63 protein-coding genes, 1 pseudogene, 1 riboswitch and 1 other annotated feature (2 of these 66 running past the window's edge) are annotated in these 55790 nt (G+C 47.8%); of the genes and pseudogenes, 13 read left to right on the top strand and 51 right to left on the bottom strand.

The window, feature by feature from the left end; all coding sequences use genetic code 11:
- A protein-coding gene (yeiL, locus tag G9F50_RS16130) for a transcriptional regulator YeiL (RefSeq protein WP_038463769.1) crosses the window boundary here: on the bottom strand, positions 1–329 show its beginning. Its footprint begins 343 nt before the window's first position; the window shows 329 of its 672 coding nt (coding positions 1–329); the start codon lies at positions 327–329; its stop codon lies off the left edge, out of view.
- 81 nt (positions 330–410) lie between these two features.
- Here yeiL and G9F50_RS16125 point away from each other — a divergent pair, with 81 nt between their 5' ends.
- A complete protein-coding gene (locus G9F50_RS16125) occupies positions 411–1595 on the top strand; it encodes an MFS transporter (protein WP_060561788.1) in 1185 nt (394 codons plus the stop codon).
- Between the two features lie 271 nt (positions 1596–1866).
- Complete coding sequence (locus tag G9F50_RS16120; RefSeq protein ID WP_165417778.1) at positions 1867–3009, top strand: BclA C-terminal domain-containing protein; 1143 nt, start codon at positions 1867–1869, stop codon at positions 3007–3009.
- A 20-nt stretch (positions 3010–3029) separates the two neighbouring features.
- Here the strand turns inward: G9F50_RS16120 and G9F50_RS16115 are convergent, their stop codons facing one another.
- From G9F50_RS16115 to ohrB, 4 genes are all read right to left on the bottom strand, one after another.
- Positions 3030–4157 (bottom strand): glycosyltransferase, encoded by a 1128-nt coding sequence (locus G9F50_RS16115; protein ID WP_060561790.1) that lies wholly within the window; start codon positions 4155–4157, stop codon positions 3030–3032.
- A gap of 4 nt (positions 4158–4161) precedes the next feature.
- Positions 4162–4623 carry a hypothetical protein gene (locus tag G9F50_RS16110; RefSeq protein WP_012117388.1) on the bottom strand — a complete coding sequence of 154 codons (462 nt, stop codon included), beginning with the start codon at positions 4621–4623 and terminating at the stop codon, positions 4162–4164.
- A gap of 21 nt (positions 4624–4644) precedes the next feature.
- Positions 4645–5229 carry an alpha-helical endospore appendage domain-containing protein gene (locus G9F50_RS20480; RefSeq protein ID WP_032871298.1) on the bottom strand — a complete coding sequence of 195 codons (585 nt, stop codon included), beginning with the start codon at positions 5227–5229 and terminating at the stop codon, positions 4645–4647.
- 140 nt (positions 5230–5369) lie between these two features.
- The gene (ohrB, locus tag G9F50_RS16100) at positions 5370–5780 is read right to left on the bottom strand and encodes an organic hydroperoxide resistance protein OhrB (protein ID WP_003154758.1); all 411 of its coding nucleotides are present in this window, start codon (positions 5778–5780) and stop codon (positions 5370–5372) included.
- Between the two features lie 75 nt (positions 5781–5855).
- Here ohrB and G9F50_RS16095 point away from each other — a divergent pair, with 75 nt between their 5' ends.
- Positions 5856–6365 carry a MarR family winged helix-turn-helix transcriptional regulator gene (locus G9F50_RS16095; RefSeq protein WP_020953982.1) on the top strand — a complete coding sequence of 170 codons (510 nt, stop codon included), beginning with the start codon at positions 5856–5858 and terminating at the stop codon, positions 6363–6365.
- A gap of 27 nt (positions 6366–6392) precedes the next feature.
- On the opposite strand, the gene G9F50_RS16090 is transcribed toward G9F50_RS16095, so the two are convergent.
- The 8 genes from G9F50_RS16090 to G9F50_RS16055 all read right to left on the bottom strand — a co-directional run bounded on the left by G9F50_RS16090 (position 6393) and on the right by G9F50_RS16055 (position 12636).
- Positions 6393–6818, bottom strand: a complete 426-nt coding sequence (locus G9F50_RS16090) for an organic hydroperoxide resistance protein (protein WP_060561791.1) — start codon at positions 6816–6818, stop codon at positions 6393–6395.
- 113 nt (positions 6819–6931) lie between these two features.
- Positions 6932–8179: a glutamate-5-semialdehyde dehydrogenase gene (gene proA, locus G9F50_RS16085; RefSeq protein WP_014417546.1), complete on the bottom strand. Its 1248-nt coding sequence runs from the start codon at positions 8177–8179 to the stop codon at positions 6932–6934.
- Complete coding sequence (gene proB, locus G9F50_RS16080; RefSeq protein WP_038461390.1) at positions 8176–9288, bottom strand: glutamate 5-kinase; 1113 nt, start codon at positions 9286–9288, stop codon at positions 8176–8178. The genes proA and proB overlap by 4 nt, the downstream gene beginning before the upstream one ends.
- 68 nt (positions 9289–9356) lie before the next feature.
- Positions 9357–9570: a binding site (T-box leader), on the bottom strand.
- An 86-nt stretch (positions 9571–9656) separates the two neighbouring features.
- Positions 9657–10559 carry a formyltetrahydrofolate deformylase gene (gene purU, locus G9F50_RS16075; RefSeq protein ID WP_007407234.1) on the bottom strand — a complete coding sequence of 301 codons (903 nt, stop codon included), beginning with the start codon at positions 10557–10559 and terminating at the stop codon, positions 9657–9659.
- A 74-nt stretch (positions 10560–10633) separates the two neighbouring features.
- Positions 10634–10948 (bottom strand): DMT family transporter, encoded by a 315-nt coding sequence (locus tag G9F50_RS16070; protein WP_007407235.1) that lies wholly within the window; start codon positions 10946–10948, stop codon positions 10634–10636.
- Positions 10948–11286: a DMT family transporter gene (locus G9F50_RS16065; RefSeq protein WP_015239709.1), complete on the bottom strand. Its 339-nt coding sequence runs from the start codon at positions 11284–11286 to the stop codon at positions 10948–10950. The genes G9F50_RS16070 and G9F50_RS16065 overlap by 1 nt, the downstream gene beginning before the upstream one ends.
- Positions 11287–11351: 65 nt before the next feature.
- A riboswitch (guanidine-I (ykkC/yxkD leader) is annotated at positions 11352–11460 on the bottom strand.
- 12 nt (positions 11461–11472) lie between these two features.
- Positions 11473–12018 (bottom strand): GNAT family N-acetyltransferase, encoded by a 546-nt coding sequence (locus G9F50_RS16060; protein WP_060561792.1) that lies wholly within the window; start codon positions 12016–12018, stop codon positions 11473–11475.
- A gap of 99 nt (positions 12019–12117) precedes the next feature.
- Positions 12118–12636, bottom strand: coding sequence for an acyl-CoA thioesterase (locus G9F50_RS16055; RefSeq protein WP_003154772.1), 519 nt, complete (start codon positions 12634–12636; stop codon positions 12118–12120).
- Between the two features lie 189 nt (positions 12637–12825).
- On the opposite strand from G9F50_RS16055, the gene G9F50_RS16050 reads away from it, so the two are divergent.
- Entirely contained in the window at positions 12826–13686 is an 861-nt protein-coding gene (locus G9F50_RS16050; RefSeq protein ID WP_060561793.1) for a dimethylarginine dimethylaminohydrolase family protein, read from the top strand.
- Positions 13687–13756: 70 nt separating this feature from the next.
- Positions 13757–14806 carry a lactonase family protein gene (locus G9F50_RS16045; RefSeq protein WP_060561794.1) on the top strand — a complete coding sequence of 350 codons (1050 nt, stop codon included), beginning with the start codon at positions 13757–13759 and terminating at the stop codon, positions 14804–14806.
- A gap of 27 nt (positions 14807–14833) precedes the next feature.
- On the opposite strand, the gene G9F50_RS16040 is transcribed toward G9F50_RS16045, so the two are convergent.
- The 10 genes from G9F50_RS16040 to G9F50_RS15995 form a co-directional block, all read right to left on the bottom strand.
- Complete coding sequence (locus G9F50_RS16040) at positions 14834–15805, bottom strand: ABC transporter ATP-binding protein (RefSeq protein WP_007610864.1); 972 nt, start codon at positions 15803–15805, stop codon at positions 14834–14836.
- A gap of 3 nt (positions 15806–15808) precedes the next feature.
- Entirely contained in the window at positions 15809–16708 is a 900-nt protein-coding gene (locus tag G9F50_RS16035; RefSeq protein WP_015417309.1) for a C40 family peptidase, read from the bottom strand.
- Complete coding sequence (locus G9F50_RS16030; RefSeq protein WP_369878817.1) at positions 16705–17772, bottom strand: dipeptide epimerase; 1068 nt, start codon at positions 17770–17772, stop codon at positions 16705–16707. Before G9F50_RS16030 ends, G9F50_RS16035 begins: the two co-directional genes overlap by 4 nt.
- A 36-nt stretch (positions 17773–17808) precedes the next feature.
- The gene (locus G9F50_RS16025) at positions 17809–18744 is read right to left on the bottom strand and encodes a S66 peptidase family protein (RefSeq protein WP_060561796.1); all 936 of its coding nucleotides are present in this window, start codon (positions 18742–18744) and stop codon (positions 17809–17811) included.
- An 87-nt stretch (positions 18745–18831) separates the two neighbouring features.
- Positions 18832–20451: a peptide ABC transporter substrate-binding protein gene (locus G9F50_RS16020; RefSeq protein WP_012117375.1), complete on the bottom strand. Its 1620-nt coding sequence runs from the start codon at positions 20449–20451 to the stop codon at positions 18832–18834.
- The gene (locus G9F50_RS16015) at positions 20448–21476 is read right to left on the bottom strand and encodes an ABC transporter ATP-binding protein (protein ID WP_060561797.1); all 1029 of its coding nucleotides are present in this window, start codon (positions 21474–21476) and stop codon (positions 20448–20450) included. Before G9F50_RS16015 ends, G9F50_RS16020 begins: the two co-directional genes overlap by 4 nt.
- A gap of 5 nt (positions 21477–21481) precedes the next feature.
- Positions 21482–22429 (bottom strand): ABC transporter permease, encoded by a 948-nt coding sequence (locus G9F50_RS16010; RefSeq protein ID WP_017417615.1) that lies wholly within the window; start codon positions 22427–22429, stop codon positions 21482–21484.
- Positions 22430–22434: 5 nt separating this feature from the next.
- A complete protein-coding gene (locus tag G9F50_RS16005) occupies positions 22435–23361 on the bottom strand; it encodes an ABC transporter permease (RefSeq protein WP_007407247.1) in 927 nt (308 codons plus the stop codon).
- 14 nt (positions 23362–23375) lie between these two features.
- On the bottom strand, positions 23376–24200 hold the full coding sequence (locus G9F50_RS16000; RefSeq protein WP_007407248.1) for a M55 family metallopeptidase: 825 nt from the start codon (positions 24198–24200) through the stop codon (positions 23376–23378).
- Between the two features lie 155 nt (positions 24201–24355).
- Positions 24356–25915 carry an MFS transporter gene (locus G9F50_RS15995; RefSeq protein ID WP_060561798.1) on the bottom strand — a complete coding sequence of 520 codons (1560 nt, stop codon included), beginning with the start codon at positions 25913–25915 and terminating at the stop codon, positions 24356–24358.
- Positions 25916–26202: 287 nt separating this feature from the next.
- Here G9F50_RS15995 and htrA point away from each other — a divergent pair, with 287 nt between their 5' ends.
- Both htrA and G9F50_RS15985 read left to right on the top strand, forming a co-directional pair.
- Entirely contained in the window at positions 26203–27552 is a 1350-nt protein-coding gene (htrA, locus tag G9F50_RS15990) for a serine protease HtrA (RefSeq protein ID WP_157843560.1), read from the top strand.
- Between the two features lie 99 nt (positions 27553–27651).
- Positions 27652–27828: a hypothetical protein gene (locus G9F50_RS15985; protein ID WP_165406457.1), complete on the top strand. Its 177-nt coding sequence runs from the start codon at positions 27652–27654 to the stop codon at positions 27826–27828.
- Between the two features lie 85 nt (positions 27829–27913).
- Here the strand turns inward: G9F50_RS15985 and G9F50_RS15980 are convergent, their stop codons facing one another.
- The 3 genes from G9F50_RS15980 to G9F50_RS15970 form a co-directional block, all read right to left on the bottom strand.
- Positions 27914–28885, bottom strand: a complete 972-nt coding sequence (locus G9F50_RS15980) for a glycosyltransferase family 2 protein (RefSeq protein ID WP_007610846.1) — start codon at positions 28883–28885, stop codon at positions 27914–27916.
- Positions 28886–28896: 11 nt separating this feature from the next.
- Positions 28897–31044: an ArnT family glycosyltransferase gene (locus G9F50_RS15975; protein ID WP_060561800.1), complete on the bottom strand. Its 2148-nt coding sequence runs from the start codon at positions 31042–31044 to the stop codon at positions 28897–28899.
- 183 nt (positions 31045–31227) lie between these two features.
- The gene (locus G9F50_RS15970; protein ID WP_012117369.1) at positions 31228–32178 is read right to left on the bottom strand and encodes a ring-cleaving dioxygenase; all 951 of its coding nucleotides are present in this window, start codon (positions 32176–32178) and stop codon (positions 31228–31230) included.
- A gap of 322 nt (positions 32179–32500) precedes the next feature.
- Between G9F50_RS15970 and G9F50_RS15965 the strand changes: the two genes are divergently transcribed.
- The 6 genes from G9F50_RS15965 (at position 32501) to G9F50_RS20640 (ending at position 36975) form a co-directional block, all read left to right on the top strand.
- Complete coding sequence (locus G9F50_RS15965; RefSeq protein ID WP_007610842.1) at positions 32501–33817, top strand: APC family permease; 1317 nt, start codon at positions 32501–32503, stop codon at positions 33815–33817.
- A gap of 285 nt (positions 33818–34102) precedes the next feature.
- Positions 34103–34720 (top strand): DUF47 domain-containing protein, encoded by a 618-nt coding sequence (locus tag G9F50_RS15960; protein WP_003154804.1) that lies wholly within the window; start codon positions 34103–34105, stop codon positions 34718–34720.
- Between the two features lie 12 nt (positions 34721–34732).
- Positions 34733–35731: an inorganic phosphate transporter gene (locus G9F50_RS15955; protein WP_007407255.1), complete on the top strand. Its 999-nt coding sequence runs from the start codon at positions 34733–34735 to the stop codon at positions 35729–35731.
- Positions 35732–35835: 104 nt separating this feature from the next.
- Positions 35836–36582 carry a type II toxin-antitoxin system SpoIISA family toxin gene (locus G9F50_RS15950; RefSeq protein WP_032866111.1) on the top strand — a complete coding sequence of 249 codons (747 nt, stop codon included), beginning with the start codon at positions 35836–35838 and terminating at the stop codon, positions 36580–36582.
- Positions 36583–36753, top strand: coding sequence for a type II toxin-antitoxin system SpoIISB family antitoxin (locus G9F50_RS15945; RefSeq protein WP_060561801.1), 171 nt, complete (start codon positions 36583–36585; stop codon positions 36751–36753).
- Between the two features lie 96 nt (positions 36754–36849).
- Complete coding sequence (locus G9F50_RS20640) at positions 36850–36975, top strand: hypothetical protein (RefSeq protein WP_023356844.1); 126 nt, start codon at positions 36850–36852, stop codon at positions 36973–36975.
- A 34-nt stretch (positions 36976–37009) separates the two neighbouring features.
- On the opposite strand, the gene G9F50_RS15940 is transcribed toward G9F50_RS20640, so the two are convergent.
- The 25 genes and pseudogenes from G9F50_RS15940 to G9F50_RS15820 all read right to left on the bottom strand — a co-directional run.
- Positions 37010–37888 (bottom strand): N-acetylmuramoyl-L-alanine amidase, encoded by an 879-nt coding sequence (locus G9F50_RS15940; RefSeq protein ID WP_043021264.1) that lies wholly within the window; start codon positions 37886–37888, stop codon positions 37010–37012.
- Positions 37889–37901: 13 nt separating this feature from the next.
- The gene (locus G9F50_RS15935; protein ID WP_003154813.1) at positions 37902–38165 is read right to left on the bottom strand and encodes a phage holin; all 264 of its coding nucleotides are present in this window, start codon (positions 38163–38165) and stop codon (positions 37902–37904) included.
- Positions 38166–38178: 13 nt separating this feature from the next.
- Positions 38179–38442, bottom strand: a complete 264-nt coding sequence (locus G9F50_RS15930; RefSeq protein ID WP_003154815.1) for a hemolysin XhlA family protein — start codon at positions 38440–38442, stop codon at positions 38179–38181.
- A 51-nt stretch (positions 38443–38493) separates the two neighbouring features.
- A pseudogene (locus tag G9F50_RS15925) lies at positions 38494–39254 on the bottom strand (phage portal protein).
- A gap of 56 nt (positions 39255–39310) precedes the next feature.
- Positions 39311–39508, bottom strand: a complete 198-nt coding sequence (locus tag G9F50_RS15920) for an XkdX family protein (RefSeq protein WP_059367156.1) — start codon at positions 39506–39508, stop codon at positions 39311–39313.
- Positions 39509–39512: 4 nt separating this feature from the next.
- A complete protein-coding gene (locus G9F50_RS15915; RefSeq protein WP_060561802.1) occupies positions 39513–39884 on the bottom strand; it encodes an XkdW family protein in 372 nt (123 codons plus the stop codon).
- A 12-nt stretch (positions 39885–39896) separates the two neighbouring features.
- A complete protein-coding gene (locus G9F50_RS15910; protein WP_060561803.1) occupies positions 39897–41528 on the bottom strand; it encodes a pyocin knob domain-containing protein in 1632 nt (543 codons plus the stop codon).
- Positions 41529–41530: 2 nt separating this feature from the next.
- Positions 41531–41803: a hypothetical protein gene (locus G9F50_RS15905; protein ID WP_060561804.1), complete on the bottom strand. Its 273-nt coding sequence runs from the start codon at positions 41801–41803 to the stop codon at positions 41531–41533.
- A complete protein-coding gene (locus G9F50_RS15900; RefSeq protein WP_007407262.1) occupies positions 41800–42378 on the bottom strand; it encodes a YmfQ family protein in 579 nt (192 codons plus the stop codon). The genes G9F50_RS15905 and G9F50_RS15900 overlap by 4 nt, the downstream gene beginning before the upstream one ends.
- Positions 42362–43408 carry a baseplate J/gp47 family protein gene (locus tag G9F50_RS15895; protein WP_060561805.1) on the bottom strand — a complete coding sequence of 349 codons (1047 nt, stop codon included), beginning with the start codon at positions 43406–43408 and terminating at the stop codon, positions 42362–42364. Before G9F50_RS15895 ends, G9F50_RS15900 begins: the two co-directional genes overlap by 17 nt.
- Positions 43401–43826 (bottom strand): DUF2634 domain-containing protein, encoded by a 426-nt coding sequence (locus tag G9F50_RS15890; protein WP_060561806.1) that lies wholly within the window; start codon positions 43824–43826, stop codon positions 43401–43403. The genes G9F50_RS15895 and G9F50_RS15890 overlap by 8 nt, the downstream gene beginning before the upstream one ends.
- A gap of 103 nt (positions 43827–43929) precedes the next feature.
- A complete protein-coding gene (locus tag G9F50_RS15885) occupies positions 43930–44196 on the bottom strand; it encodes a DUF2577 family protein (RefSeq protein WP_007610818.1) in 267 nt (88 codons plus the stop codon).
- Positions 44196–45173 carry an XkdQ/YqbQ family protein gene (locus tag G9F50_RS15880; RefSeq protein WP_060561807.1) on the bottom strand — a complete coding sequence of 326 codons (978 nt, stop codon included), beginning with the start codon at positions 45171–45173 and terminating at the stop codon, positions 44196–44198. The genes G9F50_RS15885 and G9F50_RS15880 overlap by 1 nt, the downstream gene beginning before the upstream one ends.
- Before the next feature lie 13 nt (positions 45174–45186).
- Positions 45187–45846, bottom strand: coding sequence for a LysM peptidoglycan-binding domain-containing protein (locus tag G9F50_RS15875; RefSeq protein ID WP_025284610.1), 660 nt, complete (start codon positions 45844–45846; stop codon positions 45187–45189).
- Positions 45839–50791 carry a transglycosylase SLT domain-containing protein gene (locus tag G9F50_RS15870; protein ID WP_060561808.1) on the bottom strand — a complete coding sequence of 1651 codons (4953 nt, stop codon included), beginning with the start codon at positions 50789–50791 and terminating at the stop codon, positions 45839–45841. Before G9F50_RS15870 ends, G9F50_RS15875 begins: the two co-directional genes overlap by 8 nt.
- Positions 50779–50931 carry a hypothetical protein gene (locus tag G9F50_RS15865; RefSeq protein ID WP_015239684.1) on the bottom strand — a complete coding sequence of 51 codons (153 nt, stop codon included), beginning with the start codon at positions 50929–50931 and terminating at the stop codon, positions 50779–50781. Before G9F50_RS15865 ends, G9F50_RS15870 begins: the two co-directional genes overlap by 13 nt.
- Before the next feature lie 41 nt (positions 50932–50972).
- The gene (locus G9F50_RS15860) at positions 50973–51419 is read right to left on the bottom strand and encodes a phage tail assembly chaperone (RefSeq protein WP_003154836.1); all 447 of its coding nucleotides are present in this window, start codon (positions 51417–51419) and stop codon (positions 50973–50975) included.
- Positions 51420–51495: 76 nt separating this feature from the next.
- On the bottom strand, positions 51496–51939 hold the full coding sequence (locus tag G9F50_RS15855) for a phage tail tube protein (protein WP_003154837.1): 444 nt from the start codon (positions 51937–51939) through the stop codon (positions 51496–51498).
- Between the two features lies 1 nt (position 51940).
- A complete protein-coding gene (locus G9F50_RS15850) occupies positions 51941–53338 on the bottom strand; it encodes a phage tail sheath family protein (RefSeq protein WP_007610810.1) in 1398 nt (465 codons plus the stop codon).
- On the bottom strand, positions 53338–53547 hold the full coding sequence (locus tag G9F50_RS15845) for a YqzN/YkzM domain-containing protein (RefSeq protein ID WP_060561809.1): 210 nt from the start codon (positions 53545–53547) through the stop codon (positions 53338–53340). Before G9F50_RS15845 ends, G9F50_RS15850 begins: the two co-directional genes overlap by 1 nt.
- The gene (locus G9F50_RS15840) at positions 53544–53990 is read right to left on the bottom strand and encodes a hypothetical protein (RefSeq protein WP_015417289.1); all 447 of its coding nucleotides are present in this window, start codon (positions 53988–53990) and stop codon (positions 53544–53546) included. The genes G9F50_RS15845 and G9F50_RS15840 overlap by 4 nt, the downstream gene beginning before the upstream one ends.
- Positions 53987–54490, bottom strand: a complete 504-nt coding sequence (locus tag G9F50_RS15835; RefSeq protein ID WP_025284607.1) for an HK97 gp10 family phage protein — start codon at positions 54488–54490, stop codon at positions 53987–53989. Before G9F50_RS15835 ends, G9F50_RS15840 begins: the two co-directional genes overlap by 4 nt.
- Positions 54487–54843, bottom strand: a complete 357-nt coding sequence (locus tag G9F50_RS15830; protein ID WP_007407272.1) for a DUF3599 family protein — start codon at positions 54841–54843, stop codon at positions 54487–54489. The genes G9F50_RS15835 and G9F50_RS15830 overlap by 4 nt, the downstream gene beginning before the upstream one ends.
- Positions 54840–55223 (bottom strand): protein YqbG, encoded by a 384-nt coding sequence (gene yqbG / locus G9F50_RS15825; RefSeq protein WP_032871274.1) that lies wholly within the window; start codon positions 55221–55223, stop codon positions 54840–54842. Before yqbG ends, G9F50_RS15830 begins: the two co-directional genes overlap by 4 nt.
- Before the next feature lie 16 nt (positions 55224–55239).
- Positions 55240–55790, bottom strand: the 3' portion of a protein-coding gene (locus G9F50_RS15820; RefSeq protein ID WP_007407274.1) for a phage major capsid protein. The gene runs 385 nt beyond the window's last position; the window shows 551 of its 936 coding nt (coding positions 386–936); its start codon lies off the right edge, out of view — the gene reads right to left on this strand; the stop codon is at positions 55240–55242.

Here is a 55790-nt window from a genome sequence, read left to right as displayed (position 1 = left end):
ATAGGCAGAGCAAAACAAACAGTCTTCGCTGAGGCTTGAATTCCTTTTGTGTAATACACTTCATGTAATAGTTCCATCTCTCCGATGTAATCATTTTTGTTGATAAAATTAATTAAAGAAACTTTCCCGTTTTGGTGGGTTACATATATTTTCGCTTTTCCTTCAATCACGTAAAACAGGAAGTCAGGCCTCCTGCCCTCTTGAATAATCCATTCGTCCCGCTCATATTCGCGCACTTCCATAAACTCTTCAGCGGGGAAAGAGAATAAATGCGCGATTGAGTGTTTTTCTAACTGATGCCGCTTTTTCTCGCCTTTATAAATTTCCATCGTCCACCCCAAAAATATGAGATATCTCATATTGTCTTTATGTCTTTACATGATAACATGCCAATTAAAGGAGGAACGGGAATGAAAGCATATCGCTGGATGAGTCTGCATTTTTTTAGTTTTTTTATGACATGGGGTGTTTTTCTGCCCTATTGGACGGGATGGATGGTGCATATAAAAGGGGTTTCCGTATCCGAAGCCAGTTTCATTATGAGCCTAGGTCTGGCGGCAAGAGGGATTTCCACATTATTTTTCTTCCCTTATTTATCAGGAAAATTCAGCAGCAAAGCCTTATTAAACGGCGCCAGAATCGGGACGCTTCTCGCACTTTTATGTTATATTCCCGCTGATTCTTTTCAAAGCCTGCTTCTTGTCACATTAGTGCTGCATGTGTTTTATCCTGCTTTAATGCCTGCTTTAGACAGCGCTTGCGGCGTCCTTGTACAGCATAACGAATTAAAGGCCTATGGGACAAGCCGCCAGTGGGGGTCCGCGGGTTTTGTTTCAGCCGGCGTCTTCCTGTCCGTCTTTACAGGTATATTCGGAGATCAAGCGATTTTATGGGCACTGCTTTTGGGCACCCTGATATTCGCATGCCTCAGCTTTATGCATGCGCCAGCTGTTCTTTCAAAACGGCCGGAAACAGACCGCGCAAGAAAAGAGGGCATGTTTGCCTTATTCCGCATCAAATATTTCGGTCTGGTGCTCGCAATCGTTATCTTACTGCAGGCGGCACACGCGTCTTATTACAATTACGGTTATCTCTTTTTGCAGGAAATCGATGCGCCCGCATATGCCATCGGAATCATCATCAACATCGCCGTTATCGCGGAGATTATCTTCTTTGCAATCGCTGACCGATACTTTCATCAATTTACGGCAGGCTCTTTGCTCGCCTTGGCGGCGCTTGGTGCTACTGTACGCTGGATACTCGTATTTGCCTTTCCGCATGTCATCATTTTCTGTATTGCGCAGACGCTGCATGCCTGTTCATTCGCGATGGGACACTATGCATTTATGAAATACTTAATTAAAAATATTTCACCCGCGCAAATCCCGAAAGCCCAAGGCATATATTCAGCGCTTGCTCTCAGCTGGAGCACTGCGGTATTTACTATTTTCGGAGGTTTTTTATATGAAATTGAACCCCGGTATGCCTTTATCGGAATGATTGTTTGTACGATCCCATCCATGCTTCTCGCCCTTTTATACAGAAAACTTGAAATGAAAAAGAGAGTTTTTGCAGGAAACGCACAAGATATATAGCCATCGCTTTATAGACGATCACATGTCCCGCTGTCATTTTGACCGATTTGCGAATGCTGTGCGATGTATTTTCTCTATATTTAAAGTATTTCCTTCATATATGATGAAATCAAAAACAGCGGTATAACCCGCTCAATTGGTTAATGAAGGGAATCCATTCAGAAACTTGGACAGAATCCGTGAATATACTGATACAGTACTGCTTACGCTCATTTCGGGGAACTTTGTTCGCAATAAAATGATTTTCAGCCAACTCATAAGGAGGGACATTGTGTCACAGCCTAATTTGCCCAATATCACCCCTGTCGTTACACTTTCCAGAGACGATACCATTAACCTTCTTCTTTCGTCAATTGCTATGGAAGAGCTGGGAATGGCACATATTCTGAATGCGGAAGGGGAAAAAATCCAATACGCGCTCGGAACGATTCCCGGATTAACAGGGCCCCCGTCAAGTCTTGCGGATATTTTTAACCTGAATGAGAGCGTCCGTGATACGCTTGACAGCTTAATGAAACAGGAGCTTCTTCTCGGTTCAAAATTGGACAGTATCTCAAATATCCCTACACTGGCGGGGCCGACGGGACCGACGGGAGCAGTCGGACCGACGGGGCCAACCGGAGCGATCGGACCGACGGGGGTCACCGGTGCGGGCCTTCAAGGGATTGTCGCTTTTAATCCGCTGATTGCCCCTACTTATACACCCGGACAGGTTGTATTGTATAACGGAAGCTCCTATGTCGCAAACGTAAACAGCCCGGCGGGAACCCCTGGAGCCTCAGCTGACTATACACTTTTAGCTGCGGCGGGAAGCACCGGCGCTACTGGCGGTACCGGGCCGACCGGAAGCACCGGCGTTACTGGCGACACCGGACCGACTGGAATTACCGGTGCTGCTGGCGCCACCGGGCCGACCGGAAGCACCGGCGTTACTGGCGACACCGGACCGACTGGAATTACCGGCGCTACTGGCGGCACCGGACCGACCGGAAGCACCGGAACAAGTCTGACAGCAACTTCCGGCTATGCGAGCAATACGGGCGGCGGTGTTGTCGCAGTTATTGTCGGCGGCACGACCATTTCCTTACCGAATGAACAAAACCTTTCGGCAGATATTACGGCTAATGCCGCAAATACCATATTTACCGTTGCTCCGGAGGGACGGTACTATATTTCCTACCATATTAATTTAACGGCCGGCTTGCTTGTAAGTTCGCGTATTTTAATCAACGGCACTCCTCCTGCAAGTTCGATTATCGCCCCGGTCGCGTCTTTGGCAAACTTTAATAACTCCTTTATTGTGACTTTGCCAGCAGGCAGCACCATCCAGCTTCAGCTGTTCGGATTATTGGGTGCGGCCACATTGCTTGGAGGAAGCGTCGGTGCAGCTTTAAACATTATTCGATTATCTTAATGGAACATGCAAAAAAAGGATCAGGCGTTTGTCCGCTGATCCTTTTTTAATTGAGACAGAAGTTCTTTCGCGGGTTTAAATTGAGGATTGAACTTCACGGATTTTTTGGCGTAAGCGATGGCCGTCATATCATGGTTTAATGCAGCATGGCATTTCGCCATATAATAAAAGGCTCTGAAATCGGCGGCACCTTTTAAAATGAAGTGACCAGCGTTTTCTCCTTCAACCTGCGTTCCGTTTTCAAATGCTTTGATTGCCGCTCTGTACTTTTCCAAATGATATAATACAAGGCCTTTATAATAATGAAGATTGCTGTAATCAGGATATAGCTTGAGCACTTTTTCAATCCCTTGTTCGGCTTCTTCATACCGTTTGAGCTCAAGCAATATTGTATATTTCAAATAATACAGGAGAGACGGAGGCATTCGTTTTTCGCTTAAAAATTGAAAAATTGAGCCGTTGACAAGATGTAATGCTTTTTCATAGTCTTTGATTCTGTAGCATTCACTTGCCAAATGATAGACAAGCCACGGATCAGGATTTTCCTCTGAAAGCTCTTCATTTAAAATGCTGATATTCCGTTTATGTTTTTGCTTGATCTTTTCTTCCTGCTCCAAGTAGCCGTAGTGATGAATCACACATGGGAGCGTGAAAAAAGCATTGTTTTCTTCCTCATTGGAAGCCGAGATATTCTCGTGAATTCTGCCTTGATACAGAAGGCCTTTATGATTGCGGAACAGTCTCGGCTGCATGCTTTCAAACGCTTCGTTTTCATCGAGCTGCTTCCCCGTATAATTGATGATTTTCAAAAGGCCCCGGCTCGGTAATCCGTCATGAAGCAGCGAAGTTAAAAAACGGCCCGTCTCCTGATCGAGCTCTTCATCCGCGTCAAGCACTAAAATCCAATCTCCTTCGGCATGCTGCAGGGCGTAATTTCTGGCCTTTGCGAAATCATTCTCCCATTCGAAATCAAACACTCTTGCCTGAAAGCTTTTGCAGATATCTTTTGTATTATCTTGTGATCCGGTGTCTGCGATGACGATCTCATCAGCGATGTCTTGTACACTTGATAAACAACGGGAGATGTATCTCTCCTCGTTTTTCACAATCATGCAAAGAGTCAGTTTACATTCAGCATTTCCGCTCATTTTCTCACCTTTCCCGATTTTGGAGTTGTTGATTGAACCAAGGCCGTTCAGGAGTGCCGTTCATCGTGATGATGACAGGCCGCACCCATCTGACGGCAGGTTCGGCAGTTTCCGTATTCCATTCCTGAAGCTGCCTGACAGCCCGCTTCGTAATCGGATGCGCCCGGAATTCGCGCGGGCTTTCAGAAATGAATTTTTTCGTTCGTTCCGTAACTGTCTTCATTTCAAGAAAGTGCCGCTCATACATCTGCTTCTGCTCTTCTTCCAAGCTGATCATTAAAAACAGACGGCCGCCTGTTTCCATCTGCCAGCGGCACAATGCGGAGAACAGCCTGATTTCTTCTTTGTAATTTGAACCCCTTCTTTTATCCACGGTCACAGATAATATATGTAACAGCGCCATCGTGAGACAATGCAAGGCTTCAAAAGATGCCTGTTTCGCTTTTGAGATGCTTGGATACGGCATATGCTTCACCCGTCTCTTTTTTTATGAACGCTCCCCGCCTTTTTTCTTCCAACCGCAGTCCTCACAATCCCCGCACTCACAGCAGCCAATGCGGCCGTAAAACAGGCCGTCACACGGATCTTCCGGATCACTGGGATCGTCTGGATTCCACGGGTCATCAGGATCGCCCGGATCACTCGGATTACTTGGGTCGTCCGGATTCCACGGGTCATCAGGATCGCCCGGATCACTCGGATTACTTGGATCATCCGGATTCCACGGGTCATCAGGATCGCCCGGATTACTCGGATTGCTTGGGTCGTCCGGGTCCATACAGACTTCAGAATCCTGTAAGAAGATAATGTCCTCAAGCTTCGTCTGCAAAAGGAGTTGTGATTTCATGACGGTGCGCAGGAGCCGTTCAGTGCTTCTATTGATTGATGACAATTCCTCCAAGGAGGGATCGCCGGAAGCGCCGAGAAACATTTGAATCCTTTCCGCTTCCGCCTGCAGAATATGGGATAGTCCGATTTCTTCCATAGCCACGGATGAAAGAAGGAGGTTCAGGGTCTCACATCTGGAGAGTGTAATGTCGGGGGTGATGTTCGGTATGTTTGGAAGAGACATCGATTTCTCCCTCTTTTCTCTTGGTGTTATTATGCAAAAGTGCTATATCGTATTCTTATTCCGGGAGAGAAGAGATCATTACTGATGTTTTCGTTAATAAAATATCCCGGATATAAAATCCGGGATATTCGTTCGTTGATTTATTTTAATTCAAGTTTGACGTCTACATTTCCTCTTGTTGCTTTTGAATACGGACAGAACTCGTGAGCGGCGTGCACTAGCTTCTCCGCCGTTTCTTTGTCAAGATCTTTTGTATCAATGACGAGCGTTACGCCGATTTTGTAACCTCCGTCACTCTCATCTTTTAAAAGGCTGACCTGTCCTTCAATTTCAGAGGTCATGTCGATTTTTTGTTTTTGGGCGGCGAGCTCAAGCGCTCCCCCGAAGCAGGCAGCATATCCTGCCGCAAAGAGCTGTTCAGGGTTTGTGCCGGTTTCTCCGTCTTTTTTTGCATTCGGCATGATGATGTCAAAATCCAGCACCCCGTCTTCGGATTTAATATGTCCTGCTCGTCCGCCGACTGCGGTCGCTTTTGAAGTAAATAATGCCATTATTATCAGCCTCCTCATTGTACTTACTGTATATATTGCCCCTGCTCATATTTTTAAACATGATTGGAATAGGAAATGGTTCGTTTTTCAGCTACAATAGGGGTAACGTTAACAAACAAAGAGTTGGTGAAAGAAGTAATGGCAGAAAAAGATTTTGAACATATGAAACTGGAGAATCAGCTTTGTTTTTTGCTGTACGCAAGCTCAAGGGAAATGACGAAACGGTACAAACCGCTGCTTGATAAGCTCAACGTAACTTATCCCCAATATTTGGCGCTGCTTTTATTATGGGAGCACGAAGAACTGAATGTGAAACGGATGGGTGAGCTTTTGTACCTGGATTCCGGAACGCTGACACCGATGCTGAAACGGATGGAGCAGCACGGAATTATCATGAGAAAGCGGTCGGCTGAAGACGAGCGATCCGTGACGATCAGACTCACAGATGAAGGACGGGCCTTGCAGAAAACAGCGGCGGATATTCCCATTGCCATGCTGGAACAGACGGGACGGTCAAAAGAGGAATTAAAGCAGTTAAAGCAGTCGCTTTATGAGGTTTTGAATACGCTGCACGGCAAAAAATAAGGATGCCCCGAATGGGCATCCTTATTTTTATTCTGCTGCCAGAAGCTTCACTTCAATATTTCCCGCTGTCGCTTTTGAATACGGGCAGACACCGTGCGCTTTTTGAATAAGGGCTTCAAGCTCCTGTTTCTCAATGCCGGATGCTTTGACCTCAAGCGTAACGCCTAGTTTATATCCTTGGTCTGCTTCATCTTTCAGCAGACTGACATGCGCAGTAACCTCTGTTTCAATACTCAGACGCTCTTTTCTCGCCACGAGCTGAAGAGCGCTGTCAAAGCAGGCTGAATATCCTGCGGCAAACAGCTGTTCAGGGTTTGTAGCATGTTCGAGCTTTTTTGCTCTTGGCGTTCCCGGCATGGCAACATCAAGATTCAGCACTCCGTCAGAAGACGTGACTTTCCCTTCACGTCCGCCGGCGGCTGATACGGTTGCAGTAAATAATGGTTTTGTCATGTGAATTCACCTCTGTTATATTGTGTACAATTTAATTTTACACAATATAATAAGAACCGTCAATCTTTCCGCATAAAAAAAGCCTACCCTTTTTGAAGGATAAGCTTAAAAGATTATACGCGGATTTGTCCGTTTCCTTTGATGATGATTTTTGTAGATGTTAACGCCGGAAGCCCCATCGGCCCTCTCGCGTGAAGCTTTTGCGTGCTGATGCCGATTTCGGCTCCGTATCCGAATTCAAAACCGTCCGTAAACCGGGTTGAAGCATTATGATACACGGCGGCGGCGTCAACGGCGGTCTGGAAGTAAGCCGCATGCTCGGCGTTCTCCGTCAGAATGGCTTCTGAATGGTTTGTGCCGTACTGCTGAATGTGGCGGACCGCCTCCTGTACGTCCTGCACCGTTTTCACACTGAGAATCGGCGCCAGGTACTCCGCTCCCCAATCGGCTTCTTCTGCTTGTTTCGCTTGAGGCTCCAGTCTGCAAATCACCTGGTCTCCCCGGAGCTCCACCCCTTTTTCTGTCAGCTGATTCAGCAGCTTTCGCCCGTGTTCTTCGGCCCATTTTTCATGAATCAAAAGAGATTCAATCGCGTTGCAGACCGAAGGACGCTGTGTTTTGGCATTGATGACGATCTCGCCTGCCATTTGAGGATCTGCTGACTCATCTATGTACACGTGGCAATTGCCCGCTCCGGTTTCTAAAACGGGTACGGTTGATTCCCTGACCACAAGATCAATTAAATTTTTACCGCCGCGCGGGATCAATACATCCAGCCCGTCATTTAATGTAAAGAGCTGTTTGGCGGTTTCTTTGCTTGTATCTTCTATGAGCTGAACGGCATCAATCGGAAGCTTTGACAGCCCCAGTGCGCGTTTCATCACACTGACAAGCGCTATGTTGCTGTGGATGGCGGAAGAACTTCCTCTGAGCACAACCGCGTTTCCGGTTTTCAGGCAGAGTGTGGCCGCGTCTACGGTAACGTTCGGTCTGGCCTCATAGATCATGCCCACTACTCCGAGGGGCACGCGGATTTTTTCAATGGATAATCCATTCTCTTTTTGAATGGTCTCCAGCGATTCACCGACGGGATCTTCAAGACCGATTAATAGTTCCACGGCGTCCGCGATATCGAGCAGGCGTTTTTCATCAAGAGTCAGCCTGTCAATAATGTCAGGTGTCAGTCCTCTGTTCCGTCCCGCTTCAATATCTTTCTGATTCTCTGTTAAAATCAGCCGGCGTTCATTTCTGAGTCCGTCTGCGATACATTGGAGCGCTTCGTTTTTTTCAGCCGTCGTTTTCATGACCATTTCGGCAGCCGCTTCTTTTGCCAAAGCCGCTTTTTGCAATACTTCACTCATTTGTGTTCCCCCTCGTCAAATAAATTCACCCAATCATCTCTGTGAATCACTTCCACCTGCTTCGTTCCTGAAAGCTGGTCGCTCCGCTTCCCTTTGGCTTCTAAAATTTCATCGGATGAGTACTGCGTCTGCCCTTTGCCGATAATGCCGCCGGGTCCTCTGACTTCCACTACGGCCCCTTTCGGAAAACTGCCGCAGACATCGGCGACGCCGGCCGGGAGGAGACTTGACCCGTTATGGATCATCGCCTGCTCCGCTCCCCCATCAATGATGATTTCCCCTGATATCGGAGAATGAAACATGATCCATTGCCGTGTATTATTCACTGAGGACAGGTCTTTATCGCCGATATAAGTGCCGTCGCCTTTTCCGTCTAAAATTCCCATCAGTTTTTCCCGTCCGGAGCCGGTTCCGATAAACACCTTCACCCCGAGCGACAATGCGGTCTGGGCGGCGAGAAGTTTTGACTTCATGCCTCCGGTGCCGACCTTTGAGCCTGCTGATCCGGCATATCCAAGCAATTCAGGTGTGATGTCATTCAGATAGTCGAACCGCTTTGCGTCCGGGTTTTCATTCGGATTGGCATCGTACAGCCCGTTAATGTCTGTGATAATCATTAATTGGTCTGCATGAATCAACCCGCTCACCAGCGCCGACAGCATGTCGTTATCACCAAACGTCAGCTCTTCGACTGATGTGGAATCATTCTCATTAATAATCGGCACGACGCCACGCTCCAACAGTTCCATTACAGTGGCATAGGCATTTCTGTACCGCTCTCTTTTTGAGAAATCATTTCTTGTTAATAAAATTTGTGCCGGTGTCAGACCGTATCTTTTTAAATGGTCCATATATTGCTGCATTAAAAGCGTCTGGCCGACTGCGGCAGCTGCCTGCTTTCCTTTTATCGTAACGGGTCGCGACGGATAGCCGAGAGCGGAAAAACCCGCTGCCACGGCGCCTGAGGTAATGAGGATCACTTCATGCCCGTTTTCTTTTAATAAAGAAATGGCTTCCGTATGTTCCTTGATTTTTGCTTCATCAATACTTCCGTTACTGTTGGTGAGCGAGCTGCTCCCGATTTTCACAACAATTCTTTGTTTTTTCATCATTTCTCCTCCGTGGCAATCAATCCAAACCGGCTCTGTCAATAAAAAAAGCCCATTCCGTCCTGAAAAATAAGGACGAAATGGGCTTTCCGTGGTACCACCTTGTTTGAACGCGTTTTTCACGCGTCCCGCTTTCCTGTAACGCCAGGTTATCGCGCCTGAGTTTTCCCCTCAGGACTCCAAGGCAGGTTCGGCAGGTTTCATGCGGCAAAATGTTTCAGCGGGCCATTTTGCTCTCTGTCACAGAAAGTTCTGCGTACTGATCCTCTTCAACGCTCAATGATTTTTTTATATTATGCAAAGAAAACAGGTTCTTGTCAAGACATTTTCATCCATAAAAAACAGTCCGCCTCCCCGGCGGACCGCCATTAATTAAATACGATCGTTTTGTTTCCGTGAACGATGACGCGGTCTTCCAGATGCCATTTTACGGCTCTTGCCAACACGCTCCGCTCAATCGTTCTGCCGATATTCTTCAGATCCTCTGCGTGATCTCTGTGATCGACGCGTTCAATATCCTGTTCAATAATAGGCCCTTCATCAAGATCGTCCGTCACATAGTGAGAGGTCGCGCCGATTAATTTCACTCCGCGCTCATAAGCCCGTTTATACGGGTTAGCGCCGATAAAGGCCGGCAGAAATGAATGGTGGATGTTAATAATCCGATTCGGATGGGCAGATACAAAATCAGACGTCAAAATCTGCATGTAGCGGGCAAGAACGATCACATCAATCTTATACCGCTCCAGCAGCTCAAGCTGGCGCCGCTCCACTTCGGCGCGGATGTCTTTGTTAGCTTTCATGTAATGGAACGGAATATTCAGCGGTTCGACCACTTCTTTGGCCTCTTCGTGGTTGCTGATGACGACCGCAATTTCGGCCATCATATTGCCGCTTTGCCATTCCCAAATCAGTTCATGAAGGCAGTGCAGCTCCTTCGATACAAAGATCGCCACCCGCTTCAGCTCACTTGCCAGAGACAGGCTCCATGTCATGCCGAATGTCTGGGCGATTGAGGCGAACGCCTGCTGTAAGTCCTCTTTTTTCTCACGAATGCCCTTGCAGTCGAATTCGATCCTAAGAAAAAACCGTCCGCCTTCAGGATCAGTCGTGTATTGATTTGATTCAATAATGTTTGCACCATGTTCAAACAAAAACGCCGACACTGCCGATACAATTCCCGGCTGGTCGGGGCAGCTGACAAGCAGGCGCCCTTTTTCCTCATTCCCGCGGCGGTATTCTTTCAGCCGCTGTGTCATATATGAATTCATCTGTTTTAATCCCTCGTATCTTCATAATTCGTAACTTACTAATAGATTATACTGAAGATTTGATAAAAATCAATTTACGAAAGAATTTTCAGCCCTACGGCAGCGCATAAAATAAGCGCAATGAAAAAGATACGCTTCGCATCCTTCTGCTCGCCGTAGAAAAGAATGCCGGCTAATGCGCCGCCCGCCGTGCCGATACCGGTCCAGATCGCATAGGCCGTGCCCATCGCGATCGTCTCCATCGCATAAGAAAGCAGGGAAAAAGAAGCCGCAAATCCGGCGATAATGAAAAGAATCCATTTGACTTTCTTTTCTTTTTGAAATTGATTCATTAAAATGACCCCGAGCATTTCACAAAGACCCGCGGCTATCAGGCTGATCCAATGCATTACGCCTTCTCCTCCTTCGTCTCAGGCTTATCCTGTGTGACCAGCTTTAATCCGATGACACCGATCAGCAAAACGCCGATCAGCACGATTTTCACCGGATCGGCCTGCTCTTTGAAAAGCAGGATTTCACTGAGCACGGTGCCCGCTGTCCCGAGTCCGGTAAAGACCGCATATACCGTTCCTACGGGCAGGCTGTCTGTCGCCTTGATTAATAGATAAAAACTGATGATGATTCCCACAATCGTGCCGCTCCATGCCAGTGCCGAATCAGCATGTTTCAGGCCGGTGACCCATACCACTTCAAATACGGCCGCTATGACCACTAAACCCCATTTCATGTTTTTCACCCTTTCTGTTTCCGGACAATACAAAAAGCCCGGATAGTCGTCTCACATGAGATTGACTCTCCCGGGCTTTTTTCCCTCCGTGTGCATATGCGGGATATGTCCGCATATGTGTTTTCTCTCGGACCAGGCCATGTATGAACATGCGGAACCCTAGAAAACATGTCTGTTCGTATCATACTACATTTTGCCGAAACGTTCAACGTCAGATGTGATGTCAAATACCGTCAGCTGCCTCTCCCATTTGGTAACGGTCTCACCGGGCACCATACCGATTTTTTCCGCGACACGGACGGAGGCAGCGTTTTCCGGATCAATCAGCGCCGCTATGCGTCCGTATTGCTGCGTATGAAAACCGTAGTCCAGACAGGCGTTCGCTGCCTCTGTCGCATAGCCGCAGCCCCAGCGGCGGCGGGCAAACATATAGCCGATTTCCATCAAAGTGTTTCCGTTTACCGTCTGCGGAACGATTCCGCATTGACCGAGAAATGCGCCCGTCTCTTTATCCTCTGCGATCCAAAGACTGACGCCGTATCCTGCGGCCAATCGTTTGTTCCAGGCAATCCATTCCTTCGTTTCCCGTCTGCTTTTAAGAGAAGGATAATATTTCATGACCTCTCTGTCGGTAAACAGCCCGTACAAATTTTCTTCATCGTCATCCCGCATAGTCCGCAGACGGATACGCCCGGTTGTCAGGATGGTGCCGGAAGACTTATGTTTCATCATGCACGCCACGTCTCCTTTCCCTGTAATAGATTATGGATCCGGCAGGAAAAGTCCTTTCTCAGCATAAAAAAACCGCTTTTTAAAAAAGCGGTTTGACGATTACCAAGGTTTATCTGTTCCGAGCGCCTCGGCCAGGGCCTTGCTGTGTTTTAAGCGGTTTTTTCGTTCTCCGGCGCGCTGAACGGCCGTATTGTGAAGCATGATTTCTTCCTCGGTTTCCGGCACGATCCGCGGAACGGGTACCGATTTCCCGTTTGAATCAAGCGCGACAAAGGTCAGAAACGACGTTGCCGCAAGCTCGCGTTCGCCCGTCATCAGATGTTCTTTAATGACTTTGACAAACACCTCCATAGACGATGTGCCGACCCATGTGACGTAAGATTCAAGGCATACGGAATCTTGTTGGCCGATGGGGCGCAAAAAATCTACAGAATCCATTGAGGCCGTGACTGTTTCACACCGGCAGTGGCGGGCCGCGGAAATTGAAGCGATATCATCAATGTAGCTCATCAGCTTTCCGCCAAACAGCGTATTGTGATTATTCGTATCAAGCGGAAAAACCCTGCTTGTTTTAACAACCCTTGTTTCTTTGCAAAATCTTGATTCTGGCAACTTCATATTATTTAAACTCCCCTTTGGTGTCTGGTCGTTTTGACTCATTCATCTGTACCCTATTAAACGATACTTTGACCGTTTTGTCTAAAATTTTAAATATTAAGTTGGTTAGATATTCTCTCATAAATGTTTCATTATTCATCACATCCGGGAATAATAAACGCACATTGAATACCGACAGGAGGATATCACATGGACGTATCCATTCCCAAATCCACGCGGAAACCGGCTTGCCGCAGTGAGTTTGATGCTTTGCAGACAGTCATCTTATGCCGGCCGGAACACATGGCCATCAAGGATATTATTAACGGAACGCAGAAACATTTCAAACAAGAAAATATTAACATACCCGTTGCCCTCAAACAGCATAGTGAGTTTATTGACATTTTAAGATCTCATCAGATTGAAGTCGTCCTGCTGCCTGCCGATCCCGCATTGCCTGAGCAGGTATTCACCCGGGATATCGGATTTGTCTTAGGCGAGACGGCGTTTATTTCAAACATGGCGGCTTCAGTCCGGCAGGGAGAAGAAAAAGTGTTTCAAAACCTGCTTGACAATAAGAAAATCCCTTATACGCGACTGAAAAAAGCGAACATTGAAGGCGGCGACATCTTGATCGCAGACGGCACCGTTTACACCGGGCTGAGCAAGCGCACGGATAAAGCGGCTGTCCGGGAGCTGCGGGAGGCGCTGCCGGAGATGACGGTTGTGCCGATCCCTCTCAAGGAGGATTTCTTACATTTGGACTGTGTATTTAATATGATCTCGGAAACGGAAGCGCTATACTGCAAAAATGGCTTGCGGCAGGAAGAAATTGATCTTCTCGCCGAACGTTTTGAGATGATAGAAGTGCCTGAAGAAGAGCAATTCACGCTCGGTCCTAATATCCTGTCACTCAGCAATCAGACAATTATCAGCCTGCCGCAGCACCGTCATACGAACCGCGAGCTCAGAAAAAGAGGTTATACAGTCATTGAAATCGAGTTTTCCGAAATTATTAAATCAGGCGGTTCCTTCCGCTGCTGCACCTTGCCGCTTGTCAGAACATCTTAAACATTTACAAGGCAGTTTCCTTCAAGATACGTTAATATAGAGAAGACAAGACTCTAAAGGGGGAAACCGAATGGCTAAGTACATAGGATACGCGGGAACATATACAAAAGGCGGAAGCGAAGGCATTTATTGTTTTGAACTTGATACAGAAGCGAAACGGCTCAGCCGTCCGAAGCTGGCAGCAAAGCTCGGCAACCCGACATACGTCACTCCGAATTCTGATAACAGCATGCTGTATTCCATTGAAAAGGCAGACGGAAAAGGCGGCGTCGCAGCCTATCAGATTCATCAGAACAGCGGGGAATTAACTTTTGTAAACCACCAGCTGATTGAAGGCCCGTCTCCATGCCACGTCAGCATTGATGATAAACATGAATATGTGTTAACCGCTAATTACCACAGCGGAAAAGTGCACGCCTTTCCCGTCAATGAAGACGGAAGTCTGCGGGAGCCGGCTGCCGAAGCCGGTCATACGGGAACAGGTCCTCATGAAAGACAAGAGAAACCGCATACCCATTTCGCAGGCTATACACCTGAGCATAACTACATTGCAGCCGTCGATTTAGGGACGGATACGCTTTATACTTACCAAATGAAAAACGGTTCGCTCACAGAGGTGAAAACTCACTCTTTCGCACCGGGTTCAGGGCCGCGCCACATCGTTTTCCATCCGGCGGAAAAATACGCCTATGTCATGACGGAAATCAGTAATGAAGTCATCGCGCTTGAATACAACCCGACCTTAGGTGAATTCAGAGAGCTGCAGGTCATTTCCGCTTTGCCTGAAGGCTTTACGGACAAATCGCAAGGCAGCGCGATCCGCATATCTAAAGACGGCAGATTTCTTTATGCCGCCAACCGCGGACATGACAGCATCGCCATCTTTAAGATCAACCAATATTCCGGCGAATTGTCTCTTATTGAATGGGTGCCGACAGAAGGAAACTGGCCGCGTGATTTCGCGTTTGACCCTTCCGAGACATTCCTTGTCGCGTCAAACGAAGAAACGGGAAATCTGGTTTTGTTTGAACGTGATCCGGAAACGGGCAAATTGACTCTGCTTCAATCTGACATTCCGGTTCCGTATCCGGTCTGTGTGTTATTTCTGCATCAGGTTTAATTAAAAAAGAAAGCTGACTTTATATTGTCAGCTTTCTTTTTTGTATAAATGGCAGGCGACAAAACGCCCCGCCTTCACTTCTTCAAGCTCTGGCGTTATCTTACCGCAGAGCTCCATCGCTTCAGGACACCGCGTCCTGAATACACAGCCGCTCGGCGGGTTAAGGGGGCTCGGCAGCTCCCCTTTCAGAATAATCCGTTCACGCTTGTCCTCAAGAAGCGGATCAGGAATCGGGATTGAGGATAAAAGCGCCTTCGTATAAGGGTGAAGCGGTTCCCGGTAAAGCGCAGCGCTTTCTGTAATTTCCATCATGCGGCCCAAATACATCACGCCGATCCGGTCGCTGATATGCTTGACCATTGATAAATCGTGGGCGATAAATAAAAATGTCAGCCCTTTCTCTTTCTGAAGCCTTTTTAAAAGGTTGACGACCTGAGCCTGTACCGACACATCCAGCGCGGAAATCGGCTCATCCGCCACGATAAATTCGGGATGCAGAGAGAGCGCTCTGGCAATCCCGATTCTCTGCCTCTGTCCGCCGCTGAATTCGTGGGGATACCGGCTGCCGAAATCCGGATGGAGCCCGACAGCTTCAAGCAGTTCATCCGCCATCATCAGACGGGCTTTTCTTGTATTGTAAAGATTGTGGATTTCCATCGGCTCCATAATAATTTCCCTTACGGTCAGGCGCGGATTTAACGAGGCGTAAGGGTCCTGGAAAATCATCTGCAGCTTGCGGAAGAAGACCGACCGCTGTTCTGCCGCGGCACGGTGTATATCCGTCCCTTCATATGATACCGAACCGGCCGTCGGGTCATACAGACGGAGAATAACCCTTCCGAGCGTCGATTTACCGCATCCCGATTCTCCGACAAGTCCGAATGTTTCCCCTCTTTTAATGTGAAAGCTGACACCGTCGACTGCTTTTACGGCTTTCTTTCTTCCTGCGTCAAAATGCATTTTCAGCCCGCTGACTTCAAGGAGCGGAGATGCCGTCATTTTCTATTCCCCCTTTTCGCTTATACAGCGGCGTACGGTGCATAATTCTTTTTCATAGACGGTTCCTTCCAAAGACAGCACTTCGATTGTTTTTCCCGTTTTCGGGGAGTGCAGCATTCGGCCGTCTCCCAGCGCCAAACCGACATGGTGGATCGCGCCTTTTCCTTCTTCATAGGCGAAAAACAAAAGGTCAGCCGGCAGGATATCGTTTACCGCCGCGCCGCATCCGGCTTTTGCTTGGTCCTTTGCATCACGGGGAAGGGTATAGCCGTTTGCTTTAAATATCGAATACATAAACCCGGAACAGTCAAACCCGAAACCGCTCAGTCCTCCCCATAAATACGGAAGCCCGAGAAACATCATGCCCGTTTCGATGACATCGGCCGCCCGTCCTTCCGTATGCCGGCACTCGTCTGCGTCAGCTTCATTTACGAACCTTTCTCCGAGCGGCGTCACCACCCGGAAAAAGCCTTTCTCACGTCCTGATGCCGGAAGACGCGTTAAGAAACTTACTTCCAAGTCCGGTTCGCCGTTTGTGTGATATAAAATAGCTGTCGGTTTGGTAATCCATACGGCGGGGGAAGATGTATGGAAGCCGTCTTTTGAAAGCTGGCTTTTTTTCATCCACCCCGGATATCCGCGCACATCCTTGTTTGAAGGCTGGCCGGGAACGGCGACAAAAGCCCATTCCCCTTCCTCTTTGAGAATGATCACTTCTTCCCCGAAAAGCGCTTGCGTTTGGACAAGGTTGTCTGTGCATAATTGCAGCCGCTCTTCATATCCCATAGACGCTAACCATTTTCTGATCTGCGGCGGGTTTTCAAGCATCGGCGCATCATCCGAACGGGGAGATGACGGCAGCGTCCATACGTTGGCTGCCGCCGCTGTAACGGCTGCTCTCATCTTTTCGCCCCCTCTTGTATCGACACACCGGTAATGCCGAGACCCGGTTCGTCGGGAATCGCAATCTGACTGCCGCTGTATGTGATGCCGCCTTGAATCAAATCATCTTTCAGCATAAGCGGCGCATCAAAATCAAACCTCGTCACATTCCGTTTGCCCGCGGCAAAATGGGCCGCGGCGGTGATGCCGAGTTTGGTCTCAATCATGCTGCCGACCATGCATTCCACGCCGCACGTTTCCGCCATCGCATTGATTGTTTCCGCCTGCTTTATGCCGCCCGCTTTCATCAGCTTAATATTAATTAAATCGGCGCTTCTCGTCTGCAGCACGTGAAAGGCCTGACGGGGGGTAAAGACGCTCTCATCCGCCATAATCGGCGTGTCTACGGCATCTGTGACCTGCTTCAGCCCGGCGATATCGTCTTTGTGAACAGGCTGCTCGACCAGCTCAATGCCCAGTCCGGCGTCTTCCATCTTTCGGATCGCAGTCACGGCTTCTTTCGGCGTCCAGCCTTGGTTGGCGTCCAATCTCAGTTTGACGTTTGCGCCGACACGTGATCTGATCGCCTGAATCCGGGCAACATCGTCTGATATGTCACCTATGCCGACTTTTATTTTTAAAATATGAAATCCTTTGTTCACATAACGGTCTGCATCCCCCGCCATCTCCTCAGGAGAGTTAACGCTGACGGTAAAATCTGTTTCCAGTGTATTCCGATAGCCGCCGAGAAGCCGGTAAAGCGGCTGTCCGTGCATTTGCGCCCATCCGTCATATACAGCCATATCCACCGCGGCTTTTGCGCTTTGATTTCTTTCCAACAGCCGGCTGATATCAAACAAAACGGCTTCCATGCCGGAAATGCCCCGCCCCAAGAGAGCGGGCTTCAGCACATCGTGGACGGCGCTTTCAATACCGTCCGCGCTGTCGCCTGTAATGACAACCGTCGGCGGCGCCTCCCCCCAGCCGGTCAGACCGTTGTCAAAAGTGAGCTTCACAATGACCGATTCAGCATTGTAAACCGTGCGTAAAGCGGTCTTAAACGGCTTTTTCAGCGGCACGGACATCCGTCCCGTTTGAATATCTGTAATCCTCACGCCTGATCACTCCCTTCCGGAAACCCCCGATTCAATCGTTACCGCTTTGGCCGCCGTATCCATAACCGCGCGGGTTCCGATCGGAACGGCGAAGCTCGGTGAACAATGGCCGATTTTAAAGCCTTTGAGCGCGGGCTTCCCTGATTTGACAATGTAATCGTTCAGCACTTGCTCTAAAGTAAGCGACTTTTCTTTATGCTTCGGTTCGCATTGGTGAAAATCACAGACCAGGATTCCGGCAGCGTCTGACAGTTTTCCGGCCATCTTTAATTGATTCAGCATTCTGTCGATTTGATACGGCTCCTCATCAATATCCTCGATAAACAGCAATTTGTCTTTTGTATCAATTTCAAACGGCGTGCCGAGTGTGGACGTAATGAGCGACAAGTTGCCTCCCGCAAGCTCTCCCTCGGCCCTTCCGCCTGTCAGCACCTCAAGCGGAGAAATGTCCTCCGTATAGGTGAATTCCGTTTCTGTAAAAAGCTGATGATACGACGCTTTTGTCAGGGGATCAGCATCTTCAAGCCCGACATCCGTGCTCAGCATCGGGCCGTGAAATGTGACGAGCCCCGTATTTTGATGAATGGCGGTATGTAAAAACGTGATATCACTGTATCCCCAGAAAATTTTCGGATTGCGGCGGATTAAGCCGAAATCGATGTCGGCGGCAATGCGGCCCGTGCCGAATCCTCCGCACGCGCATATCACCGCTTTGACACTCTGATCACTAAACATGTCATGGAGATCATCGAGGCGCGCCCGGTCCTCTCCCGCCAAATAGCCGTGACGGGTCTTCAGCGCCCGGCCGAGTTTCACTTGAAGGCCAAGCTCATTCTCTAAAAACAGCAGCGCGGTTTGCAGTGTCCCGCTCTCAGGCGGGCTTGCGGGCGCAATCACACCGACCGTGTCGCCTTTTTGCAGTGCTTTCGGTTTATGGTTCATGACTTTTTCAATCTCCTTTCCGGATTGAAAAGTGAAACACGCCGCTCCTTTAACGGCAAAAGAGCGGCGTATGTTTCCGCTGTAAGATCAGGACTTTTCCGCCCACTTCAGATCAATGTAACCGACGGGGTGCCGGACAATGCCCTTCACGCCGCTGTTCTGCAGATGCACCTGATTGTAAAAGTAAATCGGAATGATCGGAGCCTCGTTCATGAGCAGTTTTTCCGCTTTATGCATGAGCGCAAAACGTTTTTTGGCATCGGCTTCCTGTTTTGCCTGCTTGATGTAGCCGTCGTATGCCGCGCTGCCCCAGCCCGTGCGGTTCATGGAATTATCCGTCTGGAAAGCCTCTAGAAAACTGATCGGATCTGCGTAATCCGGTAAAAATGAGCTTTGAGAGAACTGGAACTTCAGTCCTTTCTGCTCTTCTAAAAAGACGTTCCATTCCATATTGGCGAGCTTAACGTCTATACCGAGCACACTTTTGAGCTTCTGCTGAATCGCTTCCGCTATTTTCTTATGCTCCGGTTTTGTGCTGTATGTCAATGTAACGGCGGGCAGCTTGTCATAATGCTCTTCTGCCATGCCTTTTTCCAGCAGTTTTTTGGCTTCTGATTCATCCGGATTTAATAAACTGCCGCCCGCTTCGCGGAAATCTTTCCCGTCAGGCTGAGTAAATCCCGGGGATACAAAGGCATGTGCCGGCTTTTCACTGTTTTTGGTCACATAATCCGTGATTTCTTTCTGATCAATCGCTGCAGCGAACGCTTTTCTGATCTTTTCATTTTGAAACGGCTCCATTTTTACGTTAAAACGATAGAAATAGAGCCCGGCCTGATCCCACGTGCGGACATTTTTTCCTCCCATCAGCTGCTCGCTCAGCTCTGCCGGCACAAAGGCGGTATCCAAATCCCCCGACTGGAACATCTGATAGTCGGTATTCCGGTCACTGACCATCGCCCATGTGACTTTATCCAGTTTCACCGTCTTTTTATCCCAATACGTCTCGTTTTTGACCATCGTCATGCTGTCGTCATGCTTCCATTCCGTCAGTTTGAACGGCCCGTTGCCGACAAAGGTTTTTGCTTCAGTGAACCATTTCGGATCAGCCTTGGCGACCTTCTCATTAATCGGGAAATACGCCGGATTGGACACGACGCTCAGAAAATAATCCTGCGGTGCCGCCAATGTGACGACAAGCGTTTTTTTATCTTTTGCCGTGACTTTCACGTCTTCTTGTTTGCCTTTTCCGCTGTTAAATTCTTCCCCGCCTTTGATCATATAGCCGAGAAAAGCGGAAGATGCGCCCGTTTTCGGATCGAGCATCCGTTTCCAGGCGTACACGAAGTCTTCCGCCGTAACGGGATCGCCATTTGTCCATTCGGCGTTATCCCGGATATTGAAGGTATATGTCAGCTTATCAGCGGACACCTTCCAGCTTTCCGCCATGGCCGGTTCGGGCTTATTATCTTTTCCGAGCCTCGTCAATCCTTCCATGATGTTATTCAGCGGCTGCCAGGATACATTATTAAATCCGATCGGCGGATCAAGTGAGGTCGGCTCATTTTCGTTATTGAGCCGCAGCACCGTTTCACCCCCCTGTTCTTTTGCTTTGCCGGGTTCTGTCCCCGCCTGTTCATTGGCTGTACAGCCCATCAGAGCAAACGAAACAACAGCAATCACACCGATCGCCCATCTCTTTTTCATTTCAATCCCCCTTTTTCCTCTGCTGCCGTCATCTGCTGCTTCAGCCGCTCTGCACGGTGATCCTGAAGCCAGCAGTTGACGATATGGCTTTTGGATTTCACGGTTGTTGCCGGGTATACCTTTTCACAGACGATCATCCTGTCCGGGCAGCGGGCGGCAAACGGGCAGCCCGGCGGCGGATCGAATAAATCAGGCGGCGTCCCGTCAATCGGCGACAGCTCACTATCCTCCATATCCAGCCGCGGCACTGAACGAAGCAGTCCCTTTGTGTATGGATGAGCCGGACTGTAAAAAATATCATGCCTCGTGCCGATTTCGGCGATTTTCCCCGCATACATGACGGCGACTCTGTCGGCGGTCTGAGCGACGACGCCGAGATCGTGTGTGATCAGAATAATAGACACGCCTGTTTTTCTTTGAATCTTCTTAAATAATTCAAGGATTTGTGCTTGAATCGTCACATCAAGAGCCGTTGTCGGTTCATCGGCGATCATAATTTCCGGCTCGCAGATCAGAGCCATCGCGATCACGATCCGCTGCCGCATGCCCCCGCTTAATTGGTGGGGGTACTGCTTCAGGCGGGATTTCGAGTCCGGGATACCGACCAGATCCAGCATGGCGAGAACTTCGGATTCAGCTTGTTTTCTTGCCATGGCGCGGTGTTCCAACAGCGCTTCTGAGAGCTGATTCCCTATGGTCAAAGTCGGATTGAGCGCCGTCATCGGGTCCTGAAAGATCATAGAAATATTGCGCCCCCGGATTCCCCGCATTTCCCGATCCGACATTTGGCAAAGGTCTTTCTGTTTAAATTGTATGCTTCCGGATTCAATCTTTGCCGAATGTTTCGGAAGAAGACCCATCACGGCTTGTGACGTCACGCTTTTTCCGCAGCCCGATTCACCGACGATCGCAAACGTTTCACCTTTATATAAATCGAAGCTGACGCCTCTGACGGCTTTTACAGTGCCTCCGTATGTTGAAAAAGTAACATGCAGATTTTGAACGGAAAGAACTTGCTGCGCCATTTTTCCTACCTCCTCAGTTTCGGGTCTAACGCGTCCTGCAAGCCGTCTCCAAGTACGTTAAACGCGTACATCGTCAAGGAAATGAAAAAAGCGGGGAAAAACAGCCGCCACCAATGGCCTGATAAAATCGCCGGCAGCCCGTCGTTTGCCATGACTCCCCAGCTTGCAAACGGCGCCTGAATGCCGAGTCCGAGAAAACTTAAAAATGATTCCGCAAAAATCGCCGCCGGCACCGTAAGCGTCATTTGGACAATAATGGCTCCCATCGTATTCGGCAGCAGATTTTTCTTAATGATCCGAAATGTTTTCGCTCCAAACGTTTTCGAAGCCAATACGTGTTCATCATGCTTCATCCTCAGCACCTGCCCTCTGACAATCCGCGCCATGCCGACCCATCCCGTCACGGTCAGAGCGACGATAATGGAACTGAGCCCCGGCCCCATCAGCACCATTAACAAAATGACAACGAGCAGATACGGCAATCCGTAGAGAACCTCGATGATTCTCATCATGGCGCTGTCTGTCCGGCCCCCTTTGTAGCCGGCGACGCCTCCGTAGATGACGCCGATCAAAAAGTCGATCAGCGCCGCCATCACACCGACAAATAAAGAGATCCTCGCTCCGTACCATGTTCTTGTAAACACGTCCCGGCCAAGTTCATCGGTTCCGAACCAGTGTGAAAAAGACGGCGGAAGATTCTGCTCGGCGAGCGTCTGCCTTGTCACGCTGTGCGGTGATATCAGCGGACCGAACACAGCCGATAGAAACAGGCAGCATAATATCACAAGGCCGGCCATCGCCAATTTGTTCTTTTTAAGCCGCCGCCACGCATCCTGAGTGTAAGACAGGCTCGGACGCTTGACCGACTCGGTTTCACCCTTTCTTTCCGCGCCCGGCTGAAACCAGTCATCAGGCACTTCTGTGTGTTTTACCGTTTCTTGCGGGAGATTCATCAGGATCACCCTTTCTTATGAAGTTTTATGCGCGGGTCTAACAGGCCGTATGCCAAATCAACCAGAAACAGCAGGACGATCAGAATCACACTGTAAAATACGGTCGTTCCCATGATGACCGGGTAATCTCGCTGATTGATGCTTTCTACGAAATATTTGCCCATTCCCGGTATGGCAAAAATTTTCTCGATGACGAAACTGCCCGTTAAAATACTTGCGGCAAGCGTCCCGAGGACTGTCACAACAGGCATAAGAGCATTTTTCAATGCGTGTTTGATCACAATTTTGACGGGAGAAAGCCCCTTTGCTTTTGCCGTGCGGATGTAATCCTGAGTCAGCACTTCGGCCATGCTTGATCTTGTCAGCCTCGCGATAATGGCCATGGGACCGACGGCAAGCGCAACAGTCGGCAGGACCATGTGAACGGGACTCGTCCAGGTAGCTGCCGGAAACCATCTCAGATGAACCGCAAATTGCTGAATCAGCAGCGTAGCCATAATAAAATTCGGAATGGAAATCCCGAGCACCGCAAGGCTCATGGCCGCATAATCGAGAAAGCCGCCGCGCCTGAGAGCGGCCATTATGCCGAGCGCGAGCCCGGAAATAACAGCGATGATGATCGCCGTTATCCCAAGCTCAAATGAGACCGGAAACCCGCGTTCAAGCATAGCGTTTACACTGTCTGACGGTTTTTTAATTGAAGGACCGAAATCAAAGGTAAGAATGGATTTTAGATAGATGGCGTATTGAGTGATAAGAGGTTCGTTCAGATGGTAGTAGGATTCGAGATTTCGCTGGACCGCTTCGTTTGTGCCCCGCTCTTCGTTAAAAGGCGAACCGGGTATCACTTTCATCATGACAAATGTCAGAGTGGTGATGACGAGGACGGTCATAATCATGGCGATAAAACGTTTGATAAAATACCGCAGCAATGCCGTTCACCCCTTTAACAGAATGTTGTTCTCATGGCGAGTTCTGTCATGACGAGCATGGCCTGATAGGCTTCCGGCATGTCTTTTGCCTGAAATTGAACGATTGTCGTTCCCGGGATGATTTCTGTGCCCGGCATTAAATGGGCCCATTCAGCCTGTCCGTAGTTGGCAAATTCAATGCCTAATACAGGTCTTTCAGGCGGAGTCAGCGGTTTGACCTTATCTTTATTTTTGAGCGCATAGGCTGTTTTTTCCGTCAGGAGCCGTCCGGCTTTTTGAGGGGACAGGCATTTGACCGCGGTTCTTGAAATGGTTTGTTTGACGGCGGCAGTCGTCACATTCGGGATCAGCTCCTCCGCTTCTTTTGCGGCGCAATCATCTCCTGCAGCCATGATGACCGGGACATCGTAAAATCCGGCGAGATAGGCATTTAACCCCAGTTCACCGACCGGCTTATCATTTATGTAAAAGTGGCGGACGCCGAATATCATGCTGTGCGACATGACGCCCGGCATCGACGCTCTCGCATGATAGCCGATAAACATCACACCCGAATACGATTCATCAAGGCCCTGCATCATGGAAAACGGCTTGACATCCCCCGTAATCAGTTCTGCCTCAGGGTGAAGTTTTTCCGCGAGCAGATTATTCATCTTTGAGTGGCTGTCATTCACGGTCACTTCCGTGCATCCGTTATTAAACGCTTCTGCGATGCACCAGTTTGCTTCTTCGGTCATCAGAACCCTGCCGCGCTCATAATTGTGCATGCGGGAATTGACAAATGTTTCATCAGGCAGCCCGGAAATCCCTTCCATATCCACAGATAGATACAGTTTCATGTAATGCCTCCTTTTTTACTTAAAATTTCGATATTAAATTATGAATATTCTAACAAATTATATTAAAAAAGGATGAAACATGCAATATACCATTCTGCCATTATGGGAAAAAACAAACCCTTTTCACCGGGAAAAGGGTTTGCTGATAGAAAAAGTTACATACTGTTTTTGCTTATATGATGACGCCGAAACTGTCTGACCGCACTTCTGTATTCATGATCGGGAATGACCTGATGCCTGATCGGTTCAGGAGCCTGCGGCGAAGGCTGTTCAACCGCCTGCTTACGGACGGCATGCGGTTTATGCGCCAGCTTATGTCCCATGCCGGTCGCATTCATGACAAATGATAAACACACTAAAAGCAAGCTTAAGATGAAAGCAATAAGAAACAAATCGCTGTATGTCCCCATCAGCAGGTCATGCGGCGATTGTGTGCCGCGCGCGCCCCGAAGCGTGCCGGAAGCATCTCTTTTCGTAAAATACCCTATTAAAACAGGTGCGCCCATATAAATGAAAAGCCTTAAAAACTGAACTGCCGTCATGCGTTTCACCAGTTCCGGAAGCGGTCCGCCCAACGCGGCTCCCATCAGTCCGGCTGCCACAATAAGCCCTGTCCCGGCCGCCAGCATCACGAAAAGCCCCGCAAATAGAATAAGCGGTATATGATGATCCGCCGGCATCCATTGGAAATTCACGAACACCAGTATAACAGAGCCTGTTATGCCGAGCATGCCCGGACCGACTTTATCATATGCTAATGCACTGATGACAGCGGCGATGGCCACGCCTCCCAAAAGGCTCGCATAAAGGAATATCAGTTGAGTTTGTGACATATGATATGCGGTCTGAAGCTCCCCGTGAAATGCAGAAAGACTGACCGCTATGGAAATACTGCCCGCAGCGATCATGAAAACACCCAGAATCGGCTTTGGAATCAGCATAAGTTTAATCGAAATCAGCGCATGTTCGTTTCTGTACTGCATGATCAGCAAGATCAGAAGAATGACGATGCTTCCTCCAAATCCCGCCAATGTCTGCCATGATGAAAAGCCCCATTTCGGCAGATGAATAAATGTATAGGCGGTCAGCACGGCTGATACACCCGCTAACAGAAAACCGATGCCGTCAAATGGAGATTTTTCAGCATTTTTATGAGCGTCATCCCGCAGCCACATATAACTGAAAATGAGGCCGAAAAAAGACAGCAGGCCAAAAATGCCAAACAGCCAATGCCAATGGCCGGCGCTTGCCGCCGCCGTGCCTAAAACAGTCCCCATAATAACGGACCCGTAAAATCCGCCGATTAACACAAATAATGCGTAATTCCGGCGCTCAATCGGAAACGAAAGCACCAGCATCGGGATCATAATCATCAGCATAGTGCCCGCCGCAGCTCCCTGTAAAAAACGGCCCGCGGCGAGCGGATAAATATCATTTGTCACAGCAGCAAGGAGCGCTCCGATGACACCCGCGGCCATCGAAATCATATAGACAGGCCGGGAGCCGAATCTTTTTCTTAAATACGGCCCCGCCGGCACGAATAAGGCAAATGCCATATTACCGATAATAATCGGATGAAAAGAGTCAAAGTTTTCCCCGCCGACCGTCTGCCGGACAAGGCTTTGAACAGCCGAAAGAGCGGTATTCGACATCAGCCCCGGCCCGACCGCCAATACAGCGAGCAGAGAAATAATCCAGTGATGTTTTTCTTTCATGTGACAGCTCCTTTCTGACTATTTGACAAAGTGAAAAAGCTAACAGATCTCCCCCATTAGCTTGACAGAATTTTCATATCTTTTCATGTGAAGGATTGAACATAATATCTCATTTATTATTTCAAATCCGATGGAAATTGTCAATATAAAGCGCCGCGCGTCCGATTTCGTCTTTTTCACAATTTCCCACAATCTTTTCATTATTATCCCACACTTTTTGTTTAAGATGGAGTCAGTAATAATAGGCAAATCATGCTATGATGAAATAGAGAAACGGAGTGAACATGATGGATAACTATCGAGATGAAAATCGGACAGACCAAAAAGAACAGGAAGTCCTTTTAGTAAAAGAAAACCCGCAGCCGGCCGGATATCCCACGCCGGACGAGGACAAGAAAAAACGAAGCTTCGGCTGGTTCAGACCGCTTCTCGGCGGAGTGATCGGCGGAGGGCTCGCCCTCGGCATCTATACATTTACGCCGCTTGGAGACCATCAGACTCAAGATACTTCCAATCCGGCTCCCGCTCAAGAAACGTCATCGATAACCGCCAAGCAGACATCTTCTGAATCAGACAGCGGCAAATCGACAAACAGCTCATCGGCAAATTCAAGCAGCATTTCGAATATGGTGGAAGACATTTCACCGGCGATCGTCGGAATCACCAATCTGCAGAAGCAGCAAAGCAGTTCCGATTTATTCGGATTCGGATCAAGCTCAGATTCAAACTCTAATTCGTCGGGTGATGATGCGGAAACGGGATCGGGTTCAGGCGTTATTTTTAAGAAAGCAAACGGCAAAGCGTATATCATTACGAATAACCACGTGGTCGAAGGCGCCTCTTCCCTTAAAGTGTCATTATTTGACGGCACCGATGTAACAGCTAAACTCGTCGGCAGCGACTCTCTGACAGACTTGGCCGTTTTAGAAATCAGTGATAAACACGTGACAAAAACGGCAAGCTTCGGCAGCTCATCCGCTCTCAGAACGGGTGAATCCGTCATCGCCATCGGTGATCCGCTCGGAAAAGACCTTTCCCGCACCGTCACACAAGGCATCGTGAGCGGCTTAAACAGAACCGTCTCGATCTCTACGTCAGCCGGCGAGTCGAGCATCAACGTCATCCAAACCGATGCCGCCATCAATCCCGGAAACAGCGGCGGACCGCTCTTGAATACAGACGGCAAAATCATCGGCATCAACAGCATGAAAATCAGCGAAAGTGATGTAGAAGGCATCGGCTTTGCCATCCCGAGCAACGATGTAAAACCGATCGCCGAAGAGCTTCTCACGAAAGGACAGGTGGAGCGCCCTTATATCGGCGTGAGCATGATCGACTTGGAACAAGTGCCGCAAAACTATCAGGAAGGCACACTCGGGCTTTTCGGCAAACAGCTGAATAAAGGCGTTTATATTCGCGAAGTGGCGCAGGGCTCACCTGCTGCCAAAGCCGGATTAAAAGCAGAAGACATCATTATCAGCTTAAAAGGGAAAGAAACCGGCACGGGCAGCGAACTCCGCAATATTCTCTACAAGAATACGAAAGTCGGCAGCACCGTTGACGTGAAGATTATCAGAAACGGCAAGGAAATGACGAAAAAAATGAAACTGACTCAAAAAGAAGAAACATCTTCTTAACAAAAATCCAAGGCAGCCGCCTTGGATTTTTTATGTACAGCGGAAACTTTAGGCCTGGATCAGCCGTACGACTTAGTGGACAAAGGAGGATACTTACACATGAAACAAACAGGACTTTTGCTGGTCGTTACAGGCCTGATCTTGCTGCAGCTGAGCATTCAGTTTCCTCAGCAAAACGCTGTTTGGGGTATGACGCTTGGCGCAAGCATTTTACTGAACCTTTCGGGAACCGGACTGATCATGCGCTCTCTGCACACGCAGACCGGCCGCAGATGAATGAAAAAAGCCACGGGACATTCTGTCATCCCGCGGCTTTTATTTCACATAAAAGCACCCTGTCTGGCCGGACAGGGTGTTTCGGTTAAGACATATGCTGGTCCCGATAAATCTTTTCGTTTTTCATGCCGTACGCTTTTTGCACGATATAGAGCGGACGGTCTTTTGCTTCGTCATAAATCCTTCCGATATATTCGCCGATCATTCCGAGCATTAATAGAACGATGCCGCTGAATAACAGCTGTATCACAATCAGAGAGGACCAGCCCGTAATGGTGCTGTTCGTAAACAGCTTCATGTATAAAACGATAAACATATAGAGAAAACCCGCTCCGGACATGATCATTCCCGCATAGCTTGCCGCCTTGAGCGGTTTATGAGAGAACGTTGTGATCCCGTCCATGGAAAGCTTCAGCATTTTTTTAAGCGGGTATTTCGTTTCCCCCGCAAGCCGCTCATCTCGTTCATATTCTACAGCAGTCTGCTTAAAGCCGACCCAGCTGACGAGTCCTCTGACAAAAGGATTTTTTTCTTTTAATCTTTTCATCTCATCACAGACTTTTCTGTCCAGCAGGCGGAAATCTCCGGTGTCGAGCGGAATATCAATATCAGTCACGCTCCGCAGCAGCCGGTAAAACATAGAGGCCGTCTGTTTCTTGAAAAAGGTTTCTCCCTTTCGTTTCGTTCTGACGGCGTACACCACATCGTAGCCTTCTTTCCACTGCTCAATCATATCAAGGATTAATTCAGGAGGATCCTGCAAATCGGCGTCAATGACGGCGATTGCATTCCCCTCTGCATAATCCATACCCGCTGTGATCGCGATCTGATGTCCGAAGTTTCTGGAAAAATCAATAATTTTCACTCTCGGATCAATCAGACTTTGCTCTCTTAAAATCTCAATACTGCGGTCTTTGCTTCCATCATTGACAAAGATCAATTCATAATGCTCTTTTGTTTGATCCATGACTTCTTTCAGACGCTGATAGGTTGTCTGAATGACGAGTTCCTCGTTATAAACCGGGACGACTATTGAATATTGAATATGTCTGCTCATGTTTTTTCCTCCTATTCATCAGATTGAAGTTCGTATAGTGAAACTGACTGATTCATTCCGCCCGGCCCGCCGCTCATTCGGCTGTTTTTACCCGCGGCCTTGCTGCTTTTTGTATCAGCTGGATCACTATTTTTCGTTTTCTGATCTGTGCTTGATTTCCATTTATCTGAAGATACTTTCTTTCCGTTTTTCTCAACCCACTGCACAATATCGTTATTTCCGCCTTTGCCCATTCCGGATGTTAAGAAGTATTTTACTTTCCCTTCTTTTACGAGCTTTTTAAATTGAGTCAGCGTAATGGCCGGGTCAGACCCGCTGAAACCGCCGATCGCCATGACCGCTTTTTTCGTTTTTATAATGTAAGGCGCCGCTGTGTTGGAATCGGTTGTTGCAAATAGATAGTCCGCTCCGGCGTTGTGTTTCTCTAAATAGTTGATCAGTTTTGTATTGACAGATGCGTTATCCATTCCCATGCCTTTTCCGCTTGTTGAAGCGAGCTGAGGGCCTGTTTCAGGCAATGAGCTGTTGCCTCCGTACAGAAGCGGTGTGCTCGCCCAATAAATCGGCATGACCATCAAGACGAAAAGGGCTGCAAGTGAAACATAATAACTTAGCGGTTTTTGGCGCTGTTTGAATACGAACAGGGCGATTGCTGCCACTGCGCCGAGAACGCCTGCTCCGATGCTCCAGCCTGCGCCGATTTGATCATTGTAGTTTCTGAGGATAAACAGCTCAAATCCGGTTGTCACAAGAATAGCGGCCGGCAATAGCCAAGTTTTCCATCCCGCCTGCTTGCGGTACAGATGAACAAGGGCGACCCATCCCGCACCTACAAGTGCCGCGATCGGAGGCGCCAGCATAATGAGATAATAATGGTGGAAAAATTCCGCCACACTGAAGAATCCGGCAATCGGCACAAGCCACGCTGCCCAAAAGATCGTTTCCTTCTGTTCTGCTGATAATCGTCTTCTTTCTCTCGCCCCGGCGATCAATAAACCGGCCATTCCAAAAATCGCAAACGGCAGGAGCCAGCTGATCTGATCAGATAATTCCGATTGGAAAAGGCGCAGCGGACCAGGGGTTCCCGTTCCGAACATTCCTGAACCTGATTGCATTTTCGATCCGGTGCCTGTACCGCTTTTTCCTCCGCCACCGGGACCATCTCCGCCGCTTGTAGGACCTCCTTGACCGCCGCTTGGCATTTTCCCGTTAGATGGAGGTGTCGTCATACTGCCGTTTTGTGGTTTGTCTCCGCTTGCTGAACTGCTGCTTGAAGACTGGCCAGGCGGTTTTTGCATTTGTGAAGAACCATCGGAAGAAGACATCTCTTTCGATGCGTTTCCGTCCGGCCCGCCCTGACCGCCGCCGGAACTTTGCCCTGTCAGCCGCTGAATCCCGTTATATCCGAAAGCCAATTCCAATACGGAGTTTGTCTGGCTGCTTCCGACATATGGCCTTTTGCCGGCTGGAATATTATCAACAATGAGCGGCCATGACAATGAAACGGCTGCTAAAACGGCTAACGCGCTTACCAATGAAATGATTTTTTTCTTAATCGTGGTGTTTGCCGCAATCATATAGAACAGCAAGAAGGCCGGCAAAATCATATAAGCCTGAAGCATTTTTGTGTTAAAGCCTGCTCCGACGACAAAAAATGCCGCCAAAAGCCAGATCAGTCTGCCTTTTCTGATCGCTTTAAAGAGAAGCCATGTGGCGAACAAGAGGAAAAAGACCAGTAAAGCATCGACATTATTCGTCCGCGCGACCGCTACTGCGATCGGTGTACACGCCATGACAAATGAGGCGATGCGCGCCGCCGTTTTTCCGAACGTCGGCTTTATTAATAAGTACATGAATAGAACTGAACCTACACCTGCCAATGCCTGAGGCAGGATGACGCTCCACCCGTGCATACCGAATATCAGCGCGCTGATCGTTTGAACCTGGTATGTAACAGGCGGTTTATCTACCGTGATAAACCCGGCTGCGTCAAATGAAGCGTAAAAGAAATTATGAAAGCTTTGAAGCATACTCGTTACCGCTGCGGTGTAATAAGGATTCACCGTATCGTCATTCCAGATGTTGTACATATTCAAGAATGCGGAAGCGAGTAAAATGAGAATGAAGACTGCGTCTATCTCGCGTTTTTTCATTTTCACCTGTGTTTTCACTCCTTTTGTTTAACTTTGAACAAGTGTAACAACCAAATGTGAAAAATTTATTAATAAACAAAGACAATTATTTTGCCGTTTACAAATAGGTAAAAAGAATGACAAAACGGGTAAAAAAGCAAAAAAAAGATGCCCCCGTCAAGCCGGGAGGCATCTGTCATGATTTCTGATTTACTGTATCGGTTTCAGCCGTGCTTCTATTTCAGAACGGCGGTGTTCGAGATAAGGCGGGAGCGCAACCGTTTTGCCTAGCTCTTCAGGTTTTTCATCAACCATAAATCCCGGACCGTCCGTTGACAATTCAAACAGAATTCCGTTCGGCTCCCGGAAGTACAGCGCTTTGAAATAATAACGCTCTACAATGCCTGAGTTGCTGAAACCTTCTTTCGTAATGATGCGGTGCCATAAAGCAAGCTCCTCTTCATTCTGAACGCGGAAGGCCACATGGTGCACGCTGCCTTTTCCAGGACGCTCGCGCGGAAGATCGTTTCTTTCAATCAAATGGACTTCTGTGCGCGCGCCTCCGTTTCCGGATTCGAGCACCGTAACCGTGCCCCGGTCTTCATGCGTTTCTTTCCCGATTTCAGTGAAGCCGAGCACATCGGTTAACACACGCAGCGTCGGTTCTGCATACGGGACGGTCAATTCAACGGGACCAAGACCGCGGAAAGAATATTCTTCCGGTATGCCGCTTTGCTTCACCGCTTCACCGATGTCTTTTCCTTTTTCGTCAGCTGTCAGCACAAGCCGCTGTCCTTCATGATCCCAAAAAGCGAGTGTCTCTCTGCCCGCTATTGTCATGATGTCGCCATGAGCGACCTGATGCTCTTCGAATCGTTTTTTCCAATATTGCAGCGCTTGTGCATCCGGGACACGCAGGCCGATTGAAGAAATACTGTTTGTCCCCGCATGAAACGGCGCAATCCGCGGAATTTCGAAAAACGTCAATTCCGATCCCGGATTGGCTGTTTCATCACCGTAAAATAAGTGATACATCGTCGGTTCATCTTGGTTTACGGACTTTTTCACAAGCTTCAGTCCCAGGATGTTCCGATAGAAATCTAAATTTTTCTGCGCATCAGCCGTCAATGCTGATACATGGTGTATTCCATTAACTTTCATTATGTTATCCTCCAGTCAATTATCTCGATTTCGAGATATTTTATATATACAATTTATGTTATCCGGATCGCAAAGTCAACCCATCTGCTTCACAGACAGTCTGCAGACTGCCGCTCCCCAAATAACGAACCTTCGATATTAAAAAACCATTAATGTTCGTTTTTAAAACGGTATTTTTTCCTTCTCAAAAGCAGAAACCTTTATCTTTTAGGGAAAACAACAAAATCAGAAAATTTATTTTATTCGTGTTTCAGCAATTAGGGTTTACAATATGGAAAATAGTTTTTTCAGCATGACGATTTTACATCTGGAGGGAAAGGATATGCAGATTGAAGAGAACGGACTTAAAAAAGAGATCGGCCTTACCATCGCCCTCTCACTTGTTATCGGCACCATCATCGGTTCCGGCGTATTTATGAAACCAGGCGCCGTGCTTGCCTACTCCGGTGATGCGAAAACCGCGCTTATCGCGTGGCTGTTAGGAGGCATTTTGACGCTTGCCGGCGGCTTGACCGTTGCGGAAATCGGCACTCAGATTCCGAAAACGGGCGGACTTTATACATATCTAGAAGAAGTGTACGGCGAATTTTGGGGCTTTTTGTGCGGATGGGTTCAAATTATCATTTACGGCCCCGCCATTATCGGAGCGATCGGCTTGTATTTCGGCTCTTTGATGGCGCACTTGTTCAATTGGGATTCCGGCTGGTCTAAATTGATCGGGATTTCAGCCGTTTTGTTTTTAAGCATCATTAACATTATCGGAACGAAATATGGCGGCATCGTCCAGGGAATTACGACTGTCGGCAAATTGATTCCGATTATCTGCATGATCGTGTTCGGCCTTTGGAAAGGCGATCAGCATATTTTCACAGCCGTTACAAGCAGCATGTCGGACATGAATTTCGGCGCTGCCATACTGGCCACCTTGTTTGCTTATGACGGCTGGATTCTGCTTGCGGCACTCGGCGGCGAAATGAAAAATCCGGAAAAGCTGCTCCCGAGAGCGATGACGGGCGGACTGCTGGTCGTCACCGCCATTTATCTTTTCATTAACTTTGCGCTGCTGCACATTCTTCCTGCGACCGACATCGTCAAACTCGGTGAAAATGCGACCGGCACCGCTGCCGGAATGCTGTTTGGCGACATCGGAGGAAAATTGATCAGCGTCGGAATCATCGTCAGCATCTTCGGCTGTTTAAACGGAAAGATTCTCGCTTTTCCGCGTGTCTCATTTGCGATGGCGGAACGGAAACAGCTGCCGTTTGCCGGACAGATTTCGCGGGTGCACCCGACGTTCCGCACCCCGTGGATTGCCGTGTCATTTCAGATCGCGCTGGCCATTATTTTTATGATCGCCAGCAATCCCGATAAGCTGTCTGAAATCTCTATTTTCATGATTTATATTTTTTACGTCATGGCCTTTTTCGCCGTGTTTATCCTCAGAAAAAAAAGCGGCGGAAAACCGCGCGCCTACAGCGTGCCTTTGTATCCGATCATTCCTGTTTTGGCCATCGCGGGTTCACTGTTTGTGCTGATCAGCACGATCATTACAGATACACTGAGCTGCGCGCTGTCCCTCTTGATCGGCCTCGCCGGGCTGCCGCTTTATTTTTGGCTGAAAAACGGCAGAAAAAACTGACAAAAACGGTTCCTTTTACGGGAGCCGTTTTTTTTCTGGCAAAATCACGTGCAAAAGTTGACAGCAAATTCACATCTTTTGTTATACTTTTTAAGCAAGATGTCTGAATTCGAAGTATGTTACGTTTTTTTGGCGAAGTGGGTAACATAAGAAAAACAGGATGAGACACGTTTTTACGAAAAAATCAAGAGGCGTTTTTTTCGACTTTATCTGTTTTTTTTCGACAAAAGGCTATATAATAATTTGATGTGTGCATTGTCTCATTCAAACAATGGAGGGTTTTTAATGATAAAAAGAAAAAAAGATAAGTTCTCACTCCTTTTAACAGAAATCGCAAAAAACATAGACGAAACCGCAGAATACTTTGTCAACTTTAAAGTGACGAATCAGACGACTTTAAAGGAATTTGCCGATACGTTAAAAGAGTTTGAAACAAAAGGAGATAATCATGTTCATGTCATGATTAAAGAGCTGAACAAAGCTTTTATCACTCCCATTGAACGTGAAGACATCCTTGAGCTGACAAACAGCCTCGATGACGTGCTTGACGGAATCGAACATTTTTCAGCAATGATGGAGATTTTCTCGATCACTTCTTCCGATGAGCATATCGATAAGTTCAGCGGATACATCAGAGAGTGCGCGAAGGAAATTTTAATCACGATTGAACTGCTTGCAGAAAACCGATTGAAGGACATTCACCCTCACGCCATTAAAATTAAGGAATACGAGCACAGCTGTGATAACCTGCACCGTAAATCATTAAAAAATCTGTTCGGCACAGAAACCGATCCGATTAAAGTGATTCAGTACCGCGAAATTTACGAAACGCTTGAGGAAATTGCCGACTCTTGCCAAAGCGTTGCCAATAACCTTGAAACCATTATTATGAAAAACGCGTAACGAGGGGTTATAATGGATACTCTATTACTTTTAACGATATTAATTGTCATATGCGCTTTGGTATTTGACTTCATTAACGGATTTCACGATACCGCAAACGCAATCGCCACCTCAGTTTCGACAAAAGCGCTGAAGCCGCGGCACGCAATCGTTATGGCCGCCATCATGAACTTTCTCGGAGCGATGACATTTACCGGTGTGGCGAAAACCATTACAAAGGACATTGTGAATCCTTATACATTAGACAACGGGTCAGTTGTCATTCTGGCGGCTTTACTCGCCGCAATCGTCTGGAACTTGATCACATGGTATTTCGGCATTCCGAGCAGCTCTTCACATGCGATTATCGGAGCGATCGCCGGAGCGGCCATTGCAGCGTCAGGTTTTGCAACGCTTAATTATAAAGGGTTCATTAAAATTATCGAAGCACTTATTTTATCACCGATCATCGCCTTTGTTCTCGGCTTTATCGTATATTCGATCGTGAAGCTGATTTTTAAAGACAGCAATCTGGCGAAAACAAATAAACGCTTCCGCAGAGTGCAGATTTTGACGGCTGCCATTCAGTCCTATACACACGGAACGAACGACGCGCAAAAAGCGATGGGTATCATTACGATGGCGCTTATGACGGCCAATTTACATAAAAGTGATGCCATTCCTTTTTGGGTGCAGCTCTCTTGTGCCCTGGCAATGGGTCTCGGCACATCCATCGGCGGCTGGAAAATCATTAAAACCGTCGGCGGAAAAATTATGAAAATCCGTCCGGTAAACGGCGTATCTGCCGACTTAACCGGCGCAGCCATTATTTTCGGGGCCACGTTTATTCATCTCCCTGTCAGCACGACGCATGTCATTTCGTCTTCCATTCTCGGTGTGGGCGCTTCCCACCGCGTAAAAGGCGTAAACTGGGGAACGGCTAAACGGATGCTCATTACATGGGTCATCACCCTGCCGATTGCAGGTACACTCGGCGCCATCGCCTTTTTCATCTTAGATCTCTTTTTCTGATGACATCCGCTTCTTTACAGAAGCGGTTTTTTTTGTGACAGGAAAATGATGTCATGACATAGAATGAACATAGCAGACCATTTTTCAAATTGTGAGGGATGCTCATGCTTATGTTTTTTCAGATTATGGTGTGGACGATGGCGGCCGCACTCATTTTATATGTGTACGCATCCTGGCGGTATGAGGCAAAGGTAAAAGAAAAAATGTTTGCCATCCGTAAAACGTGGTATTTACTATTTGTACTGGGCTCCATGGTCTATTGGACATATGATCCTGAATCGCTCTTTGCCGCATGGAGACAATATTTGATTGTTGCCGTCTGCTTTGCCCTTATTGATGCGTTTATCTTTTTGAGCGCGTATATCAAAAAGCTCGCCGGCAATGAATTAGAGACGGATACGCGGGAAATTTTAGAAGAAAATAACGAAATGCTTCACTCCTATCTTGAAAAACTGAAAACCTATCAATATCTGTTGAAAAATGAACCGATCCATGTATATTATGGAAGTACAGAAGCTTATGCGGAAGGCATCAGCAGACTGCTGGCCGCTTATGCCGAAAAAATGAATGTCACGGCTTCCTTGTGCGACTATTCCGCACAATCGGATAAGGACCGCTTGACGGAGCATATGCCTGATGCGGCGGACGTTCAGTCCCGTCTTAACCGTAAAGATGTCTACTATGATCAAAAAGGCAGGCTTGTGCTTATTCCGTTTACAGTCCAGAACCGCCATTACGTGATCAAACTCACGTCGGAAAACCTGTTGACGGAATTCGATTATTTGCTTTTCACATCGCTAACGAGCATTTATGATTTAATGCTGCCAATAGAAGAGGAAGGTGACGGTTAAATGGAGCAGGCATTTCAAAACGGGCAGCCGGAACAAAGAGCGAAACCGTTCAAAATGTTTAAAAAACGTTCAATGACAAGTATCGCAAGTTACCAGCTCAGCCCTCATACCGCCAGAATTTTCAAAGAAAACGAGCGGCTGATTGACAAGTATAAACAAAAAAAAGCTTGATTACACTAAGGACAGGAGACACGGCTCTTGTCCTTATTCCTTTTTTCCTTATCTTTCATATAATAAAACCAACAAAGAGATGCGACAGGTGATGATGTGAAGAAAATTGTCAGGCGCGTAAAGTTTGTGGATTACGGACGCTTCGGGCTTTCCGCTTATTCGCTGAGGATGCGGGCGAGGAATCTCAGGCTATTGAACCGGTTAAAAAAGAAAAAAGGCTGAATCCCGCAATGTGAACGGGACTCAGCCTTTTTTGTTAAAGCTGCATCAGAATTTTCGCTTTTACAGCGGGGCCGTAGACGCCGTCAGACGTCAGTCCGTTTACAGATTGGAAGCGGGCCACGGCATCTGCGGTTTTCAGACCGTAGATACCGTCAATTCCGTTATTGACAGCTCCTTTTTCAGGATAGAAATAAAGCGCGGCGAGCGCGTTTTGCACCTGGTATACCTTTTCGCCGGACGTGTACGGCTCTGTCAGCTGAATCACCTCGTCCGGAAGAGAATACAGTGCTTCAACCGGCGGGCTGACGATCAGTACTTGTCCGACTTTAATCAGGTTCGGGTCAGCGATGTTATTCCATTTCTGCAGATCGGCCACGCTGACGCCGAATTTCCGCGCGATCGCTGACAGCGTATCTCCTTTTTGGACGGTATACGTCTGTCTTTCCCCAGAACCGATTCCCGCTTTAAACTCATCCCATGTATCCAACAGTCTTCTCGGACAAAGCTTTCCTGACCAATGCTTGTGCGCAACGACATTTGCAAGCGGGATGCCGTGCGAGGTCATTAATGTGCGGATGAGCCATTGGGCGTTTGCCACGGCCTGTGAAAAGTTGCCGTCTGCGTTTTCACAAATTTCAATACCGATGGATTTACGGTTGCCGTCCCCGTTTCCGTCACCGGCATGCCAGCCGCTTTCGTTCAGCGGAAGATGCTGATAAATTTCCGTATCATCGACTGTGAAATGCCAGCTTGTCGGTGTATCGGGATTTTTCACATAGCTTGCGTGACTTTTGGCGTTAGCTCCTACTGCGGTATTGGCTGTATTGTGCACCGTAATGTAAATCGGTGTCATTGCATAGCCTGGGCGGTTATTGTTTCCTGCCGGGATAAAATCCTGTGTGATTTTTACCATATTCTCATCTCTCCTATTTCGATAAATTGTTTATTTTTAATAAAGCCTGCTGTTTTTTCCCTTTTGCTGTAACGTAATTGTTTTTAAACCAGGCGGCGGCAGTCGTTATGATTGTAAAAACGGCCGACCCGGCGGCATACAGCGTATCTGCAAGCTGGCTGACCTGGTCCTCCTGAATATTCAGCGGCGATTTGCCGAACATCAGCAAAGTTTGATTCAATAAAGCAAGCAAAAGAAGCACCGTCCTGACGACCGTGCCTTTGTCCGCGAATTTCATATTGGTTTCCCCCTTACTTTTGCAGCAGATTGTACATGATGGCGATGGCTCCGCCAATGACGCCCGTGCAGATTGCTGTCACGATCGCTCCTGTAATGGTCCGCTTAATCCATGTTGTGTTTTCGTCAATTTTGTTCAGTTTTTCATTCAGCGTCATGATTTGCTGATCCTGCCGGTCGGATACCCGCTCTAATGCGGCCACCCGCTGTTCTAGCACCTTTTGTTCACCTTTGATGCCTGCGAATTCTTTTTGCACCGCTTGTTCATCCAGAAGCACTTCCGCTCCCCCCTCTTACATTGTTCTCACCTCCCTTCGGAAGCTTCATTCTTACGAAAATGCCGTGCCTTTGACAGAAAGGCTCCCGCCGGAAATGCTCTGGATTTCCATGACGATTTCCTTAAAGCCGGCAATATCAAATGACCACACTTCTTCTGTGCCTGACGTACCGGCGGCTGATGTCCCGTCATCAGACCTGATTCCTCTGATCGACACGTTTTTTCCCGAGATGGATCTCCCCCAAAACGCGACATGGCCCGACTCAGCGGTGCCGGTGATTTCGACGAGAAGTTTTTTCCAAGCGCCCGCCGAGAAGATGCTTCCCTCGCCCGCCTCTGCTGCATTTTCATGAAAAATCACGTCTGTATATGAAAACGCCATATCACCGCCCGTACCGACAGATTGGTATAAAACAAATTCGGACTGCTTTTGATTTCCGTTCTCAAAACGGAACCGGTAATATCGTTTTGTCAGGCTGATCCACCCCGAAGCGGTCAGCACTCCGCCTTTGACTGCGACAGAATGTGAAGCTGTCCACGAATTGTTATCCTCACTCTCTTCGATAAAAAGAGTTCCGCTGCGGTCCGAATAAGCCCACCCCTGTACTCTGTCTATTAAGACGCTCCTAAACGGTCTTGTCCGAATTGGCTGTAAACTTCAATCGCTTCTAGCGGCGTATTGGTAAGAAGCTCTGCCATTCCGGACAAATCAGCAACAGGTGTGACATAATCGTTTTTGTTACCGCGATAAGCTTTTACGGCGCCGGGTCTGCCAAGTTGATCGGCGGGAAATTCAAATGAATGCTTTTTCATCGGCCGTCCTCCTTTTCTCATTTATTAAAAATGACAAATAAAAAAAGCCGTTTGGCTTATGACACAGCATTTTTATAATTTTCGTATGTTTCACCCGTTATTTCTTGAAAGTCCTCAGGCGTGATATACTTCGCGGCCACACCTTCAGCCAGATCTTCGGCAGAGCAGTCATCATAGCCCATAGCTTGTTTTACCATTTCTATTGAGGCCCACTTATAAAACAAAGCGTAAACCCAAAAGTTAAGTCTCTTCATTTTTTCATTCTCCTTTTACGTTTAAGAATTCTAATTTTAAAGACGCTAATTGCCTGCCGAGTGACTGCTGCGCTTGTTCGGCTGCTTTTCTGGCCAATTTCTCATTCGCCAGCTGTCCGCCGAGGCCTGCAAGCTGGTTTGAATCGGGAGCCGTATCTTTTTTTAAGCTGTCTTTATATGCTTCGTCAGCCGTTTCCACCCATTCTTGTTTCTCTTCATCAAAAAATGGGCGCCACATGCCTTCGCCGTTTATTTCCGGCGGAAAGTCCGCAGCGTTAGCTGGCATTATATAATCTCCTTTCTCAGAATCCGGATAAAGCTCAACCGGAGTGCCTGTATAAATGTTGTTATTGTCATACGGAAATATTAATTTCATATTCTCGCTCCTTTACGTGAGTGCCAAAACAAGGTCAATATAATAGCCGTTCACATTACTTTCTATATTGGCCATAATTCCCGTCAGCTTCATATCTCCATTAGAATAAATAATAAATTTGCTGTAACCGGTGGTGCCGCTGGCTGCAACCATCGTTACAACGCCTTTGGCCGGCGCACAAGAGGATGGCACACTCCCGAATACCACTTCTCTGTCCGTAAGAACGTGTCCGTTCAGGTGAAGGGTGTTTCCCACTTTGCGGTATTGAAGCGGCCTGTCTCCTGATTTAGCGCCATTTTTATAAGGAACATTTATCCAAGGTACATTCTCAGTATCAAGTTCAGTAACGAGGCGCCGCCAGCCCTGCCAGCCCAAGTTCAAATCCAAATAGTTCGTGAACATATTATTTTTATAATCAACCGCAATGACATACCCAAACGTTCCCTTTCCCTCACTGTCAAGAGAGGTAAAATGAAACATGCCGCGGGTCGAAGCGTTGCTCGGGCTGTTTGCCGCTTTGCCGGTTGAATAAAAGGTGCCGAACGCCCTGCCGTTTTTAACGATTTTTTCAAGAAAGTTATCATCATCACCAATTGTAAGAAGATAGCCGCCGTTATCGTTTGTTATTTTCGAAAGCTGTGCCCCGTTCCACATATTTTTATCCGCCTGTGTGACATGGATGTCTTTTTTATTAGCGTGAGCGTCTACTAGTTTTTGTACAGCTTCTGTGTTGTCCAACTCAACCCAATCACTCCAAACATTATTTGCCAAAGACTTACGGAATGTTCTGTTGTCATTTGTCATGGCAAGAACATGACCATATGACTTTCCGACACTGCAGGTCCAAAACCCGCGTCCGCCTGCAGGAGGGGTATTCGCCGCAGTTTTTTCATATGAGAAATAGGTCAATGAAGGATAATTTAACAATTCAGCATGAAGATCAGTTGTGACATTAAATAACGGCTGGCCGTCATCATTCGAAATTTTATTTAACTGCGCATTGTTCCATTTATCCTTATCAGATTTTGTTACGTGAATATCTGTTTTATTAGCATGTGCATCGACCTTTGACTGCGATCCTTCCACTGACTCAAACTCACGCCATGACGTCCAAGAATCCGAGCCTGAGATTTTATTACGCATAAACTTTCGGCGGCCTGACGACGTTGAGTCGCTGCTGCTATAGGACGTATATTCCTGATAAGCATACGTTCCGTAGTTGTGAACAAACAAATACCCGTTATTATTCACTGGCGCGTTTAATGCGGTCGTGACACTGCTCATATAATATAAACCTGTATCCGTTACCGTATTAAAGTCAGCACCGCTTCGATACTTTGCCAACCCATTATCTTCCGTTAATTTAAACAGCTGTCCTGCATTCCATGTATCCTTCTCAGCCTTCGTCACATGCCGGTCCAGGTCTTGATTGTGCTGATCAAAATCTTTCTTTGCTGCCTGCTGGACATTGTCTACGTTTCCGAGGCCGATTTGCGCCTTTGTCGTTTTGTGCGGGTTGTTCATGTCGTTTTTATGGGCCGCCAGATCCGTGTGTGCGTCATTTATGCCTTTTTCCCAGCGGTTGACGTCATCTTCGTTAATCGGATCGTCCGGAAGCCAGTCTGTTTTTTCTTCGTAAGCCATCGTTACACCACCTCAAAGGTAAATCTTAAATCAAGCGTTCTGTTATTGCTGAGATCTAAATTTGTTTTTCGTTCTGTGATGACGTTTCCTGTTTCGTCAAGCATCTGCACGGTTTCAATGTGTTTGACGTCTTCTTCCCTGCGTGTGAGAACGGTGACTGCGGCATCTTTTACGGAAATGTCCGCAATCGGAGTTTCTTTTCCGTTTAACAGCACTTTTGTGATCCTGTTTTTCAGATCGGCTGCGGCACGCTGTCTGTAAGCGGCTGATATCATGGTAAGACCACCTCGTTATTGTTGAGTGTGACGGAATAACCGACCTTCAGTTCACTGACTTTTCGGTATCTCCGATTGTTGAGAATGACCCGGTCTTTGATTTCCAGTGTTTCGTTTAATGCGGCTCTCAGTGTATACGCCAAATGAGCGGGTTTGATTTTTTCAAGCGTTTCAATCAGCTCGTTCATGTGCTGCAGGTCATCAAGCCCGATATCGGCATAAAAACGATACTGCCCCGGAAACATCCGAACGTAAGCTGACGGATGTTTTAAAAAACGGTTTAGCGCCTGCTCGATCGCTTGATGTGTGATGGGCGGAATATTCGACATCTTGGAAATCAGCCTGAGCCGTCTCATATCCTCCGTGTCACCTGATTCCCGCGGTATTTTTAATATTTTTTCCCAGCGGTCAAGCCCCCACGTCGCCGTCGTGATAAAGAGCTGATCTGTCAAATCGAAAATATCGTTATTCTGCCGCTCAAACTCGGGAGCTTCCGCCTCAAGCAGTTGTGCCATCTCCTTTAATCGGGTTAAAAACGGCGGGAGGTACGCCGTCATCTCATCGAGTCTGCTCAAGGATTGTCACCTCTTTGAGTTTAGGAATTTCCACGTCACTGAGCACGAGGTTTTCCGCCGCACCGTTCATTTTGATATCGGCGTAGTCACTGACGGATGCCGAGTTATAAACGATGTTGTTTATTTGTGATAGACGGACGGTGTTTTCTTCGAAGGCCATTTTCTTAAATAAATTCAGGACGCCTTTTTCAATCTCCGCTTTTACGTCATCGATCGAGCTGTTCAGCTCAGGCAGCACGGAAGCGGAGATTTCGATTTCCTTCCATACGGCGCTTTCCACCGTTACTGCCGCTCCGATCGGCGCCTGTCCTTCTCCCTGCCCTTCGTCCGGATCAATATAATCCTTTACTTTTTTGATCAGAATATCTGATGCCGGTTCCAAATTCGCATTTGTGATGACAACCTTCACCGTTCCGGCTCCGTTCCAAAGCGGAAAGATTTTCGCCCTGCCGACGCCGTCAACCTCTTCGGCCCATTGTTTATAGTGCTGTTTATTTGCGCTGACTGCTTCCCGGCGGACACGGGTAAAATAGCGCGCCCTTAAGCTGTTGTCGTCTTCTTCCTCACGGCCGGGAATTAATATATCGCGCACGACTGCTTTCTCAAGCCCGGGTATCGTATCAAGCGGCAGCAGGTTCTGCCCTGAAATGCCGGCATTGCCCGCTTCACCGGCTGTTTCACATTCAAGCGTTCCATCCCCCGTATATTGAAAATACAGGTTATCAACGAAGAAACGGGAGCCTGGCGGAATGGTGATGCCCGCTGTGAATTCTCCGGCTCTGACCGCTTTTGTGGCAGGTGTTCGTTCAATTCCCGCTTCAGCAGCACGCCTGTCCAGAAATTCTCCCTGAGCCGTATCGGAGAACACGAGCTCCAGCACGGTATCAAGCCAAATATAAGACTTTGCGAGCTCAGCGGCCGCAGGCGCGAGCGCATTGTAAATGACGCTGCCTTCTCTCGTATCAATATCTGCCGTAATGCGCGCCAGCATTCTGTCCATAATGTCGTCAAACGTCTGAGCTTCAAACATCCTCACCCAGCACCTCCTCTATCTCAAGCATGCCCTCATCAGTTTCAACGGTAAAAGAGACGGTGAAGGCATCATCTTTTTTCTCAATCTCAAAATTGGTAACGGCCAAAATACGGTCATCATACAGCAAGGCTTCTTCTATCAGTCTTGGAATCTCCATTTTTTTATAAGCATCCGTCGTGTTCTGATCTGAAAGCACTTCCTGGAGTTCGTTTCCGATATCATGGCTGAAAACCGAATATGAATACCGTTCTGTGTGAAGAGCGATATAGACGAATTGTCTGATTGCGTCCAGTCCGTTTATCAGTTCATTGGTAATCCGGTTGTTTTCAAAATCAATTCGGTAGGTTTGTGAAGTCTCAACGGCCTCACTCGCATCCTCCAAATCTTCAAATTCGATTTCCGGTGTCAGGGACATTGCACCCGCTCCTTTTAGATTTGATCATGTAAAAAAGCCCTCTTCGGATGATGAAGCGGCTTTAATAGGCTGATATTCTGGTACAGTTCCGTCCGGATGCCGGTTAAATTTTGTCCAGTACAAAGAAAGACTGTCCTCCTGTTAAAGCGGCGGTCATCACCCGATCTCCCGCCTGGAGCTGATCATCTTCTCCGGATCTCAGCCGCTTCGGCACAATGAGTGCATCAGAGGGAATCAAAAGTTTGTCGTGATCTTTCAGTTTCAGCTCGAGCGGCGAAACGGAGGTCACTTCGGCCGGCATCAGCTCCACCGGCGCTTCGGCGTCAACCGCTCCGACGGCTAAATGTTTAATGGCATCACTTAATCTCATCAGGATGTCCCCTCCGGAAGTGAATTTTTCTCCGTGACGTCAATCGTCATGGTATGTTTTGTTCCTTGGAATTCATGGCGGTCCGTATCTACATAATAGGTTTTCTTCAGCCCGATTTCCGGAATTGAGATATAGACAGGCAATCCGCTTTCCAACCCAGGAATACCGATCACCTGTATATTTTTCAGCTCTTTCTTAACGCCTTTTTTCTCAGCCTGCTTCACTTTTGCGCGCTGTTTCAGCTGGGCTTCATTAATGTCGTCAGAAACCGTTTCGGTATACTGCAAAACGCCGAATGTTTTCATGCCCGCGCTGTCTGACGCGGAAGCCTTCACGGTTTTATCGTCTTTTTGCAGCCGCATGACGACACGGGTTGCGGTGTCATCAATTGAGGTGCTGTATTGATACCCTGTGATATTAACTCCTGTTTCCAGCACCCATATGTCAGACGGCTCCGGCCATTCACGCAAGCCGAGCCTGCCTTTTTCTGAATAGAGCTGATAATTGCGCCCCGTCTGGCTTTTTGTCTGCTTTAACGCTTTTAGCATCATATCGTAAAGGCTTGTATCATTTTTAAAAACGAGTGATTTAATGGTATGGCCTGTGTTGGCAATGGATGTGACGGGAATTTGAAAATCGCTGGCGATCCTTTTCAATATTTGATCGGCGCGCTTGTTGGAAAACACGTAAACGTCCTGGTTTTTCACAAGGTATTGAAGCATATCGTATGCGGTGAAGGCGACGGTATGCTCATCGGGCGTTCTTGCAAAAACAACGCCGCGGAACAGCTCTTTTCCGTTCCATTTGAACAAAACCGTATCCCCTTCTGATACGCCGTAATACGTCTGGCTGCCCTGCTTTACGACAATCGTCGCTTCGATGGAGCGGGGCGCCTGATATCTGTGTCCTTCCAGCGTGACGCTTTCTGTGACAAGCTCGAGCCACTCCGTTTCTTTTATGACAAATAGTTCAATCATCTTTTCACCCGTTTCATTGCGGTATCTTCAGCTTCTGCCCCGGGAAGATCCAATGCCCCGGCTGCCGGATATTCCGTTTGCTGCGCTTAATCATGGCGGTTTTATTCGCGTTCCAGATTTTCCGCCACTCCGTATGGTTTCCGTAAAATTTGCCGGCGATGTCCCAAAGCGTATCCCCTTTTTTGACGGTATATGTTTTGGGTGAGGCTTTGGACGGGCGCTTCGCTTTCGTTTTTTTCTTTTGTTTGATTTTTCTTGGCGAAGCGGTTTTATATTCTTTCAGTACGATATCAAAATTCCGGTCGCCGATTTCATTGTCACCTTCGCTGTAATTAAAGCTTTCAATGCTGCATGTGACATTGATTTTTGTTCCTGTAATCAAAAACTGAACGGGTTTTTTCGCTTTCATCCATGCTTCAATGGCTGAAATGGCTTTTTCCGGCGAAGGGATGCTTTGATATTCGGCAATCGGGCTGTACCGTTTCGGAAAAAAAGAAGAGAACGAAATTTCTTTCGCTCCCGGTTCTTCGATAAACGTCACCTCTCCAAGTCCGGTGACTTTCACGGAATCATTCTGCACGCTGTTTGCGATATCAATCGCTTCAGGGAGAACGGGAAGCCGGAGCTTGTCCTTCCCCTGGGACAGCCAAAATTCGTAAACAGATTTAGTCAAAAGCAACGGCCCCCTTTGCTCCGGTATAAATGTCTTTTTGCAGTTCATCAATCAGCGCCTGTTTGATTTTGGCGGCGAGGCTGTCGGCGTCCTGTCCGTTATGGAAATGCTGATCGCCGCTGAATTCGATTTTAATTTCTTTTGTTCCCGTTTTTTGAACGGTTTTTCCGCCGCCTTTAACGGCTGCGGAAACCGTGCCGGCTGAAAGCGCCGCCGGTTCCGTCTGGGACGGATCGGACACTTCCATGCCGAGCGCTTGAGCGGCTTGTTGCAGCAGATAACGGCCCCGGATGCCCCGCTCTTCAGGGATGATCCACTCCCGTTTGTTCCCTTCGCCGACACGGGCGATCTGCTCCTTGGTAATCAGACCCCCATTGGCATAACCGACGTAAGGGCCTCCATGAGCCATACTTTTAATCCCGGGGACATTGCTGATCGAGCCGTATCGGCTTTTAATATAGCCGATAGCGGCAGCGGCGTTGTGAATTGGATTACTGATATCATTCATGCCCGGCGCTTTGTGATCTTCAAAGGTGCTCGGAATCGTCTGCATAAGCCCCTGTGACGGGTGTCCGGCTTTGGCGTTGCTGTCCCATAGATTAATGGAATTAGGGTTGCCGCCTGACTCATGCTGTGCGATCGTCATTAATCCCGGAAGCCAGCTGATCGGCGTATTGGTTGCTTTCATTGCGGCCAAAAGCCACTCTTTGACGCTTCCTCCCGCTGCACCCATGCCGGAAAAGGCTGCTGCTAGCGAGCCTGCCTGTTTTTCGGCGTATTTTTTCACGTCAACTGAGCCAAGCCCTTTGACGACGCCGACTGAAGCAAAGCGCCCGAGGCTCATCATGACACGGGAAGGAGAGTGAATATCAAGCTCTTCCCTGAATGCGTCCTCGACTTTTTTGGCCATATCTTTGGCCGCCTGTCTGACTTCGCTTCCTTTTGCAGTCATCCCTGATACGAAGTGTCCGATCAGGCCTGACCCCCAGCCGTTCGCGGAATCTCTTGATTGCACAAACGGTTTATTGATATGTGTGCTTACGTATTGCGACGTTCCCGTATCTTTTGCATTCTGTCCGGCCGAATATCCTTTCACCGTTGCGGCGCCCCATGATGACGATTGATTAACCGCCGATTGATAAGGTGTTTTCACCTTTGTTTTTAAAAATGAATCGGTGCCCGTCGGCGAAGTATTCTGACCTTTGGCATAGCCCGCAACGACTTGCTTTCCGTAACCGGATGAAGACGAAATGAGGGCATTGAACGGCGTTCCGATGTTTTTTTCCTTCCAGCCGTCCATATCCACCGCTTTTTTGCTGATTCCGCTGTCAAAGCCTTCAGTAAACTGTTTGCCGAGTGATGAAGCCGTCCCGGCAAATCCGGAAGAATCCACAGACGCTGCGGCCGACACAGATGCAGAAGAAGAAACACCGCCCGCTCCCGCCGGAACAGCAGAAGACTGAGCCGAAGCCGCGCCCATATCATCGACAACACGCATGCCGAGCTTAGACGCAGCTTGTGAAAGCAGCATCTTTCCGCGTCCGCGATTGTTGTCGACGGGAATGACAAATTCTTTACCGGCTTCACCAATCCAGGAAATGGTCGGCTTTGTAATGTAGCCTCCTGTGGCGTTTTTGTCCGGTTTTTTCTTTTTATCTCCGCCGCCTCCTGTGACAAAGTTCATTATGCCTGAAATCATTTTGCCGCCGGTTTTATCCCAAATCTTTTTCACCCAGTCGAATGCTGCAGAAAAAGCATCTGATATGGCCGTTCCCACTTTTACAAGAGGTTCTTTTATATGTTTCTCAAACCAGCCGCTTAACCCTTTCCATATATCCTTTACCGTATCTAAAGCAGTCTGGAAAGCATCTGATATTCCTTTACCGACATTTTTCACCATGTCTTTCACCGGATTCCAGACAGTATCCATGAACCAGCCGGAAACCGTACTGAAAACGGATTTAATTTTATCCCAAGCTCCTGTGATTTTACTCCAAATGGACGTCGCCACTCCGACGACAGCCGATTTTACGGGCTCCCACACCGTGCTCATAAACCAGCCGGATACTGTGCTGAAGACACCTTGAATCGTCGTCCACGCATTCACGATATTTGACCAGATGCTGGTTGCCACTCCGACGACAGCCGATGAAACCGGCGTCCATACATTTTCCATGAACCAGGATGACACCGTGCTGAAAATCCCTTGAATCGTCGTCCACGCATTCACGATATTTGACCAGATGCTGGTCGCCACTCCGACGACAGCTGATGAAACCGGCGTCCATACATTTTCCATGAACCAGGATGAAACACTTCCCCAAGTATCTTGTATTGTTGTCCAAGCACTTTGCGCCGCTTTGGAAATATCATTCCACGTGTCTTTCAAAGCTCCTGAATCAAAGGCCTCTCCCAAGCTGGAACCGCCTAAACTGCCGGCGATGCCGCCTACCGCGCCGCCGATTAATGTGCCCACTCCGGGAACAACGCTGCCGATTGCCGCTCCGGCCGCGGCTCCGGCAAGACCGCCGCCTGCTGAGCCGACCTTCTCTCCTGCATTATCTTTATTGATGCCGGCTAAATCAGTAAGTGATAACAATTCACCTATGCCGGGAATTCCTTTAGCGGCACCTTTTAACCCTTTCATACCGCCTTTTAGCGCCTTTGAATCTCCCAAGCCTTTCAAAAGCGCGCCGATGCCTTTACCTGCCCCTTTTGTTTTCGGCGTGTTTACGGATGCCTGTTTGCTTTCCTTTACGGAGGAACCTCTTTTCGAGGATTTATTTCGCCCTTCGACTTTACTGCTTTTGCCCCTCGTCACTCCGGTACAGCAGCAGCATCCCCCAAAAGCCCCGCCGTTTTTTTTGGCTGACTTTCCTGAAGATTTTGGCGCTGTTACCGTGCGCTGTGAACCCTTTGCAAGATCAGGACGCTTCGGGCCGTTGGAGCCGCCGGCAGTAAGGCCGCCCTTACTCTTTTCTTTTTTCGTGCCGCCTCCTAATAATCCGCCGATATTGAGTTTGCCTAATTTTTCAGCGATTCCTGAAAATATTTTTTCTATTAATTCCCCGGCTTTTTCGATGATTTTGTCCGGGCTGAATTTCTCAAATTTCTTGGCAATCTTGCTGACAATTTTATCAACAAATGCCTCGGCTTTTTCGATGATCGCATCAGGACTGAATTTGCCGAACTTTTTATCAATGCCTCCGAACAGTGAGGATGTAAACTGCTCCACTTTTTCCAAAATCTTATCCGGATTGAGAAAATCGAATTTCTCAGAAATTCGGTCAATCGTGTCATTTACAAATTGTTCGGCGCGGTCGATTAGCTTATCAGGACTGAATTTGCCGACAACGTCGTCGACTTTCTTCATAAACGAATCAGTAAAATGATCCAGTTCTTTCAGTATGGTCTCCGGACTGAATTTGCTGACAACGTCATCTATCTTTTTCATAAATGAATCAGTGAATTTATCCAGTTCTTTCAATATGGCTTCCGGACTGAATTTACTCACGACCCCGTCTACTTTTTTCATAAACGAATCAGCGAATTTGTCCAGCTCTGCTAAAATCGTCTCCGGGCTGAATTTGCTTGCGATTTCGTCTACTTTTCCCATGAATGATGTTGTAAACTTGTCCAGTTCGGCTAATATCGTTGCCGGGCTGAATTTGCTCGCGATTTCGTCTACTTTTCCCATGAATGATGTTGTAAACTTATCCAGCTCTGCCAAAATCGTTGCCGGGCTGAATTTGCTCGCGATTTCGTCTACTTTTCCCATGAATGATGTTGTGAACTTATCCAGTTCGGTTAAAATCGTTGCCGGACTGAATTTGCTTGCGATCTCGTCCACTTTTCCCATGAATGACGTTGTGAACTTATCCAGTTCGGTTAAAATCGTTGCCGGACTGAATTTGCTCGCGATTTCGTCTACTTTTCCCATGAATGAGGTCATGAACTTGTCCAGTTCGGCTAATATCGTTGCCGGGCTGAATTTGCTCGCGATTTCGTCTACTTTTCCCATGAATGAGCTCGTGAACTTGTCCAACTCTGCTAAAATCGTCTCCGGGCTGAATTTGCTTGCGATTTCGTCTACTTTTCCCATGAATGAGCTCGTGAACTTGTCCAATTCTGCTAAAATCGTCTCCGGGCTGAATTTGCTTGCGATTTCGTCCGCTTTCTTCATAAAGCTTGCAGCGAATTTATCCAGTTCCGCTATGATTGTTTCCGGATAAAATTTGGATGCGATGTCATTGACTTTTTTCATGAAGGTGTCTGCAATTGAAAAATCGTTTTTCGGCGAAGCAGGAGCAGCAGATGCAGAAGCTTTTCCGACGTCCGGCATATTCTTTTGCATTGCAGCCAGCTGTGCTGTCACCTTTTCGTTTAACGATAATTGAATAACATTGTTTTTTCCCGTCAGCGAATCAATGCCCGCTGAAATTCGGCCGACTGTTTTCATGACGTGATCTATGACGCGTATAGTGACAGAGTACCCGTTCTTTAACGCAGATTGCATATAGCGTTTGATACGTTCCATGGCAGGGGTCACTTCGTCTGACGCATACAGTGAAACGGTAAATCCTTTAAAACCGGCAGCCAGATCCCGCAATCTCTCAAATGCCGCTGTCGCGCTGTCTTTTGCTCCTATTTTAATGGTTAAAGACGCAGGCAGACCCGCTAATTGGGCTTGCACCTTTTGGATGACGGCACTGGCTCCGTCTTCAGCTGAAATAGAGATCATTTGTGCGCCCAGCTTTCTTTTCATAGAGCGCTGAATGCGGTCAATTGTTCTTAAAACAGATTTACTCTCTTTGCGTATATCAATTTCACTTTGGCGTTTTGTCATTTTCCTGTATTTCTCAAGCGCTCTGAAGCCATTTTGGATTTTCCTTATTTTCTTTGAAACCCGATCTTCCAATTCAAAACGGGCGGTCAGCTTTGCCATGATGTCGCTCCCCCTTTCTTCGCTTGTTTTTCAAGAATGTCCAGCTTGTAACCGATTAAACCGTACAACAGCGCCTTAAAATGTCTCGGTGCTTCATATAACTCTTTCAGTTCTGATGGAGAATAATGAAGCTCATGCATCGCGTAATAGAGATACACGGCTTCCTTATTCCCATCTTTTATCAGTTTTTTGCTTCTTGCTCCAGATCTTCTAATTCATCTTCAAAACCGTTGATCTCAATCGCTTTATTCAGCCAATTTGCATACTCACCGCCGACTGAAAGCACGCGTTTTGCCACCTCGACCGGATCTGCCGTTTTGTAAGCGTCGCGGAGCTCCTTAGACCGGAAATCAGGGTAAATCGTAGATTCAACCGCGATCCGCGCATAGAAGCGCTGGCTGTCTAAGTCTTTTACTCGGCCTCTGCCCTTCACATTTTTATATGTCGTGCTTTCCTTCTCCAGTTCATCAATGCGCTCAGTCGTAATGGCTTTAAAAATAAAAGGCACGATGTTTCCTTTTTTATCGACAAAACGCTTTGAAAGCGGAACCCGAATCTCCTCAGCCTCGACTGTTTTACCCGGCATAAAGAATGACAGATCATATACTTGTTCGTTTTTTTCGCTCATGTTGAAAACTCCCTTACTCTATTTTTTATAAAAAACAGGCCTGTAAAAAGGCCTGTTTCACTCATACCGATCTTAATTAAAACGTTTCAGAAAGCTTTTCCGGCACATCGAAATCTTCAAAGGTAAACGGCACTTCTTCTTCGAGTGCTTCTGAGTCTACGTCCAGTCCGGCGATTTTTGCAGAATCAAAGTTGACGTCATACAGAGTGACGCGTTCTGTTCCGCGGCCCGATGATTTGTCATCAAGAACGGCTTGCAGTGTAAAATACGGGTCGCTGCCTTTTTTGACGTAATCCATCATAAGGACGGCGAATTTGGATGTGACCTTATAGAATGTTGCCGTGCCCGTCCCGTTGGCGCCTGTTGTTTTATGTCCCGTCATGCGGCGGCCCATGATGTTTACTTCTGATTTGTTTTTTTCCACGTTTGCTTCAAACGTTTTAATATGCGCCATCTCTTCTCCGTCGAGAAATAAACGGCCTTCTTTTCCTGAAATCGTGTTTTGCGCTTTTAATGCCATCTTAGTTTACCTCCACGTTAAAGTAGAATTTTTCTGCCGCATCCACAGGCTGTACGGCGAGATCGATTAAAAAGCCGTCGCGGTCTTCATTCAGCCCGATTGTAATGTCTTTGTCTGAATCAAAGTTGGCGATGCCGCCCGCATCCTGAAGCGTAGTCAAATATTGAATGATCATCGTTTTGACGAATTGAAGGCCGTCATTTGTCGCAGGAAGATCGCTGCCCGTGCCTTTTTTCGATTTAATTAAGGCTTTCAGTTCACGTGTCAAATCGTTATTCACCGCATCAAGCACACGGACGATTTTGTTTTTCGCGAACTTTTTGTTTTTCTCTGCCGTAAATGTCACCAATGAGTTGATATCTTTTTCAACGCTGACTGACTTATCACGGGCATCATAAGAGAAAAGGAATTCACCTTTGGAAAGACGTTCGATCACTTCATCATGAGTCAGGCGGTGCAGCACATCGACGGCGCCTTCGTATTCAACGAATGTTAAGGATTGATTAAATGCGGCGCTGGCACTTGCGCCTGCCACCCAGGCGGTCGCATCTTCAGCTTTAATCTCGGTTCCGTCTTCCAGCAGGACACCTTCAGTCACATTGATAATGCCTTCATAATCCCCGCTGTAATGGGCGGTCACCCCTTGCACTTTCTGTCCCTGCGCATCGCGAAGGCGTTTAATGAATGCGGCAAATGTCGCTTTCAGCTGATCGTTTTCCGCGACAGGAAGAGCGATGACATCGAAATTCTCCGTTTCAGCAGCAGCTAAAAAATCCGTATAGTCTGAGTTGACCGGTGCTTTATCAGTTCCGCCCGCGAGACGGATGCCTGCCTGCGGGTTTAACGTTTCCCCGGATTCTTCCTCAGTGCCTGTCAGCGGGATGGAAGCCGACAGTTCGCCCGTTCCCGTGAATGTGACATAGCCGTTTGCTTTTAATTCTTCGGCTTTTTTCACCGTTTGTTTGTCAACTTCCGCTTCATCCATGTAAGTGGTCACATCGAAAGCGGTCTGATCAAGGACGTTTTCACTGATGCGGATGATGATGTCATTTCCTTTTGAACCGCCGTACAAAGCGGTTGCCTTAACACCTTGCGAAAGATCGGCGCTCGCTCTGATTCCCTCTGTCAGACGGTACATCAAAACGGTTTTTGCTTTCTTTTTCGCCTCACGAAGCAGAATCAGTGACGGATCTTCAATACTGAGCCCCACTTTTTTATTCAAATCTTCAATGCTTGAAATGGAAACGAATGTTTTCGCTTCCCCCCAGCCGGATGCGACGGGAAGGGCGACAATCCCGCGTTCACCGATCGATACCCGCTCCTGGGCGGTTGTTTTAAAGTTAAAATAGATCCCGGCACGTTCTTTTTCTTTTCCTTGCGTAAATGTTCCGCCGTTCATTATTGCATGACCTCCTTGGTTAAAAATGCTTCAATGTAAGACTTGGCTTGCGCTTTTGTCATTTGTTTTTGCTTCACGCCGAATAAAGCCCCCTGGAGAATCTCAGGTTTTACGCCGAAAAGCTCCTTCGCGTGCTTTGTTAAATCCGCCGTGTCATAAAGAACCGCTCGTTCCGCCGTTACGGCGTTTTTCTTTTTATGTTGTTTCACTTTTCTTTCACCCCGCTGTTAATGTCCACATCCCGCAGTGCGGGAGATGTTTGTTTCTGATAGTAGTAGCGGCTCGTCCAGCGGATTGTGATCACTGCCTCGCCTTTGTCTCCGACTCTTGTTTCGATACGGCTGATGCGGACGAAATCACCGGTATCCTCCCCTGATTCCGTAAGCAGCGGAATCAGCTGTCTTGATTCTCTCACCGCATCAGCGATCCGGTCGGCTGCATAGAGCGCCTGCACCGAGTCGGCATGGAACAGCTTCACATTCAGACTGTACGTTTTCTTATAAGTGGAGACTGTATCATTTTCGTCAAAAACAAATGGGGGCGGAATGTATAGTGACGGTACCTGAAATTGTTCAGGCAGTTCATTTTCATATACGGGCACGCCGCACTGCTGATACAAAAAAGCGGCGATTGAACCGGTTTCGCGATTCATCCGATATCTCCCCCCAACGTGTTAAGCCACTGATTGAAACGCTTGTCCAGCGATTCGGCGAAGAGTGTTTCATACAAAAGAAGGGCTTTGTCCCAAAACCCATTCCCGCTGATCCACTGTTTTTTGAGCGCCATTCCCGTTGAAGCTGACGGATCATAGATGAACCGGGAGCCTTGAAAATACCCGGGCACCCATCTGACATTTTCATCTGAGACGGTCCAATGTCCGTCATTTATGAATGAGGCATACTCTACATTGGTGCCGATTTCAAGGGTCAGTCCCCCGTTTTCAATGATCCATACATGATCCTGCGCTCCTTTTCGGAAAGAAGACAGCAGGTTTTCTGTTTCAATTCCTCCCGAATGAACAAGCTCCTCCCTTACCATGTCGAGAAAATCCTCTCCTGACTGTTCCAGCCATTCGCCTGCCTGACGGGCAAATTCTCCGGATGATGCCTTTTGCAGCGACCGATTCCATTGCTCAAGGTTTTTTATGCTCATAGTCTGTCATCTCTCACAGCGATAACCTCCCAATGGTGCTGTCTTGCTTTCTTCGGCATTTCCAGAATATACGCCTGTCCTTCCCAAATGATTTTGTCATTGACACGCACAGCGGCCTCTTTCGGAAAATGAACGAGAAACCGCTGATATACCTTATGATCAGGCGCAAGCTGAATAAGCTGCTGCTGTTTTTCAACAAACAGACACGGCACGTCTTCAGCGTCGGGCACTTCCGGATAAGAAAAGACAGGCTGGAGCTTTTCGGCGGGAATCCCGAAGCGTCCGGCCTTCGGAACTGACACCGTCTCATGATAAATATCGCATCTGTCAGTGAGCAGCCGTTCGTAGCTCATAAAGGTCTCACCTTTGCGTTTGCAGAAACCGGGGAATAACCCGGCGTGATATATTCACAGAGCAGATGGTGCACCGCCGGTTTTCTGATTCCGCCTTCACCTGCCACCGTATACGAGTAGTCGCCTATCTTTTCAGATTGATAGGCGGAAGCGGCTGCTTCATTCTGGTTGATCAGCGCAAAATATTGAGAAAGCTTTAATAACGCAAGCTTAATCTTTTCGGGAAGCGGTGAGTAAATAGGGTCAGTGAACGAATGCCCCGCCATTCTGGCCGCTTCCGCCTCCGCCTCCAGAATGTCCTGTATTAGAAGCGGCTCCGGCCTGTTTTTGACTTGATCATAAACTGAATATGAAACAACGTCAGACGGCTGAATTAACATAACTGCCACCTCCGTCTTATTCTTTAACGTTTACGATTTTGGCGCTTGCATCTTCTTCTTCAAATTTGCTGTCAAGTTTAGCCGTCAGTACGATAATAAATTTGCGGCTGCGAATATCTTTATCTACTTCGATTCGGATATTCCGTGAAAAACCGAGAATGATATTTTTCGGGTGAGTCAAAATGATGTCAGACGCATCGTACTGGGAGTCACCTTCTCCGACCGAGTACGGCTGCAGATTGGACACTCCTTTGACCGGAACGCCGAATGCTGAAGACAAACCGCCCTGCACCGCAAGATCCCCCAGATTGGTCTGACGGTCAGCCACACGGTCTTTCCATTCAATCTCCATGCCTTGAGATGTGTAAAATCTGAATTCCTGAGGCAGGCGCAAATATTTTGCCGGAATGGCTTTTAAGCCTTTTTTAAATGTGGCTCTGGACAGCTCTTCCCCGTTTCCGTCAATGACGTGAGATACAGTCTGCTTACGGATTCCGTCAAGCTGTGCCAAGTACGGATCAGAAGAAGATGTATCGCCGTTTACGACAAGCTCCTCAATATCGACTG

It is taken from the genome of Bacillus sp. EKM206B (assembly GCF_011066015.1).
GTDB lineage: Bacteria > Bacillota > Bacilli > Bacillales > Bacillaceae > Bacillus > Bacillus velezensis.
The sequence above is the reverse complement of the archived record's forward strand: the minus strand, read 5'-3'. Positions and strand labels throughout refer to the sequence as shown.

Excerpts from the sequence above, each read along its gene's own strand:
- G9F50_RS16125 (WP_060561788.1), top strand. The coding sequence starts at position 411 with ATGAAAGCATATCGCTGGATGAGTCTGCATTTTTTTAGTTTTTTTATG.
- G9F50_RS16115 (WP_060561790.1), bottom strand. The coding sequence starts at position 4,157 with ATGAGCGGAAATGCTGAATGTAAACTGACTCTTTGCATGATTGTGAAA.
- G9F50_RS16110 (WP_012117388.1), bottom strand. The coding sequence starts at position 4,623 with ATGCCGTATCCAAGCATCTCAAAAGCGAAACAGGCATCTTTTGAAGCC.
- G9F50_RS20480 (WP_032871298.1), bottom strand. The coding sequence starts at position 5,229 with ATGTCTCTTCCAAACATACCGAACATCACCCCCGACATTACACTCTCC.
- ohrB (WP_003154758.1), bottom strand. The coding sequence starts at position 5,780 with ATGGCATTATTTACTTCAAAAGCGACCGCAGTCGGCGGACGAGCAGGA.
- G9F50_RS16095 (WP_020953982.1), top strand. The coding sequence starts at position 5,856 with ATGGTTCGTTTTTCAGCTACAATAGGGGTAACGTTAACAAACAAAGAG.
- G9F50_RS16090 (WP_060561791.1), bottom strand. The coding sequence starts at position 6,818 with ATGACAAAACCATTATTTACTGCAACCGTATCAGCCGCCGGCGGACGT.
- proA (WP_014417546.1), bottom strand. The coding sequence starts at position 8,179 with ATGAGTGAAGTATTGCAAAAAGCGGCTTTGGCAAAAGAAGCGGCTGCC.
- proB (WP_038461390.1), bottom strand. The coding sequence starts at position 9,288 with ATGAAAAAACAAAGAATTGTTGTGAAAATCGGGAGCAGCTCGCTCACC.
- purU (WP_007407234.1), bottom strand. The coding sequence starts at position 10,559 with ATGAATTCATATATGACACAGCGGCTGAAAGAATACCGCCGCGGGAAT.
- G9F50_RS16070 (WP_007407235.1), bottom strand. The coding sequence starts at position 10,948 with ATGCATTGGATCAGCCTGATAGCCGCGGGTCTTTGTGAAATGCTCGGG.
- G9F50_RS16065 (WP_015239709.1), bottom strand. The coding sequence starts at position 11,286 with ATGAAATGGGGTTTAGTGGTCATAGCGGCCGTATTTGAAGTGGTATGG.
- G9F50_RS16060 (WP_060561792.1), bottom strand. The coding sequence starts at position 12,018 with ATGATGAAACATAAGTCTTCCGGCACCATCCTGACAACCGGGCGTATC.
- G9F50_RS16055 (WP_003154772.1), bottom strand. The coding sequence starts at position 12,636 with ATGAAGTTGCCAGAATCAAGATTTTGCAAAGAAACAAGGGTTGTTAAA.
- G9F50_RS16050 (WP_060561793.1), top strand. The coding sequence starts at position 12,826 with ATGGACGTATCCATTCCCAAATCCACGCGGAAACCGGCTTGCCGCAGT.
- G9F50_RS16045 (WP_060561794.1), top strand. The coding sequence starts at position 13,757 with ATGGCTAAGTACATAGGATACGCGGGAACATATACAAAAGGCGGAAGC.
- G9F50_RS16040 (WP_007610864.1), bottom strand. The coding sequence starts at position 15,805 with ATGACGGCATCTCCGCTCCTTGAAGTCAGCGGGCTGAAAATGCATTTT.
- G9F50_RS16035 (WP_015417309.1), bottom strand. The coding sequence starts at position 16,708 with ATGAGAGCAGCCGTTACAGCGGCGGCAGCCAACGTATGGACGCTGCCG.
- G9F50_RS16030 (WP_369878817.1), bottom strand. The coding sequence starts at position 17,772 with ATGTCCGTGCCGCTGAAAAAGCCGTTTAAGACCGCTTTACGCACGGTT.
- G9F50_RS16025 (WP_060561796.1), bottom strand. The coding sequence starts at position 18,744 with ATGAACCATAAACCGAAAGCACTGCAAAAAGGCGACACGGTCGGTGTG.
- G9F50_RS16020 (WP_012117375.1), bottom strand. The coding sequence starts at position 20,451 with ATGAAAAAGAGATGGGCGATCGGTGTGATTGCTGTTGTTTCGTTTGCT.
- G9F50_RS16015 (WP_060561797.1), bottom strand. The coding sequence starts at position 21,476 with ATGGCGCAGCAAGTTCTTTCCGTTCAAAATCTGCATGTTACTTTTTCA.
- G9F50_RS16010 (WP_017417615.1), bottom strand. The coding sequence starts at position 22,429 with ATGAATCTCCCGCAAGAAACGGTAAAACACACAGAAGTGCCTGATGAC.
- G9F50_RS16000 (WP_007407248.1), bottom strand. The coding sequence starts at position 24,200 with ATGAAACTGTATCTATCTGTGGATATGGAAGGGATTTCCGGGCTGCCT.
- G9F50_RS15995 (WP_060561798.1), bottom strand. The coding sequence starts at position 25,915 with ATGAAAGAAAAACATCACTGGATTATTTCTCTGCTCGCTGTATTGGCG.
- htrA (WP_157843560.1), top strand. The coding sequence starts at position 26,203 with ATGGATAACTATCGAGATGAAAATCGGACAGACCAAAAAGAACAGGAA.
- G9F50_RS15985 (WP_165406457.1), top strand. The coding sequence starts at position 27,652 with ATGAAACAAACAGGACTTTTGCTGGTCGTTACAGGCCTGATCTTGCTG.
- G9F50_RS15980 (WP_007610846.1), bottom strand. The coding sequence starts at position 28,885 with ATGAGCAGACATATTCAATATTCAATAGTCGTCCCGGTTTATAACGAG.
- G9F50_RS15970 (WP_012117369.1), bottom strand. The coding sequence starts at position 32,178 with ATGAAAGTTAATGGAATACACCATGTATCAGCATTGACGGCTGATGCG.
- G9F50_RS15965 (WP_007610842.1), top strand. The coding sequence starts at position 32,501 with ATGCAGATTGAAGAGAACGGACTTAAAAAAGAGATCGGCCTTACCATC.
- G9F50_RS15960 (WP_003154804.1), top strand. The coding sequence starts at position 34,103 with ATGATAAAAAGAAAAAAAGATAAGTTCTCACTCCTTTTAACAGAAATC.
- G9F50_RS15955 (WP_007407255.1), top strand. The coding sequence starts at position 34,733 with ATGGATACTCTATTACTTTTAACGATATTAATTGTCATATGCGCTTTG.
- G9F50_RS15950 (WP_032866111.1), top strand. The coding sequence starts at position 35,836 with ATGCTTATGTTTTTTCAGATTATGGTGTGGACGATGGCGGCCGCACTC.
- G9F50_RS15945 (WP_060561801.1), top strand. The coding sequence starts at position 36,583 with ATGGAGCAGGCATTTCAAAACGGGCAGCCGGAACAAAGAGCGAAACCG.
- G9F50_RS15940 (WP_043021264.1), bottom strand. The coding sequence starts at position 37,888 with ATGGTAAAAATCACACAGGATTTTATCCCGGCAGGAAACAATAACCGC.
- G9F50_RS15935 (WP_003154813.1), bottom strand. The coding sequence starts at position 38,165 with ATGAAATTCGCGGACAAAGGCACGGTCGTCAGGACGGTGCTTCTTTTG.
- G9F50_RS15920 (WP_059367156.1), bottom strand. The coding sequence starts at position 39,508 with ATGAAGAGACTTAACTTTTGGGTTTACGCTTTGTTTTATAAGTGGGCC.
- G9F50_RS15915 (WP_060561802.1), bottom strand. The coding sequence starts at position 39,884 with ATGAAATTAATATTTCCGTATGACAATAACAACATTTATACAGGCACT.
- G9F50_RS15910 (WP_060561803.1), bottom strand. The coding sequence starts at position 41,528 with ATGGCTTACGAAGAAAAAACAGACTGGCTTCCGGACGATCCGATTAAC.
- G9F50_RS15905 (WP_060561804.1), bottom strand. The coding sequence starts at position 41,803 with ATGATATCAGCCGCTTACAGACAGCGTGCCGCAGCCGATCTGAAAAAC.
- G9F50_RS15895 (WP_060561805.1), bottom strand. The coding sequence starts at position 43,408 with ATGTTTGAAGCTCAGACGTTTGACGACATTATGGACAGAATGCTGGCG.
- G9F50_RS15890 (WP_060561806.1), bottom strand. The coding sequence starts at position 43,826 with ATGTCCCTGACACCGGAAATCGAATTTGAAGATTTGGAGGATGCGAGT.
- G9F50_RS15885 (WP_007610818.1), bottom strand. The coding sequence starts at position 44,196 with ATGAGATTAAGTGATGCCATTAAACATTTAGCCGTCGGAGCGGTTGAC.
- G9F50_RS15880 (WP_060561807.1), bottom strand. The coding sequence starts at position 45,173 with ATGATTGAACTATTTGTCATAAAAGAAACGGAGTGGCTCGAGCTTGTC.
- G9F50_RS15870 (WP_060561808.1), bottom strand. The coding sequence starts at position 50,791 with ATGGCAAAGCTGACCGCCCGTTTTGAATTGGAAGATCGGGTTTCAAAG.
- G9F50_RS15865 (WP_015239684.1), bottom strand. The coding sequence starts at position 50,931 with ATGCATGAGCTTCATTATTCTCCATCAGAACTGAAAGAGTTATATGAA.
- G9F50_RS15860 (WP_003154836.1), bottom strand. The coding sequence starts at position 51,419 with ATGAGCGAAAAAAACGAACAAGTATATGATCTGTCATTCTTTATGCCG.
- G9F50_RS15855 (WP_003154837.1), bottom strand. The coding sequence starts at position 51,939 with ATGGCATTAAAAGCGCAAAACACGATTTCAGGAAAAGAAGGCCGTTTA.
- G9F50_RS15850 (WP_007610810.1), bottom strand. The coding sequence starts at position 53,338 with ATGAACGGCGGAACATTTACGCAAGGAAAAGAAAAAGAACGTGCCGGG.
- G9F50_RS15840 (WP_015417289.1), bottom strand. The coding sequence starts at position 53,990 with ATGAATCGCGAAACCGGTTCAATCGCCGCTTTTTTGTATCAGCAGTGC.
- G9F50_RS15835 (WP_025284607.1), bottom strand. The coding sequence starts at position 54,490 with ATGAGCATAAAAAACCTTGAGCAATGGAATCGGTCGCTGCAAAAGGCA.
- G9F50_RS15830 (WP_007407272.1), bottom strand. The coding sequence starts at position 54,843 with ATGAGCTACGAACGGCTGCTCACTGACAGATGCGATATTTATCATGAG.
- yqbG (WP_032871274.1), bottom strand. The coding sequence starts at position 55,223 with ATGTTAATTCAGCCGTCTGACGTTGTTTCATATTCAGTTTATGATCAA.